The organism is SAR86 cluster bacterium (assembly GCA_023703615.1).
GTDB lineage: Bacteria > Pseudomonadota > Gammaproteobacteria > Magnimaribacterales > D2472 > MED-G85.
On the sequence record CP097971.1, the window covers coordinates 288358 to 346028 of the forward strand.

At 30.1% G+C, this 57671-nt stretch carries 61 protein-coding genes, 1 other RNA gene and 1 riboswitch (1 of these 63 running past the window's edge); of the genes, 52 read left to right on the top strand and 10 right to left on the bottom strand.

The annotated features are described in order from the left end of the window. Positions 1-45: 45 nt before the first annotated feature. The 4 genes from M9C80_01550 (at position 46) to M9C80_01565 (ending at position 4774) form a co-directional block, all read left to right on the top strand. Entirely contained in the window at positions 46-1083 is a 1038-nt protein-coding gene (locus M9C80_01550) for a rod shape-determining protein (protein URQ70188.1), read from the top strand. 5 nt (positions 1084-1088) lie between these two features. Continuing rightward, the gene (locus M9C80_01555) at positions 1089-1934 is read left to right on the top strand and encodes a rod shape-determining protein MreC (GenBank protein URQ69864.1); all 846 of its coding nucleotides are present in this window, start codon (positions 1089-1091) and stop codon (positions 1932-1934) included. After that, positions 1927-2406, top strand: coding sequence for a rod shape-determining protein MreD (mreD, locus tag M9C80_01560; GenBank protein ID URQ69865.1), 480 nt, complete (start codon positions 1927-1929; stop codon positions 2404-2406). The genes M9C80_01555 and mreD overlap by 8 nt, the downstream gene beginning before the upstream one ends. 67 nt (positions 2407-2473) lie before the next feature. After that, complete coding sequence (locus M9C80_01565; protein URQ69866.1) at positions 2474-4774, top strand: AsmA-like C-terminal region-containing protein; 2301 nt, start codon at positions 2474-2476, stop codon at positions 4772-4774. Here M9C80_01565 and mgtE read toward each other — a convergent pair. From mgtE to M9C80_01590, 5 genes are read right to left on the bottom strand one after another with little or no spacing between them, the layout of a single operon-like run. Beyond that, positions 4766-6106, bottom strand: a complete 1341-nt coding sequence (mgtE, locus tag M9C80_01570) for a magnesium transporter (GenBank protein ID URQ69867.1) — start codon at positions 6104-6106, stop codon at positions 4766-4768. The genes M9C80_01565 and mgtE overlap by 9 nt on opposite strands. A 29-nt stretch (positions 6107-6135) precedes the next feature. Beyond that, entirely contained in the window at positions 6136-7416 is a 1281-nt protein-coding gene (rpoN, locus tag M9C80_01575) for an RNA polymerase factor sigma-54 (protein ID URQ69868.1), read from the bottom strand. Positions 7417-7418: 2 nt separating this feature from the next. Beyond that, positions 7419-8132 (bottom strand): LPS export ABC transporter ATP-binding protein, encoded by a 714-nt coding sequence (lptB, locus tag M9C80_01580; protein URQ69869.1) that lies wholly within the window; start codon positions 8130-8132, stop codon positions 7419-7421. Beyond that, positions 8132-8560 carry an LptA/OstA family protein gene (locus M9C80_01585; protein URQ69870.1) on the bottom strand — a complete coding sequence of 143 codons (429 nt, stop codon included), beginning with the start codon at positions 8558-8560 and terminating at the stop codon, positions 8132-8134. The genes lptB and M9C80_01585 overlap by 1 nt, the downstream gene beginning before the upstream one ends. A 1-nt stretch (position 8561) precedes the next feature. Continuing rightward, the gene (locus tag M9C80_01590; protein ID URQ69871.1) at positions 8562-9527 is read right to left on the bottom strand and encodes a KpsF/GutQ family sugar-phosphate isomerase; all 966 of its coding nucleotides are present in this window, start codon (positions 9525-9527) and stop codon (positions 8562-8564) included. 45 nt (positions 9528-9572) lie between these two features. Between M9C80_01590 and M9C80_01595 the strand changes: the two genes are divergently transcribed. Genes M9C80_01595 through murA form a run of 3 tightly spaced genes read left to right on the top strand, consistent with a single transcriptional unit; the run spans position 9573 to position 11681 of the window. Next, a complete protein-coding gene (locus tag M9C80_01595) occupies positions 9573-10205 on the top strand; it encodes an ABC transporter substrate-binding protein (protein URQ69872.1) in 633 nt (210 codons plus the stop codon). Then, complete coding sequence (locus M9C80_01600; protein ID URQ69873.1) at positions 10202-10420, top strand: BolA/IbaG family iron-sulfur metabolism protein; 219 nt, start codon at positions 10202-10204, stop codon at positions 10418-10420. The genes M9C80_01595 and M9C80_01600 overlap by 4 nt, the downstream gene beginning before the upstream one ends. Before the next feature lies 1 nt (position 10421). After that, positions 10422-11681: a UDP-N-acetylglucosamine 1-carboxyvinyltransferase gene (gene murA, locus M9C80_01605; protein URQ69874.1), complete on the top strand. Its 1260-nt coding sequence runs from the start codon at positions 10422-10424 to the stop codon at positions 11679-11681. On the opposite strand, the gene M9C80_01610 is transcribed toward murA, so the two are convergent. After that, positions 11674-12645: a trypsin-like peptidase domain-containing protein gene (locus tag M9C80_01610; protein URQ69875.1), complete on the bottom strand. Its 972-nt coding sequence runs from the start codon at positions 12643-12645 to the stop codon at positions 11674-11676. The two genes, murA and M9C80_01610, sit on opposite strands and share 8 nt — an antisense overlap. A 1-nt stretch (position 12646) precedes the next feature. On the opposite strand from M9C80_01610, the gene zapE reads away from it, so the two are divergent. From zapE to M9C80_01645, 7 genes are all read left to right on the top strand, one after another. Beyond that, the gene (zapE, locus tag M9C80_01615; protein ID URQ69876.1) at positions 12647-13690 is read left to right on the top strand and encodes a cell division protein ZapE; all 1044 of its coding nucleotides are present in this window, start codon (positions 12647-12649) and stop codon (positions 13688-13690) included. Between the two features lie 68 nt (positions 13691-13758). Beyond that, complete coding sequence (rplM, locus tag M9C80_01620; protein URQ69877.1) at positions 13759-14193, top strand: 50S ribosomal protein L13; 435 nt, start codon at positions 13759-13761, stop codon at positions 14191-14193. Beyond that, a complete protein-coding gene (gene rpsI, locus M9C80_01625; protein URQ69878.1) occupies positions 14190-14582 on the top strand; it encodes a 30S ribosomal protein S9 in 393 nt (130 codons plus the stop codon). The genes rplM and rpsI overlap by 4 nt, the downstream gene beginning before the upstream one ends. Before the next feature lie 86 nt (positions 14583-14668). After that, positions 14669-15253, top strand: coding sequence for a ubiquinol-cytochrome c reductase iron-sulfur subunit (petA, locus tag M9C80_01630; protein URQ69879.1), 585 nt, complete (start codon positions 14669-14671; stop codon positions 15251-15253). 9 nt (positions 15254-15262) lie between these two features. Beyond that, the gene (locus M9C80_01635) at positions 15263-16471 is read left to right on the top strand and encodes a cytochrome bc complex cytochrome b subunit (protein URQ70189.1); all 1209 of its coding nucleotides are present in this window, start codon (positions 15263-15265) and stop codon (positions 16469-16471) included. Beyond that, positions 16468-17283 carry a cytochrome c1 gene (locus M9C80_01640; GenBank protein URQ69880.1) on the top strand — a complete coding sequence of 272 codons (816 nt, stop codon included), beginning with the start codon at positions 16468-16470 and terminating at the stop codon, positions 17281-17283. The genes M9C80_01635 and M9C80_01640 overlap by 4 nt, the downstream gene beginning before the upstream one ends. Positions 17284-17295: 12 nt before the next feature. Further along, the gene (locus M9C80_01645) at positions 17296-17907 is read left to right on the top strand and encodes a glutathione S-transferase N-terminal domain-containing protein (GenBank protein URQ69881.1); all 612 of its coding nucleotides are present in this window, start codon (positions 17296-17298) and stop codon (positions 17905-17907) included. Here M9C80_01645 and M9C80_01650 read toward each other — a convergent pair. Continuing rightward, positions 17904-18830, bottom strand: coding sequence for a hypothetical protein (locus M9C80_01650; protein URQ69882.1), 927 nt, complete (start codon positions 18828-18830; stop codon positions 17904-17906). The genes M9C80_01645 and M9C80_01650 overlap by 4 nt on opposite strands. Before the next feature lie 13 nt (positions 18831-18843). Here M9C80_01650 and rsmI point away from each other — a divergent pair, with 13 nt between their 5' ends. From rsmI to M9C80_01800, 30 genes are all read left to right on the top strand, one after another. After that, positions 18844-19653 (top strand): 16S rRNA (cytidine(1402)-2'-O)-methyltransferase, encoded by an 810-nt coding sequence (gene rsmI, locus M9C80_01655; GenBank protein ID URQ69883.1) that lies wholly within the window; start codon positions 18844-18846, stop codon positions 19651-19653. Positions 19654-19672: 19 nt separating this feature from the next. After that, positions 19673-20010: RNase P RNA component class A (gene rnpB, locus M9C80_01660), an RNA gene on the top strand. 74 nt (positions 20011-20084) lie between these two features. Next, positions 20085-20552 (top strand): division/cell wall cluster transcriptional repressor MraZ, encoded by a 468-nt coding sequence (locus M9C80_01665; protein ID URQ69884.1) that lies wholly within the window; start codon positions 20085-20087, stop codon positions 20550-20552. Positions 20553-20567: 15 nt separating this feature from the next. Continuing rightward, the gene (gene ftsZ, locus M9C80_01670) at positions 20568-21680 is read left to right on the top strand and encodes a cell division protein FtsZ (protein ID URQ69885.1); all 1113 of its coding nucleotides are present in this window, start codon (positions 20568-20570) and stop codon (positions 21678-21680) included. 1 nt (position 21681) lies between these two features. Further along, complete coding sequence (rsmH, locus tag M9C80_01675) at positions 21682-22590, top strand: 16S rRNA (cytosine(1402)-N(4))-methyltransferase RsmH (GenBank protein ID URQ69886.1); 909 nt, start codon at positions 21682-21684, stop codon at positions 22588-22590. Further along, on the top strand, positions 22587-22832 hold the full coding sequence (locus M9C80_01680) for a hypothetical protein (protein URQ69887.1): 246 nt from the start codon (positions 22587-22589) through the stop codon (positions 22830-22832). Before rsmH ends, M9C80_01680 begins: the two co-directional genes overlap by 4 nt. Continuing rightward, positions 22825-24435 (top strand): penicillin-binding protein 2, encoded by a 1611-nt coding sequence (locus M9C80_01685; GenBank protein URQ69888.1) that lies wholly within the window; start codon positions 22825-22827, stop codon positions 24433-24435. The genes M9C80_01680 and M9C80_01685 overlap by 8 nt, the downstream gene beginning before the upstream one ends. Then, positions 24428-25894 carry a UDP-N-acetylmuramyl-tripeptide synthetase gene (gene murE, locus M9C80_01690; GenBank protein URQ69889.1) on the top strand — a complete coding sequence of 489 codons (1467 nt, stop codon included), beginning with the start codon at positions 24428-24430 and terminating at the stop codon, positions 25892-25894. Before M9C80_01685 ends, murE begins: the two co-directional genes overlap by 8 nt. Beyond that, positions 25878-27209 (top strand): UDP-N-acetylmuramoyl-tripeptide--D-alanyl-D-alanine ligase, encoded by a 1332-nt coding sequence (locus tag M9C80_01695; GenBank protein URQ69890.1) that lies wholly within the window; start codon positions 25878-25880, stop codon positions 27207-27209. Before murE ends, M9C80_01695 begins: the two co-directional genes overlap by 17 nt. Continuing rightward, positions 27202-28287 (top strand): phospho-N-acetylmuramoyl-pentapeptide-transferase, encoded by a 1086-nt coding sequence (gene mraY, locus M9C80_01700; protein ID URQ69891.1) that lies wholly within the window; start codon positions 27202-27204, stop codon positions 28285-28287. Before M9C80_01695 ends, mraY begins: the two co-directional genes overlap by 8 nt. A 1-nt stretch (position 28288) precedes the next feature. Further along, a complete protein-coding gene (locus M9C80_01705; protein URQ69892.1) occupies positions 28289-29317 on the top strand; it encodes a Mur ligase family protein in 1029 nt (342 codons plus the stop codon). Beyond that, positions 29307-30416 (top strand): putative lipid II flippase FtsW, encoded by a 1110-nt coding sequence (ftsW, locus tag M9C80_01710; protein URQ69893.1) that lies wholly within the window; start codon positions 29307-29309, stop codon positions 30414-30416. Before M9C80_01705 ends, ftsW begins: the two co-directional genes overlap by 11 nt. A gap of 20 nt (positions 30417-30436) precedes the next feature. After that, positions 30437-31507: a UDP-N-acetylglucosamine--N-acetylmuramyl-(pentapeptide) pyrophosphoryl-undecaprenol N-acetylglucosamine transferase gene (locus M9C80_01715; GenBank protein URQ69894.1), complete on the top strand. Its 1071-nt coding sequence runs from the start codon at positions 30437-30439 to the stop codon at positions 31505-31507. After that, a complete protein-coding gene (gene murC, locus M9C80_01720) occupies positions 31485-32879 on the top strand; it encodes a UDP-N-acetylmuramate--L-alanine ligase (GenBank protein ID URQ69895.1) in 1395 nt (464 codons plus the stop codon). Before M9C80_01715 ends, murC begins: the two co-directional genes overlap by 23 nt. After that, entirely contained in the window at positions 32867-33769 is a 903-nt protein-coding gene (locus tag M9C80_01725) for a D-alanine--D-alanine ligase (GenBank protein ID URQ69896.1), read from the top strand. The genes murC and M9C80_01725 overlap by 13 nt, the downstream gene beginning before the upstream one ends. Then, on the top strand, positions 33756-34370 hold the full coding sequence (locus M9C80_01730) for a hypothetical protein (GenBank protein URQ69897.1): 615 nt from the start codon (positions 33756-33758) through the stop codon (positions 34368-34370). The genes M9C80_01725 and M9C80_01730 overlap by 14 nt, the downstream gene beginning before the upstream one ends. Continuing rightward, entirely contained in the window at positions 34360-35586 is a 1227-nt protein-coding gene (gene ftsA, locus M9C80_01735; protein ID URQ69898.1) for a cell division protein FtsA, read from the top strand. The genes M9C80_01730 and ftsA overlap by 11 nt, the downstream gene beginning before the upstream one ends. A gap of 82 nt (positions 35587-35668) precedes the next feature. Then, entirely contained in the window at positions 35669-36148 is a 480-nt protein-coding gene (gene rpsF / locus M9C80_01740) for a 30S ribosomal protein S6 (protein ID URQ69899.1), read from the top strand. A gap of 7 nt (positions 36149-36155) precedes the next feature. Beyond that, positions 36156-36350 (top strand): 30S ribosomal protein S18, encoded by a 195-nt coding sequence (rpsR, locus tag M9C80_01745; protein URQ69900.1) that lies wholly within the window; start codon positions 36156-36158, stop codon positions 36348-36350. A gap of 3 nt (positions 36351-36353) precedes the next feature. Next, positions 36354-36800 (top strand): 50S ribosomal protein L9, encoded by a 447-nt coding sequence (rplI, locus tag M9C80_01750; protein ID URQ69901.1) that lies wholly within the window; start codon positions 36354-36356, stop codon positions 36798-36800. A 38-nt stretch (positions 36801-36838) separates the two neighbouring features. Then, positions 36839-38209 (top strand): replicative DNA helicase, encoded by a 1371-nt coding sequence (dnaB, locus tag M9C80_01755; protein URQ69902.1) that lies wholly within the window; start codon positions 36839-36841, stop codon positions 38207-38209. Then, positions 38206-39264, top strand: coding sequence for an alanine racemase (gene alr, locus M9C80_01760; GenBank protein ID URQ69903.1), 1059 nt, complete (start codon positions 38206-38208; stop codon positions 39262-39264). Before dnaB ends, alr begins: the two co-directional genes overlap by 4 nt. Before the next feature lie 84 nt (positions 39265-39348). Then, positions 39349-40974 carry a CTP synthase gene (locus tag M9C80_01765; GenBank protein ID URQ69904.1) on the top strand — a complete coding sequence of 542 codons (1626 nt, stop codon included), beginning with the start codon at positions 39349-39351 and terminating at the stop codon, positions 40972-40974. 2 nt (positions 40975-40976) lie between these two features. Then, positions 40977-41816 (top strand): 3-deoxy-8-phosphooctulonate synthase, encoded by an 840-nt coding sequence (gene kdsA, locus M9C80_01770; protein ID URQ69905.1) that lies wholly within the window; start codon positions 40977-40979, stop codon positions 41814-41816. A 3-nt stretch (positions 41817-41819) separates the two neighbouring features. Further along, entirely contained in the window at positions 41820-43097 is a 1278-nt protein-coding gene (eno, locus tag M9C80_01775; GenBank protein ID URQ69906.1) for a phosphopyruvate hydratase, read from the top strand. After that, positions 43094-43396 (top strand): septum formation initiator family protein, encoded by a 303-nt coding sequence (locus tag M9C80_01780; GenBank protein URQ69907.1) that lies wholly within the window; start codon positions 43094-43096, stop codon positions 43394-43396. The genes eno and M9C80_01780 overlap by 4 nt, the downstream gene beginning before the upstream one ends. Then, positions 43386-44534: a 2-C-methyl-D-erythritol 2,4-cyclodiphosphate synthase gene (ispF, locus tag M9C80_01785; protein ID URQ69908.1), complete on the top strand. Its 1149-nt coding sequence runs from the start codon at positions 43386-43388 to the stop codon at positions 44532-44534. The genes M9C80_01780 and ispF overlap by 11 nt, the downstream gene beginning before the upstream one ends. Continuing rightward, a complete protein-coding gene (gene surE, locus M9C80_01790) occupies positions 44531-45277 on the top strand; it encodes a 5'/3'-nucleotidase SurE (GenBank protein ID URQ69909.1) in 747 nt (248 codons plus the stop codon). Before ispF ends, surE begins: the two co-directional genes overlap by 4 nt. Further along, complete coding sequence (locus M9C80_01795) at positions 45270-45950, top strand: protein-L-isoaspartate(D-aspartate) O-methyltransferase (protein URQ69910.1); 681 nt, start codon at positions 45270-45272, stop codon at positions 45948-45950. The genes surE and M9C80_01795 overlap by 8 nt, the downstream gene beginning before the upstream one ends. Continuing rightward, positions 45947-46657, top strand: coding sequence for a DUF368 domain-containing protein (locus tag M9C80_01800; GenBank protein ID URQ69911.1), 711 nt, complete (start codon positions 45947-45949; stop codon positions 46655-46657). Before M9C80_01795 ends, M9C80_01800 begins: the two co-directional genes overlap by 4 nt. Here M9C80_01800 and M9C80_01805 read toward each other — a convergent pair. Beyond that, positions 46652-46969 (bottom strand): ferredoxin family protein, encoded by a 318-nt coding sequence (locus M9C80_01805; protein ID URQ69912.1) that lies wholly within the window; start codon positions 46967-46969, stop codon positions 46652-46654. The two genes, M9C80_01800 and M9C80_01805, sit on opposite strands and share 6 nt — an antisense overlap. A gap of 133 nt (positions 46970-47102) precedes the next feature. Between M9C80_01805 and recA the strand changes: the two genes are divergently transcribed. The 3 genes from recA to M9C80_01820 are packed head-to-tail and all read left to right on the top strand — an operon-like array spanning position 47103 to position 50812. Further along, the gene (gene recA, locus M9C80_01810; GenBank protein ID URQ69913.1) at positions 47103-48110 is read left to right on the top strand and encodes a recombinase RecA; all 1008 of its coding nucleotides are present in this window, start codon (positions 47103-47105) and stop codon (positions 48108-48110) included. 50 nt (positions 48111-48160) lie between these two features. Further along, positions 48161-49342, top strand: coding sequence for an acetyl-CoA C-acyltransferase (locus M9C80_01815; GenBank protein URQ69914.1), 1182 nt, complete (start codon positions 48161-48163; stop codon positions 49340-49342). A gap of 30 nt (positions 49343-49372) precedes the next feature. Further along, positions 49373-50812: a YdiU family protein gene (locus M9C80_01820; GenBank protein URQ69915.1), complete on the top strand. Its 1440-nt coding sequence runs from the start codon at positions 49373-49375 to the stop codon at positions 50810-50812. A 9-nt stretch (positions 50813-50821) separates the two neighbouring features. On the opposite strand, the gene M9C80_01825 is transcribed toward M9C80_01820, so the two are convergent. Next, complete coding sequence (locus tag M9C80_01825) at positions 50822-51526, bottom strand: 20S proteasome subunit A/B (GenBank protein URQ69916.1); 705 nt, start codon at positions 51524-51526, stop codon at positions 50822-50824. 141 nt (positions 51527-51667) lie between these two features. Next, positions 51668-51721: riboswitch (Glutamine riboswitch) on the top strand. 49 nt (positions 51722-51770) lie between these two features. Here M9C80_01825 and M9C80_01830 point away from each other — a divergent pair. Beyond that, a complete protein-coding gene (locus M9C80_01830; protein ID URQ69917.1) occupies positions 51771-53204 on the top strand; it encodes a circularly permuted type 2 ATP-grasp protein in 1434 nt (477 codons plus the stop codon). A gap of 1 nt (position 53205) precedes the next feature. Continuing rightward, a complete protein-coding gene (locus M9C80_01835; GenBank protein URQ69918.1) occupies positions 53206-54099 on the top strand; it encodes an alpha-E domain-containing protein in 894 nt (297 codons plus the stop codon). Here M9C80_01835 and proS read toward each other — a convergent pair. After that, positions 54096-55373, bottom strand: a complete 1278-nt coding sequence (gene proS / locus M9C80_01840) for a proline--tRNA ligase (protein URQ69919.1) — start codon at positions 55371-55373, stop codon at positions 54096-54098. The genes M9C80_01835 and proS overlap by 4 nt on opposite strands. A gap of 31 nt (positions 55374-55404) precedes the next feature. Here proS and M9C80_01845 point away from each other — a divergent pair, with 31 nt between their 5' ends. The 3 genes in view from M9C80_01845 to M9C80_01855 are tightly spaced (at most 13 nt apart) and all read left to right on the top strand, a layout consistent with a single transcriptional unit that may run on beyond the window. Next, a complete protein-coding gene (locus M9C80_01845) occupies positions 55405-55695 on the top strand; it encodes a zinc ribbon domain-containing protein (GenBank protein URQ69920.1) in 291 nt (96 codons plus the stop codon). 13 nt (positions 55696-55708) lie between these two features. Beyond that, positions 55709-57475, top strand: a complete 1767-nt coding sequence (gene aspS, locus M9C80_01850; protein URQ69921.1) for an aspartate--tRNA ligase — start codon at positions 55709-55711, stop codon at positions 57473-57475. A gap of 3 nt (positions 57476-57478) precedes the next feature. Further along, positions 57479-57671 carry the 5' portion of a YebC/PmpR family DNA-binding transcriptional regulator gene (locus M9C80_01855; protein URQ69922.1) on the top strand. The gene runs 545 nt beyond the window's last position, so the window shows 193 of its 738 coding nt (coding positions 1-193); it begins with the start codon at positions 57479-57481; its stop codon lies off the right edge, out of view.

Genomic DNA, 57671 nt, shown 5'->3' on the forward strand with positions numbered 1-57671 from the left:
GTGTATTTTTTATATAATTTATAGGGTAAAAAGGTGGAATTCAATATATTTAAGACTCTTAGAGGTTACTTTTCAAATGACCTTTCAATTGATTTGGGAACGGCAAACACTCTAATTTACACTAAAGATGTAGGAATAGTGTTGAATGAGCCATCTGTGGTAGCAATTCGAGAATCTAGAGGACAAAAAACAGTAGTTGCAGTAGGGGTAGAAGCAAAAAAAATGCTTGGTAGGACGCCAGGTAACATAAAAGCAATAAGACCATTATCAGAAGGCGTCATTGCAGACTTTCAGGTAACTGAAAAAATGTTACAACATTTTATTACAAAAGTTCATGAGCAAAGATTTATTAAACCTAGTCCTAGAGTTCTTGTATGTGTGCCATGTAGATCCACACAAGTTGAAAGAAGAGCAATAAGAGAATCAGTCTTGGGAGCAGGAGCAAGAGACGTAAAGCTAATTGAGGAACCCATGGCAGCAGCAATTGGTGCAGGATTGCCAGTTGAAGAGGCAAGTGGAAACATGGTTGTAGATATTGGTGGGGGAACATCTGAGATTGCAATTATCTCTTTAAATGGTGTAGTTTATTCAGAATCTGTAAAAATTGGCGGTGACAAAATGGATGAATCAATAACGTCATGGATCAGAAGAAACTATGGTTGTGTAATTGGTGAATCAACAGCTGAAAAAATTAAATACACTATTGGATGCGCCTCACAAGAATCAGAAAAAAAAGAAATGTCTATAACAGGAAGAAATCTAGCAGAAGGCATACCAGAAACATTTAACATTAATAGTGAGCAAATTTTTGATGCAATGAAGGATCCTTTATTTGGTATTGTTCGTGCAATCAGAAATGCCCTTGAATTATCACCACCAGAATTAGCAGCAGATATTGCTGAAAGAGGTATTGTTCTAACTGGTGGCGGGGCATTAATGCGAGATTTAGATAACCTAATATCTTCATCAACAGGTATACCTGTTATTGTAGCTGAGGATCCATTAACTTGTGTTGCAAGGGGCGGCGGTCAAGCATTAGAAATAATGGACAAGTACAATATTGATCTTCTATCTTCTGAGTAATCATTATGGCGAGATCAACGCCAACTAGGTCACATAAATTCCAGTTTTTATTTTTTATTTTACTTTCTTTATTTTTTTTGTATTTAGATATCAACAACAAATCTTTTAACGGATTAAAGGTATTTTACAAAACTTCATCTATTTCAATTAGTACGTTTTTTAAAGACGCGGTTAAAAAGCCATTTTTATATATCTATGACTTTTCTAAATCAAAAGATAAGTTGTTAAGAGAAAAAAATGAACTCAGAGATCTATTAAATCAAAGTCAATTATCAAATTTTTTCTTAATTAATAATAGTAATTTTTATATTTATGAAGATTTACATAAAGAATTTTTAGAAAAAAATGATGTCAATGAATTATTTATTTTAACAAGACTTGTAAATTTCGATGCAAATGCTTATTTTTGTTGTGATAAGCATCGACTTTTTATAAAACCATTAGACAAAAGTATTGACACGCCAATGTTAAGTCCAGTTTTTAATTCCTCTGGCTTAATTGGACAAACCATAAACCATAAAAACCTTGTTAGTGAAGTAATAATCTTAAGTGATACTTCACATTCTTTACCAGTAAAAATTGAAAACAACAATTTTTATTGTAACGCGCAAGGTTCTGGAAATCCTGGAGTAATCATATGTAAATATAATAATTTAGATTGGAATCAGAAATTATCAATTAATCAAAAAATTTATACTTCAGGACTTGGAGGTATATATCCCGAGGGTATTTATGTTGGATTTATTGAAGATATAATTACTGAATCAGAAGAACAACTTAAATTAAGAATTAAATTAATTTCAGATCCATTAGATCAAAATATATTCGGGGTAATTAGACAAAATGAATAACCTTGGAATTCTAAAGTTTATTTTATTAATATTTATTGTTAACTTTTTTGACTTATTTGTTGGGACATTTTTAATTAAATACTTTCTTGTAATACCTTTAACTTTTTTGTTTTTTAGTTTTTATGTTTATAGGCAAAATCATAATGTGTCTCCAATATTTTCATTTTTAATTGGAATAATTGTTGATCTCATTTCATATACTTTTATTGGCCTTAATGGATGTCTTTTTTGCTTAATGACTTACATTATTAATAACTACTCAAATACTTTTAAATTATTTTCTTACTTCCAAATATGTATCTTTTTTGGTTTGTCCGCAGCATTCTATGTTGGATTTAGCCATTTATTTGTAAATTTAGGAAATTTTTCCTACTTAACTTTATTTATAAGCGCTATCTTGAATACGTTATTATTTATAATTATTACAATGATAAATTTTTATATTCCAAGAACTTTTATAAGAAAAAACTAAACAAATTATTATTAATTTAATGATAAGAAAATTTAAGACCTTTATCTCTCTTTTTTTGATCAGTCTATTGTCTGTAATTTTTATTTTTATTTTTATTTTATTATTTAAGCCGAATTTTTATGTAAACTTTATCGATGAAAAATTTGTTAAAGATTACTCAATAAACTATGAAGATCTTAAATCTACCAAGAATATTTTTAAGCCTGTATTAACTGCAAAAAATATTAAATTAGTTGACGGTCTTAACAACGAAGTTTTATTAATAGAAGATATAAAAATTGGCATTGATTTAATAGAATCTATTAAGAAAAAATTTATTCATTTTTCTATACTTGAAATTAAAAGTTTTTACGCGCAAGAGCAATCTTCAAATAATGCAGAATACAAAAACAAATTTAAAGGAAGGAAATTATATTTAGCAGATGGCAATTTTAGTTTAGCATCTGAAAGTTATAAATTTTATTTGTCAGGTGAAAAAGTATTTTTTGAACTATTCAATGGTTTGATAAATGCTCTGCCTTATAAAAAATTAAGAGGCTACTATGATCCAATTGAAAAAAAAATATTCTTTTCTTCATTTCATACTCTAAACGCAACAAATATAGAAGAGGCCAAACTTTTTGACTTGAGTTCTTTAAAAAATAACGATATAAATTTAAGGCTTTATGCTAAGGGTTTTTTTAATACTAAAAATAATAATTTACAGACAATAAACAAACTTGAATTTTATAATTCTAATTTTGAAACTGTTGACGAATACAAAATACAAGATATCAATGCTGTTATTTTTTCAGATAAGAATAGGTCTTACTTTGGCAGCTTCACATCTTTAATACCTGATCAGAAAATCAAAGGTAAAATTATTTTTAAAGCTCAAAAGCCATTAACTATAAGAACTAATTTAAATGTAATTATGGATAATCTAATACCAGAAAATGAGTATTTTTATGTTACTGGAGAAGAAAATTTCCAAACTAAAATTATTTTAGGTGAAAAAAAAGTATCGCTTGAGCTTAATTCAGATCTTCAAAAAACTATCATTAGATCAAAAATACAAAATTTGCAAAAAGGTCTCGGACAAAATGAAACAACAAAAATATTTATAGATGATTTATCAAAAAATATCTACAAAGTGAAAAGCAAAAAGTATGACATTTTTTATGACCAGGATAAAGGCGGAGGATATTTTATATATGGAGACTATTTTTTAGATAAAGCAAAAAAAATTAACAATAATAATTTTGATATTTACTTGGACTTACAAAAATTTAACATTAATAGCTTGGATTTACCTTCTGAAGATCAGTCTTCATTTGCAATCAATTTATTAAAGGCCAGAGTCAAAGAGTTCTCTTTCTTTGACAATAATTATAATAATCAATTTTTAACTGTTTTATTTTCAAAAAATTCAATAAAAAGCATAAAATTGAGTTCAAACAGTTTGAACATATCAGTAAATTTTGATAAGTCTGGATTCATTAGAACTGATGTTAAAAATACGAATTTTAATTTTTATAATTCAGGAATTAACAAACTTTCTTTAAATCAATTTAATAATTTAAATACTAGATTCACTGCTGAAAATATAAAAACAAATATAGGTGACATTAAAAATTTAGATTTATATTTTTTAAAAAATTTAAAAATTACTACCATTGACAATATAAATATTGATAGTGAATTTTTAAAAATAAAATCTCAAAATTCTAATGAAAAAGCATATATGAGTTACAACAATGAAAAAGATATATACAAAATAAAAGGCATATATAAACTAACTGAAAAATTTAAAAAAATATTAGACTTTACTAATTATGACTTTAGTTTCTTAGAAGCTGATTTAAATCTTCAATGGCAAGATATCGATGAGTTAAAAAATATTGAGGGTAATATGAAATTTTTAGTAAAAGATATAACCCTGGATAGAAATCTTCCAAACTCAACTCTCCTAAGAACATTAAGAATTTTAAATCTAAATTCTCTTTTAGAAAATGTTGATAACGAAAATAGAATTAATAGCAAAGGTTTAAAGATTCAGAGAGCTGCGGGAAATTTAATTTTCAGCGAGAATAGAGCATTAATTAAAGATTCAATTGACATAGAGACAGCTGATTCATCGATGCTATGGACAGGATTCGCTACAAAAAATACGTCTGGAGCAATACAAGAGTTAAATTTTGATTTATCTATGAGATTTAAATTATCTGAGAATATACCTTGGTATGCTGCTATTTTTGGTGGAATACCAGCATTAGCTGGAAGCTTTGTTCTAGAGAATATGTTTGATGGAACTATTACTGAGATTTCTACTATAAATTTTAAAATTACAGGCGATTTAGATGACCCTAATATATTAAGATTAAATTAGAAATACTGTTGCTAATCCAAGAAAAGATAAAAATCCTATTACATCCGTTATTGTGGTAACAACAACGCTTCCAGCTATAGCAGGATCTTGATTTAATTTTCTTAAAATCAAAGGTACAAATATACCAGCAATGACAGAACTTATAAGATTAATAATCAAAGCAGTAGATATTAAAAAAGAAAGAATAATTTCTTCAAACCAAATAAAAGTTGCCAATCCAACAAGAATAGACAACACAAATCCATTTAAAATTGAAACAGCAAGCTCTCTTTTAAATAGCCAATTTAAATTTGATGCATTAATTTGTTCTAGTGTTAAACCTCTTAAAACAATTGTAAGAGTTTGTGTCGCTGCGACACCACCCATGCTTGCTACAATAGGCATTAGAATAGCAAGATAGACTACCTTATCAAGAACATCTTGAAATATATTAATAGTAAGAGATGCTATAAAAGCAGTAATTAAATTCATACTAAGCCAAAATACTCTGCTCTTAGCAGCTCTACCTGGAGGAGCAAAAGTATCTTCTGCTACTCCAGCCATCCCTAAAAAATTTTGATCTGCGTCTTCTCGAATAACATCAACAACATCGTCAATTGTTATTCTTCCCAAAAGTTTTTTTTCTTCGTCGATAACCGCTGAGGAAACTAAATCATTTCTCTCGAAAAAAGTTGCAACTTCTTTATCATTTTGTGTGGCTTCAAGTGGCAGGATGTCAGTATCCATAATTTCTCTGACGATTAGAGAAGGGTCCGAAGTAATTATTTTACTGATAGATAGTTCTCCAACATAAACATCATTTTTTGAAACGACAAATATTTTATCTGTATTTTCTGGGAGTTCTTCTTGATTTCGTAAATATCGCAAAACTAATTCTAAACTATGATGCGGTCTGACACTTATTACATCTGTATTTAAAAGACCACCAGCTGTGTCATCTGGATATTCAAGACCTTCTTCGATTCTTTTTCTATCGCGTAATGACATTTTGGAGAGAATATTTTTAGTTCTTTCTTCAGGCAGATTTTGAAGAATATCTACAATTTCATCTAATTCTAGCTCTTTAACTGCCTCAGATAACTCATCATTAGAAATTTCAGAAATAAGATCTTGTTGAATCTCCTCACCTAGTTCAAAAAGAACATCGCCTTCCTCATTTGTTTCTAATAAAGAAAATAAGAATTTTCTTTGTTTGGGAGGTGATGACTCTAATGCATGGGCTATTTCAGAGGAAGACATTTTGTCTAATAATCTTTTGATTTGATTTATAGAAAGATTGGAAGAATCATCTAAGATAATATCTATATTTTTTTTGTTACTTACTTCTTCCATTTATCAATTCTACAACAAAGAAATTATTTTTATCTGTTTCTAGAAGAAGGTATATTTAATTTCTCTCTGTATTTTGCAATTGTTCTCCTTGCAATACCATAACCTTTTTTATTTAATTCTATAGTTATAGATTGATCACTTCTTGGTTTTTTTTCACTATCAATAATTTTTTTTATAACTTCCATTAATTGCATCGGAGTAACTTCTCTCGTTTTTGATACAGAAGTCACCAAAAAAGATTTTAATGGCATTATGCCCTTTGGAGTATCTATATACTTTGATCTAAGAATTCTAGAAACTGTTGAAGGATGAAGATTTAATTCTTCTGATATTTGCTTATTTGATAAAGGATTTATTTTAAGAGGATTGTCACCAAGAAGCGATAATTGTTTCTCACATATCAACTTTCCTACCTTTAAAACAGTATCATTTCTTTTTTTAATTGAGGATATAAGCCATTTAGCATCTTGTATTTTTTCTAATAAATCTTTATTAGGTTTTTTCTTTAACTCTTTTTTTACCTTTTCTATCAATTGATCATCTATTTTTATCTTAGGAAATTTATTTTCAATAAAATTAACATTTAAATTATTTTCTTTTATTGAAATTTTTAAGTCTGGAAGTATGTAATTTGTTGTTTCGAAATTTAAGCCAGGACTTAAGTCGCATGATTTTATTTCTTTAATAGCACGTTCAATGTCATTTTTATTGTATCCGTTATTAATTAAATATTGTTCAATTCCTTGCATATCAGCATTAATGTTCTCGGTTAATATTAATTTAGAGATTTCTTTTATATTAAAAGGTAGTTGCTTGTTTTCAATTTGTATTTGAATGCATTCCTTGAAATTTCTATAACCTATACCTGAGGGAGATAATTTTTGTATTATATTTATTAATGCATTCTCAAGTTCAGCAAAACTATAGTTAAAGTTCAGGATGTTCTCTATTTCCGAAAGGTCCTCTGCCAAGTGACCTGATTCGTCAAGAGAGTTGATTAATGCAAGGCATATCTCATACTTTTCTTTAGACAAATTCAAGTCATCAATTTGATCAATTAGGTTTTCATTTAAAGTAGCCTTGGCTTCCAAGCTAAAATCGAAATCATCAATATTAAGATCAGAAAGCTCTTCGAGATCATCTTCGTCATATTCTTCATTTTCCACAAAAGGATTTATTTCAATTTCTTTATCTATTTTTTGAATTAATTCAAACCTAGAAAGTTGAAGTAAATCAATTGATTTTTTTAGTGCTGGCGTAAGAGAGATTTTCTGTTTTTGTTTAAACTCTTTTATTAAAGAAATAGCCATTTCTACTTATATAAATTACCAAAATAAACTTTTTTAACTACTGAATTACTTATAAGTTCGTCTTTCGTGCCTTCTGCAATTTTTTTTCCTGCATTAATTACAAGTGCTTTATCACAAATTTCTAGTGACTCTCTAACATTATGATCGGTAATTAATATTGCAATTCCTTTTTTTTTGAGATTTAACAAGGTATTCTTTATATCATCAACTGCTATAGGATCTATTCCTGCAAATGGTTCATCCAATAAAATTATTTTAGGATCACTTGCTAAAGTTCTAGCTATTTCAACCTTTCTTCTTTGTCCACCTGATAGAACCCTTCCTTTTTTGTTAATAATATCTTCTAAATTGAATTCTTTTATAGATTTTTCAATAAAATCAGATACTAGATCTTTATCTTTAAATGAAATTTCAGCAAGACCTAATAAATTTTCTAGAACAGTTAAATCTTGAAATATTGAGGGTTCTTGTGGAAGATACTTTAATCCTAAAAACGCTCTCTTATGCATCGCTAGTGCAGAAATATTTTTCTCATTTAGAAATATTTCACCACTATCAGACTTTATAATTCCTGCAATTATATAGAAAACCGTAGTCTTTCCAGCACCATTAGGTCCAAGAAGTCCTGAAATAGTTCCTGACTGAATTTTAAAAGATATATCTTCAATGACTTTTTTATCTTTAAAACTTTTTGATATGTTAGTTATTTTAAGCATTACAGATCATTATTATTCTGAGGATATGATGACATCTCACCACTTACAGGATTAAATATTATATTTTCAGAATTAATTTCAATATTATCGTATTTAAGAGAAGCTGTTCCAATTAATTCAATCTTACTATTGCTATAAAAAATCATCTCACTTGCTTCACCAGAAAATTTATTGATATTATCTGAAGACTGTAATGATGATGGCTTGCCATAAACATGTATTGTTTTGTTTAAATTTTCATAAACTGCATCATCTGCTTTTATTTCAATTACTCCCGAATCAATTTTCACATTATTTTTAAAAAATATTTGATTAGATTCCTTCTTAATTTCAATTATATTAGAGTTAATACTTATCTCATCAACTTTTGTATCTGCAAATGAAGTTTGACAAATAAATGAGATAAAAATAATAAATGCTTTTTTCATCTTATAAAATTCTTGCTGTTATCAAATCATGCATTGAAATTACACCTACATTTTTTTCTTTACTCATAACCACTAATGTAAAGATTTTATTTTCTTCCATTATTTTAGCTGCATCAACTGCTAAGGCATTTGATCTAATTGTCTTAAAGCTTTTAGTCATCACATCTTTAATTTTAGTCTTATTTATATCTATTTTTTCATTTAAGCATCTTCTCAAATCACCATCAGTGAAAATACCAACGACTTTTGTTTTATTTTTTACAAGGGTTATCCCAAGACCTTTATTACTAACCTCAATTAAAGCATCACATAGCAATGCGTTTTGTGAAACTGATGGAATTTCCTTGCCCTTATGCATTAAATTTTCTACTTGTGTAATTAACTTTCTTCCAAGCTTGCCAGCAGGATGAGAGCTTGCAAAATCTTTTCTTGTGAAACCTCTTGCTTCAAGCAATGCTATTGCAAGAGCATCTCCAAATGCTAAGCTTGCTGTAGTTGAAGAGGTGGGAGCAAGATCAAGCGGACAAGCTTCTTTTTTTGTTTTAATTACAATGTTTATATCTGAACTTTTGGCTATTGAAGAAGATTTATTACCAGTTATCGCAACAATTTTATAACTAAATCTCTTTAGAGTTGGAATTATATTTATTAATTCTTCTGTTTCACCAGAATTTGATATTACCATCACGATATCTTTTTTATCAATCAACCCAATGTCTCCATGAGCTGCCTCTGTTGGATGAATAAAGATTGATCCAGTACCAGTGCTTGAAAGTGTTGCTGAGATTTTTTTTCCAATATGCCCAGATTTACCCACTCCCATAACTATTAATTTGCCTTTGCAAGAAATAACTGAATTACATAACAGATTAAAATTAGAATCTAATTGCTTGGATAGATCAGAAATAGCATCAGATTCAATTTTAAATGTTCTAATTGCAGATGCTTTATAATTATATTTTTTCATAGACTATATTTATTTTTGTTAATTACCAAATGCTATAATAATGCAATGTTCACAATTGTTAAAAATTTTTTCCTTGTATTAATTCTTGTAACTAATTCAGATAAGCTCATTTCAGAAACCGATCCATATATTTTTATTGACAAAAATGCTCAATTAATGGTTTCTGTATTAATTCAGAACAAAGATTTATTTGAGATTAACAGAGACTTATACGAAGATAAGATTAAAGAAATTTTTGAACCAATGATTGATTTTAGAAGAATTTCAGCGAGTGTAATGGGAAAAAAATATTATCTCATGGCAACAAAAAAACAAAGAGAAAATTTTGTTGGCGTTTTTAAGAATTCATTGTTAGATACTTATGCAGAGACATTAGCTCAATGGGAAGATCAATCAATAACTACAGTTTTTTCAGATGATATATATACAAACAAAAAAATTATTGAGGTTAGGCAAACTCTTGATACTGGCTCAAGTTTATATCCAATAGTATACAAGCTAAGGCAAGATAATGATTCATGGAAAATTGTAAATATTATTATTAATGGAGTGAATTTAGGACTAACTTTTAGGAATCAATTCCAGGCATTGGCAGAAAAAAGCAATAATGATTTAAATATAATAATTCAAGATTGGGTATCAGATGCTGGCGAAGAAATTTATATAGAAAACTCATGAATAAAGAAGAAATTAAATCAATAATTTTAAAAAAAATAAAAGATGCGGATCTTAAATTTGAGGGTGATTCGTGTAATTTTAATTTAACAGTGACCTCTTCCTTGTTTAAAGATCTTTCAATAATTGATCAACATAAACTAGTATTAAACTTACTAAGGAAAAATTTTGCATCTGGTTCATTGCATGCTCTGAGTTTAAATACAAAAATTAAATAGAGTGGAAAAATTATTAATTAAAGGTGGTAATAGTTTAGAAGGAACTATTAATTGTTCTGGAGCTAAAAATGCTGCTTTACCTATGATCGCAGCAACAATTATGTGCGACGAAAGTATTGTTTTAAAAAACTTACCTTATTTGCAAGACATAACAACAATGTTTGAGCTTTTAGGATCCATGGGATCAAACATAGTTTTAAATGAAAATATGGATTTTGAAATACTTTCTAATAATCTTAAAGATGTAGAAGCTAGATATGAATTAGTAAAAACCATGAGAGCCTCTATTCTTGTCTTAGGGCCGCTTGTTGCAAAATATGGAAAAGCAAGAATAGCTCTTCCTGGAGGATGTGCTATTGGTTCTAGGCCTGTTAATTTTCATCTAGATGCGCTAAAAAAATTAGGCGCCACAATAACTCTTAGAAATGGTTATATTGAAGCTTCAGCAAAAAAACTTCAAGGCACAAATATAGAATTCAAAGGTATTACTGTTACCGGTACGGAAAATATAATGATGGCTGCATCAATTGCAGAGGGTATAACAAAATTAACAAATGTGGCAAGAGAACCAGAAATTGTTGATTTAGCTGACATGCTCAATTCAATGGGTGCAAAAATATCAGGTGCAGGCTCTGAGGAAATTACGATAGAAGGCGTTGATAAATTACATAATTCTTCATTTTCAATTCCAGCTGACAGAATAGAAGCTGGAACATATTTGACAGCAGCTGTAATAACTAATGGATCAATAAAAATTGAGGGAATTGATCCAAACAGACTTTATGCTGTAATAAAAAAATTAAGAGACGCTGGCTCAGAAATAATTACAGACAAAAATTCAATATTTTTGTCAATGAAAAAGAGCAAACCTGAACCTGTTGATATTACAACAGCTCCTTTCCCAGAATTTCCAACGGATATGCAAGCTCAGTTTTCAGTAATAAATGCTATAGCTAACGGAAAGTCATATATTAATGAAACTGTATTCGAGAACAGATTTATGCATGTTCAAGAATTAAATAGAATGGGATGTAATATTTCTGTTGACGGAAATAAAGCTTCAATTACTGGCGTTGAAAATCTTTTTGGAGCTGAAGTCATGGCTACTGACTTAAGAGCATCAGCCAGTTTAGTTTTGGCAGGTTTATGTGCTCAGGGAGATACTATAGTAGATAGAATTTATCATATTGACAGGGGATATGAGCGTATAGAGGAAAAGTTAAATTATCTTGGTGCAAACATAACAAGATTGCCTAGTTGATAGCTTGACTTTTAATATTTAATTTTTTTATTTTATTATTTGAAATAATATCCATCTCAATAGTATCTCCAGGCACAGAATAATTAAGTGTTTGTGTTAAGTTAGCCCATGACGCGTTTTTATCGTTAATTTTAATTATGATGTCTCCAACACGCACGTTATTTTCAAATAAAGGTCCTTTTTCCTGAATTTCAACAATTTTTAGGCTTTCAATAATAGTACTATTAATATTAGTTTTTGTTCTTGAAACACGAAATCTTCCAATCCAAACGTTTCTTACTTTTCCGTATTTAATGAGCTCTGTTGCTATTTGGACAACCTTTTTGGATGGTATTGCAAAGCCTATGCCTTGATATGCCCCTGTTTTTGAAAAAATTTTTGCGTTTATGCCAATTAAATTACCATTAACATTGATTAATGCGCCTCCAGAGTTACCTGGATTAATTACCGCATCAGTTTGAATTAATTCTAAATAAGGATTTCCATAATCTCTTCCGGTTGCACTAATAATTCCACTCGATACAGAAAGACCAATACCATAGGGATTACCAATTGCCAAAACCTCATCTCCAACTTTTAAGTTTTCACTATCTGCAAAATTTATTGGATTTAATCTTTCTTTTGAATTAATTTTCAGAATAGCAATATCTGAATTTTTATCAATACCAATAATTTTTGCTTCAAATTCTGAACCATTATTTAAAGTTATTAGTATATTTTGACTACCAGAAATCACATGAAAATTTGTAACAATATATCCATCCTCAGAAAAGATAACTCCTGATCCAATTCCATTTACGTTATCTCTATAAATATTCTGCCTAAATGCCATTACCGAAACGACAGAAGGAACAGAATTATTTGCTGCTATAACAAGTTTATTATTATTGTTATATTTGTATAAAAATATTGATAAACCCAATACAATCACAAATATCAAAAAATAATTTTTATTAATTCTCATAATGTCCTTATTTAAAAATATCATTGATAACTTAAAAAACCAAGGAATTATTACTGATGATAGTCAATCAAAATTGATATCCAAACTATCAGAATATGAGCAAGATAACGCAAGCCCCATATCTTTTTTTAAATCAAAAAGAAAACAGGGCTTTTATGTATGGGGTGATGTTGGAAGAGGTAAAACTTTAATTATGATGACTTTTTTAAATTTGATAAAAAATAGAAAAGGAATTTTTCATTACATAGACTTTATGAATTACATTCATGAAAATTTGAATATTAAAAAAGGCATAAGAGATCCTTTATTAAAAATTTCAAAAGATCTTCAAAAAAAGTATGAATTAATTTTTATTGATGAATTCCAGATAGAAGACGTTGCTGATGCAATGATTATAGGTAATTTATTAAATGATTTAATTAATAATAAGGTTAAGGTCTATATTTCTTCAAATTCGGAGCCTAAAAATTTATATAAAGATGGTTTACAAAGAGAAAAATTCATCCAGTCCATGAACATCGTAAAAAATAAGCTAATTGTTTATGAGCTTGAAGGAAATTTAGATTATAGAATGATGAATTTTTATCAGGATGACACTAAAAAGAATAATAAAAATATAGGTGAAGATGAGATAAAAACTTTTATAGCTAAAAATTTTCAAAATGGATTCAAATCAATTGATAGTTTTGAAATTAATTCAAGAATATTCCCATGCAAATCTCTTGGAAATAACTATATTTGGATTTCTTTTAAAGATTTTTTCTCAAAACCAAATGGATCTAAAGAATACATAAAAATATGTAAAAATTATGAGTACATTTTAATAAATGAATTTTTTGAATGTGATGATTCCAATACAAGTATTATCAGAAGATTTATTTCTTTTATAGATATAGCCTATAAAGATAGCCAAAAAATTAAATTTTTTATTAAAGATATTGAAAATAATAAAATATATACTGGAAAAAAGCTCAATTATTTATGGGAAAGATGTGAAAGCAGGATTAAAGAAATGAGTACTAAAGAATATTATAATAATTTGTAAATTTTTATCTAAAACGTTGCTAATTTAACTCTTAAACATTAATATTCGCATCTAATAATTATATGTATATGAAAACTTTCTCATTGAAAAAAGAAAATATTGATAGGCAATGGTTTGTTCTAGATGTCTCTGACAAAATTTTGGGAAGAGTAGCAACAAAGATCGCTGATAAAATCAGAGGTAAAGATAAACCAACTTTTACACCCCATGTTGACTCTGGAGACTATGTAATTGTTATAAATGCTGAGAAAATTAAAGTCACAGGCTCAAAGCTTACTGATAAAAAATATTATAAACATTCACTTTATCCTGGTGGCTTAAAAGTTAAATCGTTTAAAGAAGTAAATGAGACTTATCCTGAGAGAATTATCGAAGATGCAGTAAAGGGTATGCTACCAAAAAACAAGTTAGGCAAGTCAATAATAAAAAAATTAAAAGTCTTTGGTGGTCCTGTGCATTCACATGATTCTCAGCAACCAACAGTATGGAATCCTAAAATATGACACAAGAAATTTTTTACGCAACTGGTAGAAGAAAAACATCTTCTGCTAGAATTTATCTTTCTAAAGGGAAGGGTGATATAACAGTAAATGATAAAAAATTAGATATATATTTTGGTCGAAAAGTTGCACAAATGCTTGTCATGCAGCCAATTGAATTAACTGATTTAACAAATAAAATAGATTTAAATATCAAAGTCAAAGGCGGCGGAAGTTTCGGTCAAGCTGGAGCCATAAGGCATGGTATTTCAAGGGCTCTTATTTCTTATGATGAAGAACTAAGACCTCAACTCAAGAAAGCAGGACTTTTAACAAGAGATCCAAGAAAAGTTGAGAGAAAGAAACCAGGGCTAGTGAAAGCTAGAAAAAGTAAACAATTCTCTAAACGTTAATTTTTTTTCAAATTTTAACTTGATTATTGATGGTATAATTACTATATATTAGATGTACCTTTTGATTTTTAATTCTAAAAAAATAAATGCAAAAAAAAGATAAAACAAGAAGAAAAGTTTTATTAGGCCTAACAAGTATTACAGGCCTTGCTGGACTGCCATTTGCTGCAACTCCTTTTATCGCTGCATGGAATCCAAGTGCAAAGGCTAAAGCACAAGGAGCATCTGTAAAAATTGATGTTTCAAAAATGCAATATGGACAACAAATACAAATTGCATGGAGAAAACAACCAGTTTTTGTTGTAAGGCACACTATAGAAAGCTTAAAAAATCTTGAATTATCCTTGTCAAAATTAGATGACCCCAATTCAGACAAAATTGAGGAACCATACAAAAATATAAACGCAACAAGAAGCCAAAGTAAAGAATATACAGTTTTAACAGGAGTTTGTACTCACTTGGGGTGTTCACCAAAGTACTATCCAGAAGTAGAACCAAAAGCATGGGATTCGTCATGGACAGGTGGCTTTTTTTGTCCATGTCATGGATCAATGTTTGATATGGTTGGAAGAGTTTTCAAAGGTATGCCGGCACCATCAAATTTACTAGTACCACCTCATTTTTTTGATGGATCAATATTAACAATTGGAGAGGATGGAGGAACTGCATAAATGTCACAAATGATTTCAAGTGTTTTTACATGGGTAAATAAAAGACTACCAATAGCAAATACTTTTGAGCGTCACTTATCTAAACATCCTGTACCAAAAAAAGTAAATTTTTGGTATTTGTTTGGTGCTTTGGCATCTGTCGCATTAATTATTCAAATAGTTTCAGGGATTTGGTTAATAATGCCCTACGAAAACACTGAGGAGGGCGCGTTTGCTTCTGTAGAATATATTATGAGAGATGTAGATTATGGATGGGTTATTCGATATATGCACACAACCGGAGCATCCTTATTTTTTGCGGTAGTGTACTTACATATGTTTAGAGGATTGTTATACGGATCTTATCAAAAACCAAAAGAATTAGTTTGGATTTTTGGTTGCACTATATACCTAGCTATGATGGCTGAAGGATTTTTAGGGTATGTTTTACCATACGGACAAATGTCTTATTGGGGAGCACAAGTAATAATATCCTTATTTGGCGCTATTCCATATATTGGAGAATCATTAGAATTATGGGTAAGGGGCGATTACTATATTTCTGGTATAACAGTATCAAGATTTTTTGCATTACACGTTGTTGCACTTCCACTTGTTTTGATAGCTCTCGTATTTTTGCATTTAGTTGCATTGCATGAAGTTGGCGCTGGAAATCCTGAGGGGGTTGATATTGAAGAGCACTTAGATGAAGATGGAGTTCCTCTCGATAGCGTACCCTTCTATCCTTACAAAGTATTAAATGCTTTGGTCGGCATTGGTGTATTTATGACTGTATTTGCAATTATTATGTTTTTCTTCCCAGAGGGCGGCGGCTATTTTATAGAAATGGCGAATTTTGAAGAAGCAAATCCTCTTGTAACTCCAGAACATATTGCACCAGTATGGTATTACTCGCCTTACTACACAATGTTAAGAGCAGTTCCAGACCCACTTGGTGGATTAATTGTTATGGCATCAGCAGTGGCAATATTCTTTGTAGTGCCTTGGTTAGATCAGAGCAAAGTTGCATCAATTAGATACAAAGGAATTTATAGCAAAATTGCAATAGCACTATTCGGCATTAGTTTTCTTACGCTTGGATATTTGGGTACAGTTAGTGTCACAGAGGTTAGAAAAACTGTAAGTATTATATGTACAATATTATATTTCTCATTCTTTTTATTAATGCCTATTTATACTAGTTTAGAAAAAACTAAGGTTGTCCCCACAAGATTATGAATGTTTTAAATCACAGAGGAATTATTTTTTTCTCTTTGCTGCTATTACTTGTTTCTTTTGATGTCTTTTCGGCCGAGGGCGGACCGTGTAAAGATTATGGAGAATGTGATGCTTTTAAACCTCAACTTAATAATACAGAATCATTGCAAAGAGGAGCATCAGTTTATTTAAATTATTGTTACGGATGCCACTCTCTTCAATATTCAAGATGGGGCCGTGTTGCAAAGGATTTAAAGATACCAGATGAAATATTTTTTCAGAATCTTGTCTTTGATGATTCAATAAAAGCTGGCGACCTCATGAAGGGCTCAATGTCTAAAGATGAATCTGCTTTATGGTTTGGCGTTGCTCCACCAGACTTAACTTTAGTTAGCAGATACAAAGGTGATGATTGGATCTACTCATATTTAAGAGCTTATTATGAAGATTCATCAAAACAATATGGTGTAAATAATTTAGTTTATCCTGGAACAGCCATGCCTAATGTTCTCTTATCTCTGCAAGGCAAACAGAAGTTAGTATGCAAAGATGCACCGTTACTAGCTTCAAATGGTCGTGAACAAAGAGATGATATGGGCAATACAATATATAAGAATAAATGTGGATTTTTGGAAGTTGAAGAAGGCACGGGAAAATTAAACAAAACTGAGTTTGATCAGCTGATATATGATATTACCAATTTTCTTGTATATGTTGGTGAGCCTGCAAAAGCTGAAAGAGAAAGAATTGGTTGGTATGTAATTTTTTATTTTTTAATATTTACAGCAATATCGGCTATGTTATATAGAGAATATCAAAAAGATTATCATTAAAAGGGGAAAAATATGATTTTATATTCAGGCAAAGATGACCACTATAGCCAAAGAGTCAAAATTGTTCTTGCTGAAAAAGATATCACAGCTGAAATAAATGAATCTAGTCTAGAGGAAACTCCAGATGATATTCTTTCAATGAGTCCATATGGTAAGTTGCCTATCTTAATTGATAGAGACTTAGCTATTCATGACCCAACTGTAATGATGGAATACCTTGATGAAAGATTTCCTCATCCACCTCTTTTACCTGTATACCCAGTTTCGCGTGCAAACAGCAGGACATTAATCTTAAGAATTGATAGAGAGTGGTGCCCAATATTAGATCAACTCATTAATGCTGAACTACCTGAAAAAGAATTAATAAAATTAAGAGAGGAATTACTTCACGAAATATCATCAATTGCTCCTACTTTTAAAGAATTTAAGTTTTTCATGAGTGACGAGTTCACAATTGTTGATTGTTGCTTTGCAACAATTTTATGGAGGCTTCCATCCCTTGGTATAAGGTTGCCTGTTAATAGACATTTAAAACCATTAATCGATTATCAAAAAAATGTTTTTGAAAGGCCTGGTTTTCTTGACAGTCTATCTTCTATTGAAAGAGATCTTAAGACTGATTAGATATTTTCCGGTTTTATATGCAAAATAGGCATATCTCTTCTTAAACAAGATTGGTTGTTACTAACATAACCACTATTTAATTTTAAATTTTTTATCTTTTTATTAGTCTGTAAATATTGTTCTATAACCAATAAATCTGAGATTAATAATTTTTCATATTCTTGTTTCAAACTATTGGTAGGATTTTTTTCTGAGATTATTTTAAAAAATTCTTCAGGTATAGGGATAAAAAGCCCTTCAAAGTCACTTATTTTTTTGACATTTGGAGCTTCAATCAAGATTCTGCTTGTACCATAGTAATCAACATCTAAGGCATTACTTATAAAAATTGGAATCAAAGATTTTGCCTCACTATAGCTGATTACAAAATATATTCTTTGTAAATCCTGTCTTCTTCTTGGCTCATGAGTTATTTCAATTCCAAAATCTAACTTTTGTATTTCCTTGCTTCTTATTATTGATGAATCAATATTTAATATTTTATTAGAAAACAGTTCATAGCTTTTTTCATTTATTTCATAGTAATTTACATTTGGGTAATTAATTCTTAATTCATTAATATAAGATAAAAAATCTTTGGAATATATTACAAAAGTATTTTCCTCATTATTTTCTTTTTTAAAAAGATTTTTTTCTATCTGAATTTGCTGATCTTTTTCTACAGAGTTGCAAAAATACAACAAGTTTGAACTTAGTAAGTCATTTTTTATTTTTAAACCACTTTCTTCATTAAATACAGCGTTAAATCTCTTTTGATCTAAAAGCAAGTTTTCAATAATATATTCTTTATTTTTATTACTGGTATCGTAATTAATATATATTTCTTTATTTTTTAAGTTATTAGTACTAATTGAGGCACAACTTGATAAAACAAAGAAAAGCAATACGGTAAAAAATGTTAAGCTATATTTCTGTTTAAGCAAATCATAACTCCATATGTTAAATTTTATTTCATCTCCAATTGGTAATTTAAATGATATATCATTACGATCAATTAATGTCTTAAAAAATTCAGATTATATCTTCTCAGAAGATACCAGAGTTAGTTCCAAATTATTAAACTTTGCAAAAATAAATAAAAAACCTATTTCTTTTCATGAACATAATGAAAAAACTGTTACAAAAAGAATAATTTCACTTCTTAAAGATGATAAAGAAGTTTCAATAATGTGCGATGCTGGCATGCCAGCAATTTCAGACCCAGGATTTTTTTTAATTAAAGAGTGCATTAAGGAAGATTTAAAATTCACGGTAATTCCTGGGCCCTCGTCAGTATTAAATGCTCTGGTTCTATCAGGAATATCAACTGCTAGCTTTATATTTCTTGGCTTTATGCCAAAAAAAGAAAGCAAAAGAAATGAATGTATTGATTTAATTAAAAATGAGCAAAAAACAATTATCTTATTTGAGAGTGCCAAAAGGATATCGAGTCTGGTTAAGTTGCTTAATTCAAATCTCGAAAATAATAGGAACATAGCCTTGTGCAGAGAAATGACTAAAGTTCACGAGCAAGTTGTTAGAGGCAGTATTAAATCTATTTATCAGGAGATTGAAGGAAATAAGATTATCCTAAAGGGAGAATTTGTTATTGTTATTGAAGGAACAAAAACAAGAAGTTTTAAAATTGATAATAAAATGAAAAAAGCTTTCTTAGAAAAAATGCAAGCAAAAGATGCTGCTAAGTTAATATCTTTAATTACAAAAGAGAACAAGAGAGATGTATATAAAGATCTTTTAGATTTATAAAATTTATATATAATGATGCCGAGTTGGTTGGATGATCGCTAATGAAAGTTAGAGGAAAGTCCGGACTTCATAGAGCAGGGCGCCAGGTAATTCCTGGGAAGTGAAAGCTTACGGAAAGTGCAACAGAAAAAATACCGCCAAATTAATTTTGGTAAGGGTGAAATGGTGAGGTAAGAGCTTACCGCTTAAATGGCAACATTTAAGGCATTGTAAACCCCAGCCCGAAGCAAAACCAAATAGAAATCCTTTAAGGTTGCTCGTCTAGGATTTGGGTAGGTTGCTAGAATATTGTGGTGACACAATATCAAGATAGATGATCATCTTATACAGAATCCGGCTTACAGACCAACTCACCTTTTATATAACTATGTAGTGTGTAAAAAGTGTGAAAATGTGTTGCAAAGTGTGCAAAAAGTCTTTATATTTTATACATGTACGGTTTAAATACAGTATCTTTAGATAAAAAAGGAAGATTTTCTATTCCTGCAAAATATCGATCTCAATTTGTTGATAACAAAGAAAATGAAGTTGTAATCACAAAAGACCCGCAATACTCATCACTAAAATTATATCCAGGATCTGTTTGGAAAAGAATATCTAATCAATTAAAATCTTTACAGGGGCTTGACCCAATTGTTAGAAACATCCAATGGACAATTTTAGGAAACGCTTGCGTAAGTGATTTCGATCCAAATGGAAGAATGCTTATTTTAATACCATCTGAATTAAGAAAATTCACAAATATAGAAAACGAAAAGCAAATAACTCTTGTAGGAATGGGCAATAAATTTGAAATTTGGAACACAAAAGATTGGCAAATGAGACAAACTGGTGGAAGCTTATCAACTGAAATTATTGACGTTGTTATGCCTGAATCAATAAAAACAATGTCATTTTAATATAGGGGATAGATAATGAATTGGGAAGTTATTGGACAAGAAATAGAAAATGCAAATATAAAAGTTGTTGGAGTAGGTGGCGCAGGTGGAAATGCTGTAAAGCATATGATTGAAAATAATATTGAAGGAGTTGAATTTATTTGCGCAAATACAGATACTCAGGCACTTTCACAAATTAATTGTGCAACAACAATTAAATTAGGTAACGGACTTACAAAAGGTTTAGGAGCAGGGGCTAATCCAGATATCGGAAGAAGAGCCGCTGAGAGTGATAGAGATGCTATAGAAAAACTTTTAGAAGGTTCCGATATGGTATTTATAACTGCAGGTATGGGAGGTGGGACAGGTACTGGAGCTGCACCTGTTATAGCCTCAATTGCCAAGGAAGTTGGAGCATTGGCAGTTGCGGTAGTTACTAAACCATTTAAATTTGAGGGAAAAAATCGAATGGTGTCAGCAGAAAAAGGACTAGCTGCTTTAACTGAAGAAGTTGACAGTTTGATAACAATTCCAAATCAAAAACTCTACGAAATTCTTGGAGGAAAAACTTCAATGCAAGAAGCTTTTGCAAAAGCTGATGATGTCCTTAAAGGTGGAGTTCAAGGTATATCTGATGTAATTATGAAAACTGGTCATGTCAACGTAGATTTTGCCGATGTTAGAGCAGTTATGTCAGAGAAAGGTGTTGCTATGATGGGCACTGGGAAAGCATCTGGCGAGAATAGAGCTGTGCAAGCTGCTACTGAAGCCATAGGTAGCGAGCTTTTAGAAGATATTAATCTAAAAAATGCTAAAGGAGTATTAGTAAACGTAACTGCAAAAGAACCAACACTTGAGGATCAAGCAGAAGTTGGTGAAATTGTTGAAGGTATTTGCGATCCTGAACAATCTAATATTATTTATGGTCTAGTTTATGATGATAGTGTTGGTGATGATTTACTAGTTACTATAATTGCTACTGGAATAAATCAAAAAGCACCGACATTAGTAACGGACAATCAACCATCAATTCAACTCAATCCAGTTGGACTGAAAAAAAATCAATCAAGTCAAAAGGTTGGTACATCGTCTGCAGAGGCAATTGATTTCCTCGATGTACCAACTTTTATGAGAAAACAAGTAGATTAAAATGCTTCATGTTCCAGTTTTGCTGGAAGAGTCTTTGAGTTATTTAGTCTCTCAACAAAATGGCAATTATATTGATTGCACTTATGGCAGAGGCGGTCATACAAAAAGTATTCTTAAATTATTATCAAATGATGGTTTTTTAACTGCATTTGATAAGGATAGAGATGCTTATTTAGACTCAAAAAAAATCGATAACTCAAATTTCGAATTCATAAATAGTTCATTTAAAGACCTAGAAAAGTTTTTTAAAAAAAATAGCATTGATGGAATATTATTTGATTTAGGAACCTGCTCAACACATCTTGATGATGAAAAGAGAGGTTTTGGTTTTAAAAAAAATGGACCATTAGATATGAGATTTGATAATACTCACGGTTTTCCAGTATCCAAGTGGTTAAATAATGCAAATAGTGAGGAAATAAAAGAAATTCTTTACAAATTTGGTGATGAAAAACATGCAAAGTTAATAACTAAATCCATATTAGATTATAGAAAAAAAACAAAAATTAAAACAACTCACGAACTTGCAAACATAATATTAGAAATTTATCCTGAAAAAAAAATAAAAATTCATCCAGCTACTAAAACTTTTCAAGCTTTAAGAATTTTTATTAATAATGAGTTAGAGGAATTAAAAATTGCCCTAGAAAGTGCCGCTAGTGTTTTAAAAAAAAACGGTATAATTGTAGTTATTTCTTTTCATTCACTTGAAGACAGAATCGTTAAAAATTTTTTTAAACCAAAAATTAAAAACTATCCAAAAGATATACCTATAAATAGTCAAAAAGAAAAAAAATTCAATTCAATAGCAAAGAAAATTAGACCCTCTTCAGAGGAGATTTTAAAAAACAAAAGATCTAGGAGTGCAATCATGAGAGTTTTTAAGAAAAAAACTACATTCAATTTGTGATTTTTTTTCAATTGTTTGTGGTGGTATTCTTATCATTTGAAAAAATTACTTTGTCTTGGGAGATTTCAAGATTAATTACTAACCAACAAAATTTACTTATTGAGTATGAAAATTTTAAGAAAAATAATCTAGTTTTAAAAACTCAGTTTTATATTGAAAACTCTCCAGCTCAAATTGAAAACAAAGCAAAATCAGAACTTGGGATGCATAAAAAAAAACCAAAAAAAATACTAAATGAATAAAATTAATTTTATAAATTGGAGACTTGTTCTCATTCTTTTATTTTTAATTTCTCTCATTTTTATTATTTTAGTAAAAATAATTTCTGTTCAAGTAAAGGATGGTTCATTTTTGCAAAGTGAGGGTGAAAAGCGTCAAATTACATTTAATAAAACTCTACCAACTAGGGGAGGAATATATGATAGAAATAGTTTTCCGTTAGCGATAACTGTTAAAAATTATGATTTATATGCACTCAAAGGCTTTAGTGAAAACCAATTCGTAAAACTTTCTAATACAATCGAAATCGAATCCTATACAAATAGATCTTTTTCTAAAAAAACTCTATTAGTTAAAGATTTAACACTCGCTGAAGTAAACGCAATTAAAAAACTTTCAATTAATAACATCGAGATTGAATCGAGACAGTCTCGGCATTATCCATTAGGACAGCAAATCTCACCACTTATAGGATTTTATGGCAAAGATGGTGCACTAGAAGGCTTAGAAAAGAGTTATGATCACATTCTTTCTGGAATGTCAGGAAAGCAAAAATTATATAGAAACGCAAAACAGGAAGTGATATCAAAACCCATTGTTATAAAAAAAACTATTCATGGTCAAAATATAGCTTTAACTATAGACGCAACAATACAATTTTATGCCTATAAGCATTTGGTTGAAGCAGTAAAGAACAATAAAGCAAAAGCAGGAACTGCAATTATATTAGACAACTCAAAAGGCGAAGTTTTAGCAATGGTCAGCTATCCTTCGTACAATCCAAATAATCCTGCTAGAAAAGTTCAAAAAAATAGAGCATTAGTCGATTCTTATGAACTAGGGTCAGTTATGAAACCAATAGTTTTCTCGGGAATATTAGAAAATAATTTATTACAAGCAGATGAGATTATTGAGACACCTCAAAGAATCAAAATTGGTAAAAAAGTAATCAGTGATACAAAGAATCATGAAAAACTTTCAATAAAAGAAATAATTGCTCATTCAAGTCAGGTTGGTGCAAGCAAGTTAGCAATTAGTCTAGGTTATGATGAGCTAAAAAGAACTTATTTAAATTTTGGATTTACAAAACCAATTTCTCTTAATTTTCCCTCTTCAGCATTTGGCTTTATGAATTTCAGTGATGACATTCCTCAGCATAGTTTAGCAAGCCTTGGATATGGTTATGGCATAAAAGTTAGTCCATACCAGTTAAGTACTGCGTATTCTGTTTTTGCAAATGATGGCATTTTAAAAGATTTTAAATTACTTTTATCTGATGAAATTTCTTCAAAAAGAATAATTTCAGACCAAACAGCAAACCAAACAATAGACGCATTAAAAGAGGTAATAAAAATAGGTACAGGCAAAAAAGCATACATAAAAGGATATGAAGTGGCTGGCAAAACTGGAACAGCTCACAAGATCAGAAACGGTGACTATGCAGATGACTTATATCAAGCATCGTTTGTTGGAATAACTCCGCTTAGTAAAAATTCTCTAACTATTTTTGTTTCTATAGATGAACCTGGATTAAACGCTTATTCTGGAGGAACTATAGCTGCACCTCTTTTTAAAGTCATCGCAGAGGACGTCTTAAATTACCTTGGATATATTGGAAATGAGTAAGTTAGAAAAAATTTTAAAAGTTTCTTTTCCAAATGGAACTAAAATTATAAATGCTACCAATTCTTCAAAAAAAATTAAAGAAAACACTTTATTTTTTGCATTGCAAGGACAAAAAATGCATGGAAGTGTATTTATTGAAGATGCAATAAATATGGGCGTATCAGCAGTTGTTCATAATAATTCAAAATTCAGATCAGATAGCCCATTAGTTTTTTTTATTCAAGATCTAGATAGTAAAATCATAGACATCCTTACTTGTTTGAACAAAATTGATATTAATAATAATAATTTTTTTGCTTTCACTGGAACAAATGGCAAAACTTCATCTGCTTATTTCTGTCATCAGATATTAAGATTTGGTGGATATGATTCACTTTATATAGGAACCCTAGGAATTCAGTATAATGAGAGCAAATTAGAAAAAAAATTTTCTGATAAAACAACACCTGACATATTTGAACTATTTGAAATTATTAAAAGTTTTAGTTTTAAGAATCCTGTAAATATATGTATTGAGATTTCATCACATGCTTTAGATCAAAAAAGACTTCAAGGAATTAAATTTTTAAATTCAGCCGCAGTCTTAAATATCAAAAGTGATCATATTGATTATCATAAAAGTATCGAGAAATATCGTGATGCCAAATTTGAAATTTTTAGAATGAATTCAGCATTAAAGCTTATCAACGAAAATTTAAGAGAATTTATAGATAGTTATGATCATATTGTAAATAATCAATATAAGTTACTTTGTGTCAGTGAAAGGAATGAATTTTCTGATATTTTTTACAAAATAGAAAAAATATCTATTGATGAAACAATTTTTGAAATTCATATAAATTCTTCTGGCCATTTTTATGGATTTTCTAATAAGAAAAAATACAAATTTATTTGCAAGATATTCCCAAGCTTTAATATTGAAAATCTAGTATTTGCTATTTGTTCAATTGGATTCGATTTATTTAAAGAATCTGAATTGAACGATTTATCATTTTTAGAAATGCCAAAAGGAAGGGCTGAGTTTATAAAAAATATTCCTACAAATATTATTATTGATTATGCTCATAATCATGAAGCAATTGAAATTTTTTTACACTCAATCAAAGACTATTACAAAAATCTAATAGTAATCCTTGGATGTGGTGGAGATAGAGATAAATCAAAAAGAGATAAGATGTTAAGGTCTGCAATAAAAAATTCTTCGAAAGTAATTTTTACGTCTGATAACTCAAGATCTGAGAACTTCAATGATATTTTTTCTCATGCATCTGAAAATAATGATGTAAAAAATGTGCATAAAATAAAAGACAGAAAAGAAGCAATTAATTATGGCGTTACAATTCTATCAAAAGACGACTGTTTAGTAATTTTGGGCAAAGGGCATGAAGAAACTCAAGAAGAGAATGGAAAATTTATGTTTTTTAGTGATCATGAGGTAGTTAATGAAATTTATAAATAACTCAAACGATTTAGCTACTTATTTAAATTTAAATATTCTCAAAAATGTAAATATAAAAAACATTTCAGTTGATACAAGAACTATTAAAAAAGACTCATTGTTTATTGCAATAAAAGGTAAAAATTTTGATGGAAATAATTTTGTTGATCAAGCTTTTAAAAAAGGGGCAGTATTGGCAATTGTAGATAACAAAAAATTTTCAAATAGTAAAAATAAAAAAATCATCTTCGTACCAAATACTCTCAAAGCTTTAGAGAAGATTTCTAAAAATATTATTAAAAATTATAAAGGTAAGGTAATTGCAGTAACCGGAAGTAATGGCAAAACATCCACTACAAATATTATTTCCACTGTTTTAAAAAATTCATCTAAAACAATACAAAATTATAATAATGAAATTGGAATGCCACTGAGCTTAATTAATGCTTCACCAGATTCAAATCATATCATAATGGAGATAGGGGCTAGTAAGATTGGAGATATCAATTATTTAAGTAAAATTTTAAATCCAATAATTGGAGTTATAACTAATATAGGAAACTCACATCTCGAAAATTTAAAAAATATTAAAGGAGTTTTAAGAGTAAAGTCAGAAATAATTGGTAATATAAAAAACAATGGATTCTTAGTTGTTCCAAATGATAACAAAGATCATCTTCGATTTTGGAGAAGTCATAAGAATAACATAAATATTTTAACGGTTGGTTTCACAAAAGATGCAGATTTTTCTGCAATAAAAATTCAAAATAAATCAAACCAAACCCATTTTACAATCTCGTCAAAGTTTATTAAAAAAACAATCAATATAAAAACACCACTTCAAGGCAAACATAACGTAAGAAATATTTTGATTAGCTTTGCAGTTTATTTTATTTTAGAAAAAAATGGAAAACATTTCATTTCAAATTTAAATATTAAAAATGTCAGGCAAAATAAATCAAAATGGTTGAGAGGTTCTACCCTTATTGACGATACATATAATGCAAATCCTGATTCAACTAAAAAAGCTATTGATTTATTGAGTATGTATAAGAAAAATACTATTTTAATACTAGGAGATATGTTGGAATTAGGAAGGTACAGAAGAAAGTTCCATAAAGAAATAGGAATATATGCAAAAGCAAAAGGTATAAAAAAGTTACTTTGTTTTGGAGAGCTAACAAAGGAAACAATCGTCAGTTATGGTAAAAAAGGAATTTTTTTTGATAAAGAAAAAGATTTAAAAAGTTATTTAAAAGAAAACATCAGCTCAAAAGATGTTATCTTAATTAAGGGTTCTAGAGGAATGAAGATGGAAAGGTTTATAAATGTTTGAATATTTAGGAACAGTTCTTGTTTCTGTTGATCCAGGTTTTGACGTATTGAGGTATCTCACAGTTAGAACTATCGGGGGAACAATAACAGCATTACTAATTTCAATTTTAATGGGCCCATTAATTATCAACTTTTTGAAATCAATGCAATTTGAGCAATTTGTCCGCAAAGATGGCCCAAAGTCACATTTAGAAAAATCTGGAACGCCAACAATGGGTGGTCTCCTTATTCTGTCCTCTTTAATAATTTCAACCTTTTTGTGGGCTGATCTGGGAAATAGATATATATGGGTTGTTATAGGTGTCACGCTAGGCTTTTCAGTCATTGGTTTTTTTGATGACTATCTTAAGATAAAAAATAAGAGTTCAGATGGTCTAACCTCAAAACAAAAAATATTGTTTCAATCACTTGTCTCATTGGTTGCAATGTCATATTTGTATTCTTCTGCAGAAATTTTGCCTGAAATATCATTTATTGTTCCTTTTTTTAAAGATTTAATATTACCAATGACGCCGTTTTTATTTATCTTTACCGGAACTTTTGTTTTGGTAGGATCATCAAATGCTGTAAATTTAACAGACGGTCTGGATGGTCTTGCTATTTTGCCATCTGTTTTAATTGGTGGAGCTTTAGGATTAATAGCATATGCAATGGGCAATCAACTTATATCTGATTATTTGTACTTGCCACACCTTCCATTGTCAGGAGAACTAATAGTTTTTTGCGGGGCACTAATTGGATCTGGTATTGGTTTTTTATGGTATAACACATATCCTGCTCAAGTATTTATGGGGGATATTGGTTCACTATCTCTAGGAGCAATTTTAGGCATATTAGCAATTATCTTAAGACATGAACTAGTTTTTGCAATTATGGCGGGCGTTTTTGTTATTGAAACTTTAAGCGTTGCGATTCAAGTAATATCATACAAAATTCGAGGAAAAAGGGTGTTCTTAATGGCACCAATTCATCATCATTATGAGTTAAAGGGATGGGCAGAGCCAAAAATCATTGTAAGATTCTGGATCATTACATTAGTACTTATTTTAATAGCACTAGCTACATTAAAACTAAGGTAAAGTGCAAAAAAAATCTTTAATTTATGGTTATGGTAAAACTGGCAAGTCTTTTGAAACCTACCTTAAAAGAAAAAAAATAGAATTTGAAATTATCTCAGATGGTTTTCCAAAAATTGATAATGAATATGAAAATATATATTGTAGTCCAGGAATTCCAAGAGAAAATTATTTAAAGCTAAAAAAGAAATTTTCAGTTTTTACAGATATTGATATTTTTTTTAAGGAAGATTCATCTATTAAAATTGGGATAACTGGAACTAACAGAAAAAGTACAACTTGCTATCATCTCTATCAGCTTCTCAAAAAGGATTTTTCTGTAAATTTAATTGGAAATATTGGCAACCCAGTTCTTGACAGCATAAACAACGGAAAAAAATTTTCTATAATTGAACTTTCAAGTTTTCAATTAGATAAGGTATCTAAAATTGAATTAGATTATGGAGTACTTCTCAATATAGAGCCTGACCATCTTGATTATCATAATAGTTTTAGTAAATATAAAAAAACAAAACTTCGGATATTAGAAGCAAAAGAAACTTCAACAAAATCAGATCCTTATGAATTATATAATTGGATAGTTGGAAAAAAAATTAAAAAACAAGCTCTCAAAAATTTAAGCTTTAGATTTCAAAAAATTTCAAAAAATTTAATCAATGATTCAAAGTCTACAAACTCACATTCATTAAAATATGCAATTCTAAAAGCAGCTAAATATTTTGGAACAAATGAATATAATTTAATTTTGTGTGGAGATCCTTCAAAAGAAAATATAAAAAAACTAGAACTTATTAAACCTATGAATATTTATATTTATGGATCTTATGCTCAACAAATAAATAGGTGTATATTGCATGAAAATAAAATCTTATGTTCTTCGCTCAAAGAATGCTTGAACTCAATTAAAACCAAAAGAAATACAAATAAAATTTTGTTTTCTCCAGGTTTTCCAAGTGGAGAAGATTATAAAAATTTTGAAGATCGGGGAAAATATTTCAATAAAATCTATAAAAGTGTATTTAATGACAAATAATAATTTTTTAATAGTTTCATCTTTTATAGGTTTGCTTTCTTTAGGTCTAGTGATGGTAACTTCTTCGAGCATATACGTTGCCGATGAAATGACAGGAAATCCATTTTATTTTGCATCCAGACAATTATTATTTATATCAATAGGAATACTAACAATGGTCATATTTTTGATAACGCCCACTGAGTTTTTATATAAATTTGATTGGATTTTTATGCTGATAAGTATTTTATTACTACTAGCATTATTTATTCCTGAAGTCGGCACTTCAGTTAATGGCAGTATAAGATGGATAAGATTAGGTTCTATTAATATACAACCATCTGAAATATGTAAATTTAGCTTGATGTTATACATTTCTGGTTATTGTTTTAGAAGACTTTCTGAAATTAATACATTACGAAGTTTTTTAAAACCATTGTTTTTATTGAGCATTATTTCGCTATTAATAATGGGCCAGCCTGATCTTGGAACTACTGCCATAATTTGTCTTTTTGTTGTAACAATTCTCTTTTATGCAGGAATATCCTTCTTTCAATTTTGTTTACTACTAATTTTGTTAGGTTTGTTAGGTTTTATTGCAATCTCTCAGTCTCCTATGAGGATTGCTAGAGTGATGGCTTTTCAGGATCCATTTGCAGCTGATGTTGTACAAAATAGTGGTTGGCAGCTCTCAAACTCTCTAATAAGTATTGGACAAGGCGGTTGGTTTGGATTGGGTTTAGGTAATAGTTTTCAAAAGAATTTTTTCCTTCCAGAAGCACACACAGATTTTATTTTTGCAATTATGATTGAAGAACTTGGCATTATTGGAGGTATATTAATGATAGGAATGTTTCTTATCTTATTTTTTGGTATTTTAAAGGTTTCTATGGATTCATTTAAAAAAAATAGAATATTTCAAGGATTCGTTGCTTTTGGAACATTAATTTTGATATCAGTTCAATGTTTATTTCATATCTCAGTAAATATTGGTTTGCTTCCAACAAAAGGATTAACTCTTCCATTTATAAGTTATGGAGGCACAAGCATGATAATTATGATGTCATTAATAGCAATAATTTTGAGAATTAATTTTGAAAATAAATCATTAAAAAAATAATGAATATATAATAATGGATTATGAAAAATATTTTAGTTGCTGCAGCAAAAACTGGTGGTCATATTTATCCAGCAATCGCAGTAGCTAATGAGTTTCTAGAAAATAATCATAAAGTATACTTCTTCGGATCTGGTGCTGAGCTTGAAAAAAAAGCGGTTAGTAACTTAAATTTAAAATATTTTTCAATACATATGGTTGGTTTTAGAGGAAATTCTTTTTTAAATAAAATATTAATTATTCTAAAACTTCCATTTCAGATCATTAAGTGCGCATATATCATTTATATAAATAAAATTGAAACCATTATTGGCTTTGGGGGATTTATTACTATACCAATATGCACAGCTGGATTTATTATGGGTAAATCTATATATGTTCATGAACAAAATTCTGTTGTTGGTTCTGCAAATAGATTTATTTCAAAATTTGCAAAGAAAGTCTTTCTAGGTATGAGCTTAAACAAAGACATTAAAAATTCATTGCTTATTGGAAACCCATTAAGAAAGTCATTCAAGGCAATAAAAACTAATAGACCAATAGATCTTAAAAAAATAAATATTTATATCACTGGCGGCAGCCAAGGTTCTTATTATTTAAATCAAACTTTATTAATACACCTTTTAGCAATAACACCTTTAATACAAAAAAATTTTTTCATTAAACATCAGTGTGGAAGTGGTAATTTTGAAAAAGTAAATAAATTTTACTCAAATACATCCTCATCAGACTTGAATTTAAACTACACAGTAAAAGAATTTTTTGAATCGCCAGAGGAGTGTATTGCCTGGGCTGATTTAATTATTTCAAGAGCTGGAGCATTAACATTATCTGAAATATCCGCTATGGAAAAGGGCGCCTTTATGATTCCATTACCAAGTTCTATTGATAATCATCAATATTTAAATGCTAAAAATCATGAAAAAATTGGACTTGGAATAACTCATGAAGAATCTGACTCTAGTGAAAATTTAATGAAAAAGTTAAGCGATGTTATTGAGAAACATCGTTATCTTGATTGGGAAAATGTAAAAAAAGACATACTACATATCAAAGCTGCAATTAATATATATGAATTTATTAAAAAAAATTAAACATATTCATTTTGTAGGAATCGGTGGTGCTGGAATGATAGGTATCGCTAGAATACTTTTGAAAAAAGGCTTTAAAATATCAGGCTCTGACATTGCACATAATAATGATTTAAGAAAACTTTCTTTAAGAGGCGCAAAGATATTTATTGGACATGACGAAAAAAATGTTAATGGCGCAAATCTTCTTGTTGTATCTTCAGCAATAAATAATAAGAATGTTGAAGTTGTAAATGCAAAAAAAAACAATATAACTATTATTCCAAGAGCACAGATGCTTGGTAGTATGATGAAAGGTTATGACAGCATTGCTATTGCAGGCAGCCATGGCAAAACTACGACAACAAGCATGTTAGCTAAGATATTTAGTTCGGCAAATTTAAGTCCTACTTATGTTATTGGAGGCAAAGTACTCAGCACTGACAATAATTCTGATCTTGGAGATGGTAGTTATTTAATTGCAGAAGCAGACGAAAGTGATGGATCATTTATTCATCTTCAACCAGATGTGGCTGTTATTACAAATATAGATGATGACCACTTGGTACATTATAATAATAATTTTGAGGAATTAATTGATTCTTTTATTAATTTTGCTTTAAACATACCTTTTTATGGATACATAGTATTAAATGCAGACGATAAAAATATTCAAAAAGTTGCAAAAAAAATATACAGAAAACAAATAACATTTGGTAAGTCTTATAGTTCTGATTATCAAATTATCAAAGCTAAATACCAAAATGGATTTAATAAATTTAGTCTAAAACTAAAGTCTACAAAAAAAGCTTATAACTTCGAAATTAAGTTGCCTGGAGACCATAATATTTATAATGCTGTTGGCGCGATAGTTACATCGATAGAGGAAGGAATAAAAATAAAAGATATAAAAAAGGGGATTAAAGAATTCACAGGAGTTGGCAGAAGATATCAAAAACATAATATAAAAATAAATAAACAAAAAAAATTATTAATAGATGATTATGGCCATCATCCAATTGAAATTGATTCAAATATAAATGCAATCAAAGAAGAATACCCAAAATCAAAAATTTGTATGATCTTTCAACCTCATAGATTTTCAAGAACAGCTCAGCTTTTTGATGATTTTATAAGAGTTCTTAAAAAAGTAGATTACATTTATTTGTTAGATATTTATTCAGCTAGTGAAAAATCAATTAAAGGAATACATAGCAGGACTATTTATGAAACATTGAAGCAGTCTGGACAAAACAATACATCATATGTCAAAGATTATCATGATTTGATGCCACTATTGGAAGAAAAAGCAATTACTAACGACATCTTTGTAACACAAGGTGCAGGAAGCATATCTGAAGTATGCAATCTTATTAGAGATAAATGGAAAGCATAAAAAATATAATTGTTGTATGCGGAGGAAGTTCTTCTGAAAGGACAATTTCATTGGATAGTGGCCAAGGTATCTATGAATCATTATTGCGACTTGGCTTTGATGCAGAAATAGTAGATTTTATAAATATTAACGACTTAAATATATTTAAAAATTATGATTTAGTTTTTATTGCTTTACATGGACATGAAGGAGAAGCAGGCTTGCTTCAAAAAAAGCTTGAATTATTAGAGATAAAATATACAGGTTCCGCATCTGAAGTATGTAGACTGACATGGGATAAATCAGCAACTAAGAAATTTTTAAATAAAAAACAAATTAGTACTCCTAAATCTATTGATGTTTCTGAGATTAAAAAACTCGAATTAAAATTTAGTGACATCCCTTTTGATCATTTTTTCATTAAACCTTCAATGGAAGGATCTAGCATTAATATTTTTGAGATAAAAGATAATAATGATTATGAAATCGCATTAGAAAAACTAAAGGAATGCTCAGGCTTATTTATAATTGAAGAAGCAATAAATTATAAAGAATATACAGTAAGCATAATTGGTGATAAGTGTTATCCTCCAATAGAAATTATTACTGAAAATAATTTCTATGATTATGATGCAAAATATATTTCTGATAAAACTCAATTAATTGAAGTTTCAAAAGATAATTTACAGTTCCGATCAATTGTTGATTTATCAATAAAAACATTTAACGCACTTGGATGTTCTGGATGGTGTAGGATAGATATCTTAGAAGATGAAAATTTTAATCTGTATGTATTAGAAGTTAATACTGTCCCGGGAATGACATCTCATAGTTGTGTTCCAAAATCAGGAGGCTTTGATGGCTTATCCTATGATAGCGTTGTAAAAAAAATAATAGATGCATCTTCTTAATAGACAATTTTTTATACTAATTACTATAGTTAGCATTAATTGCAAAGCGCTTGAAATAGAAATATTTTTTGAGTCAGGAATTAAAATAGAATCTCAAAACGTCTTTCTAAAAAAAGTAAATCATATAAGTAACAAGAAAGATCTTGAATTTTTTATTAAAGATGAGAGCTGGATAAAAGATTACTCAATAAGGTATATTCCTTTTTCTAGCCAGGTCTTCATATATATAACTAATCGAGAACCTATTTTTGTATTAAATAATGAATTTTTTGTTGATGAAGATCTAAAATTTTTTCCATATGATTATTCAAAAATTGATATTCATAGTGTGTATGGACCAGTTACAAGACTTGATAATGTAAAAACTTTAATAGAATTTTTTAAAAAAATTGAAAGCTCAGCAATTGAAATCTATTACAATCATACTAGTGGATGGGAAGTAGCAACTAATAAATATAAAGTAAAATTTGGCAAAAAACTCACAGAAGAAAAATTGAATATGTTGAACGATACTATGAATTATTTATACGATAAAAGAAAAGTACCTGATATGATAGATTTGAGATATAAAGATGGAGTTGCAATAAATTATGGTAAGTAATAATAAAAACTCAAATATTGTTGTTGGCCTTGACATTGGAACATCAAAAGTAGTTTGCATCGTTGGTAAACATGATGAGTCAGGAAATTTGGAAGTAATATCTTTAGGATCTTACCCTTCAAGTGGTTTAAAAAAAGGAGTTGTTGTAAATATTGATGCAACTACAGATGCTATTCAAAAAGCTGTAGATCAGGCGCAATCAATGATAGAAGAAAAAATAAAATCTGTTTACGTTGGAATAGCTGGAAATCATATCAAAAGCTTAAATTCACAAGGTGCTGTTGGAATAAAAGATAAAGAAGTAACCAATTATGATATTGATAGGGTGATAGATTCTGCTCAAGCTGTCTCAATTCCTTCTGATCAAAAGGTTTTGCATGTTTTACCCCAAGAGTTTGTTATTGATGATCAAGAAGTCAGTCTTGATCCATTGGGCATGTCCGGAGTAAGGCTTGAAGCCAAGGTTCACTTGGTAACATGTTCAAATAGTGCAATTATGAATATTGAGAAATGTATAAAAAATTGTGGCCTTTCTGTAAAAGGTTATGTACTAGAGCAACTGGCAAGTTCACACTCAATTCTTTCTGATGATGAAAAAGATTTGGGAGTTTGTTTGGTCGATATTGGTGGTGGAACAACTGACATAGCTATTTTTAATTCTGGCTCTATAGTTTTTACCGGCGTAATTCCAATAGCAGGAGATCAAGTTACAAGTGATATAGCTCAAGCATTAAGAACACCGACCCCACAAGCAGAGGATATAAAGCAAAGGCATGGGTGTTGTGTATCAGAATTCACCAAGGACGATGAAGCCATTGAGGTACTCGGTGTAGGGGGAAGACCGCCGAGAGAACTATCAAGAAGATCATTAGCAGAAATAATTGAACCACGATACGTAGAATTATTTGAATTAGTTAAAGCTGAAATAGCTAGAAATGGATTTGAAGATCAAATTTCAGCTGGAATAGTTTTTACAGGTGGCACATCAAAAATGGAAGGCGTGGTTGAATTGGCCGAATCAATTTTTCAAACAACAATTAGATTAGGTATTCCAAATGACTTTTCTGGCATGGAAAGCGTATTACAAAATCCTATATATGCAACATCCATTGGTCTTGTAGAGCATGGATATAAACAGTTAAATGAAGATATAATAGCTGAAAATAACGAAAACTTTTTTTCAAAACTTTTTAAAATTGTAAAAAACGAGTATTGATTCTTAATATTAATTAACATAGAATGCATTTTCCTTGGTTTTTGCTTAATTGCAAAAATCTTTAATAACCATAGGGATCATAGTGAATAAATACGAAACCGTCATAATTTTAAATCCTAATCTTTCAACTAAAGTTGATGAGTTTAAAAAAGACTTTGAAAAAAATCTTAAAGAAAATTCTTTTACTGTATTGCATGCCGAAGATATCGGCAGAAGACAGTTAGCATATTCTATTAATAATCATAACAAAGGTCATTATTTGATTTATGCTCTTGAAGGCGATCCTTCCAAAATATCTAATTTAGAAAATAAGATAAAGTATAACGATTCAATAATAAGACACCTTTTTTTATCGGTAAAAAACATCAGCATGGAAGACTCCAGCCTATTGAAAGAATCTAAAAATAAGAAAGACGATCTTGATAAAAATAATAAAGATGTTAAAGAGAAAGATGCTAAAAAAACAAATAATGAAAACTCTGCAAAGCAGACTGATGATGTCGAAGATTACAAAACAATTGCTGCTGAAAAAGAACCTGTTAATGAATTAAAAGAGGAATAAAAACATTATGAGTAAATATGATTTACCAAAAAAATTTGACTACAAAGATACTGATGTTCTAAAACAATATATTACTGAAACTGGTAAAATTATTCCTGCGCGCGTAACTGGTATCTCTGCAGCAAATCAACGAAAAGTAACTAAATCAATTAAAATAGCAAGGTTTTTAGCATTACTGCCTTATACAGATATGCATCAATAAATAATGAAAATTATATTACTAGATAAAATACAAAAACTTGGAGAAATTGGCGACGTAGTTGAAGTTAACTCTGGTTACGCCAGAAATTTTTTAATACCTCAAAAAAAGGCGGCTTTTGCAAGTGAAAAAAATATTGCAGAAGTTGAGTCAAGAAAAGATGAGCTTGCAGCTATATCTGAAGATATTTTAACTAAGGCAAAATCTAGATCTGAATCAATTGAAGGATCTGTATGTGAAATATTTGTTCCCGTTACCGAAGAAGGTGCTTTATATGGATCTGTTGGTACAAGGGAGATATCAGAGGCTTTTCTAGTAAATAGTGTAGAAATTGATAAAAGTGAAGTTCAATTACCTGATGGACCAATAAAAGAACAAGGAGAGCATTCTGTCACAATAATTGTTCATCCTGAAATTTCAGCCCAGGTAACTGTAAAAGTATTAGCTGAGTAGTTGTTTATTTTTAGATATGATGTAAAAATCATACTCTTATGTCTGAATCATTATTAAATCAAAGCGAGCAAGCAAGAGAAGCTGAAAGAGCTGTTTTAGGTGGTCTTATGTTAGAGACTCATCGTTTTGATACTGTTATACAAGTCATAAAAGAAAATGATTTTGATGGCAAAGACCATCAAATTATTTTTCAATCAATGTCAGAGCTGGTGGAAGAAAATAAGCCTCTTGATCCCTTAACGGTATCAGAAAAGCTTGATAACAAAAATTCCTTAAATAAGATTGGTGGAAAAGATTATCTTATTGAGCTAGCAACAACAACTCCCTCAGCTGCCAACCTTGAGGCATACGCAGAAATTGTTAGACAAAGATCAATTTCAAGGAAATTAATGAAAGCAAATTCTGAAATTTCTGAATTGATATCAAATCCTCAAGGACAAGATGGTGCTGCTCTTTTAGATAAAGCTGAAAGTATGATCTTCTCACTAAATGATGAAACAAATCTCAATGATAAAAGCCTTCAATCAATGAGAGAGCTCATACCCTCAACAATGGATAGACTTCATGAATTATCCAATAAAAAAGGTGGGTTAATTGGCTCATCTACTGGCTTTAAAGATTTAGATAAAAAACTTCAAGGAATTCAAGAGGGAGATCTTATTGTTGTAGCAGGAAGGCCAAGCATGGGTAAAACTTCTTTTGCAATGAATGTTGCTGAAAATGTCTTGTTAGATGATGATTCAAATGGTGCAGTTCTAATATTTAGCTTAGAAATGCCAGGGGAATCTCTTACAACTAGAATGCTATCTGGAATGAGTAAATTAGATCAACAAAATGTGAGATCTGGCATGCTGAAGGATGATCAATTAAAACTTCTTTTAAAAGAGGGCGAGAGATTAAAAAATTTACCACTTTGGATAGATGATAGTTCATTATTATCGCCAATGGAGTTAAGAGCAAAAGCAAGAAGATTGGCTAGAACAGAAGAGAACGGATTGTCACTAATAGTTGTTGATTATCTTCAATTAATGCAATTACCCGCTTCAAATGAAAATAGGGTAAATCAAATTTCTGAAATATCGCGTTCTTTAAAATCTCTGGCAAAAGAACTAAATGTTCCAATAGTTGCATTATCTCAGCTTAATAGAGCAGTAGAGCAAAGACCAAATAAAAGACCAATAATGGCTGATCTCAGAGATTCGGGTGCAATTGAACAGGACGCTGATGTTATTTTGTTTATATACAGAGATGAAGTCTATAATGAAGACTCTGAGCAAGGAAACAAGGCAGAAATAATAATTGGAAAACAAAGAAATGGGCCAATAGGGACTATATACCTAACTTTTCTTAAAGAATTTACTCGTTTTGAAAATTTTTCTAATGATGGCTTTTACGAATCATTTGAATGACAAGACTTACAACAGAGCTCTTAATAGAACCAAATATCGTTAGAGAAAACATAACTAAACTAAAGAGCAAAATAAATAATTCTTCAAATTTTATGGCTATCATCAAATCTGATGCATATGGCCATATTCTATCTAAAATAGTTAATGATATTGATGATTTGGTTGATGGCTACGGTGTTGTTCGTCTTGAGGAGGCAATACAAATTAGAAAAATTTCAAAAAAAAAGATTTTGTTGATGCAAGGTATATATTCAAATGAAGACCTTCATGAAGCAATTTCATATTCTTTAGATCTTGTTATTCATAACAATCATCAATTTAAAGTAATAAAAGAAAATAATTATTTTAACAATCTTTGGTTCAAAATTAATACTGGAATGAATAGACTTGGCTTTGATGAAGACGAGTTTATGAATATTTATAATTCTTATTTGACTGACAAAGAATTTATTTTAATGTCTCATCTCGCAGCATCAAATGTTGTAAATGAGCCATCAAATAAGGCGCAGTTTGATAAATTTGATAACTTATATAAAAAATTACATTCTAATGTTGCAAAAAGCATTGCAAATACAGGATGCATAATGAATTTTCCAGAAAAATCCTATGATTGGGTTAGAGTTGGCATAGGAATTTTTGGTGGTTATATTGGTAATGAAGAACTTAAAACTGCGATGACTCTCAGATCTCCAATAATAAATATTAGAGATATTAATAAAGGTGAAAAAGTTGGCTATGATGGAAGAGCAATCGCTAAGAAAAATATGAAAATAGCTACTGTTTATATGGGTTACGCAGATGGATTACCAAACCATATTAAAGACGGGACTACTGTAAGAATTAAAGATCAAGACGCAAATATTTTTGGCAAGGTTAGTATGGATGTAGCGACTGTTGATATTACGAATATTAAAAATTGCAAAATTGGAGACTGGTGTGAATTTTTTTCACCAGAACATTCAATTAATAATTTAGCTTCGTCAAATAATTTAATATCATATGATCTGATGATTAGACTCAAATCAAGAGTTAAAAGATATTATAAAAATATTTAGATTTACTTCATCATTTAGATGAATATCATTTAACTATTAAGTTCTTTCTGTTATTCTAATATCCCATCATGATTAAATTTACTGATGGCAGAAACTAAATACATTTTCATAACAGGCGGAGTAGTCTCTTCTCTCGGAAAAGGTATAGCTGCAGCATCCATAGGAGCGCTTCTGGAATCAAGAGGTCTATCTGTATCATTAATTAAAGTCGATCCCTACATAAACGTTGATCCTGGAACAATGAGTCCATTTCAACATGGAGAAGTATTTGTAACAAATGATGGCACCGAAACAGATCTAGATCTTGGTCACTATGAACGATTTGTAAGATTTCAAGCATCAAAAAAAAATAACTTCACTGCAGGAAAAGTTTATGAAACAGTTATTAGAAATGAAAGAAAAGGAAGATATCTTGGAGGCACAGTTCAAGTAATTCCTCACATAACAAACGAAATTAAAAAGAGAATTAAGGAGGGTGGTCAAGGAAAAGACATTGCTATTGTAGAAATCGGAGGAACAGTTGGAGATATTGAGAGTCAGCCATTTGTTGAAGCAATTAGGCAAATGGCATTGGATCTTCCATCATCATCATGGGCTTTTGTTCATCTTACTTTAGTGCCTTACATAAAAGCTTCTGGAGAACTCAAAACTAAGCCAACACAACATTCTGTAAAAGAACTGAGATCATTGGGAATTGGCCCTAATTTATTAATTTGTAGATCTGAACAAGAGTTACCAAAAGATGAAAAAGAAAAAATAGCACTATTTTGCTCAGTTCATAAGAATAATGTTATCTCTATGCATGATGTAGAAACAGTATATTCAATTCCAATACTGCTTAATAAACAAAAAGCAGATCAGATAATTCTTAAAAAGTTAAACATTAATTCAAAAAATCCTAACTTGTTAGATTGGAAAGGTGTTGTGAGGGCGAAACTTCAACCAAAAGGTGAAACAAATATAGCGTTCGTTGGAAAATATACTGAACTTAAAGATTCTTATAAATCAATTAACGAAGCTTTAGATCATGCAGGTATTAAAAATAAAATTAAAGTAAATATAAATTTTGTTGAAGCTGAAACTATTACAAGAAGAAATGTCAAAACTATTTTGAAAGATTGTGATGGAGTTCTTGTTCCAGGTGGCTTTGGGATAAGAGGAGTTGAGGGAATGATAAATGCTTGTAAATTCGCAAGAGAAAATCAAATACCTTATTTAGGAATATGTCTTGGAATGCAAGTTGCCCTAATAGAATTTGCTCGAAATGTTCTAAATCTTAAAAACGCTAACAGTACTGAGTTTAATGCAAAAACAAAATATCCTGTAATTGCACTTATTACTGAATGGAATGATATCTCTGGCAAGAAAGAGAAAAGAAATAAAAATTCAGATCTTGGAGGAACTATGAGACTTGGAGGACAATTATGCAAGCTTAAAAAGTCCTCAAATGCTTATAAAATGTATAAAAAAGACGAAGTTATTGAGAGGCATCGACATAGATACGAAGTAAACCCTTTCTTCAAAGATATGATGGTAAATGCTGGATTAAGTATTGCTGGAACTTCAATTGACGACAAGCTTGTTGAAATGATAGAAATTAATAATCATAAATGGTTTTTAGCATGTCAGTTCCATCCTGAATTCACTTCCAATCCAAGAGATGGACATCCTATTTTTAATAGTTATATTAAGAGTACAATAGTAAAGTGATTATGAATGCGTTAAACCTAAGAAATTTCGAGATTAGTAATAATAAAACCATGACCCTTATGGGAGGAGTTAATGTATTAGAATCTAGAGATCTTTGTATGGAGGTAGGGGAAAAATTTAAATCTATTTCAGACGATTTAAAAATTAACTATATATTTAAAGGTTCTTTTGACAAAGCAAATAGAAGCTCTATTGACTCTTTTCGAGGTCCAGGACTAGATGAAGGATTGAAGATTTTGGAGGAAATATCTAAAGAATTTGATATTCCAACTATCACAGATATTCATGAGCCAGAGCAAGCTAAACCTGTTGGTGAGGTTTGCGAAATTATTCAAGTTCCTGCATTCTTGGCAAGACAAACTGATCTAGTAATTGCTGCAGCTAAGACTGGTAACATTCTTCAATTTAAAAAGCCACAATTTCTATCTGCTCCAGAAATGAAAAATATAATTAAGAAATGTGAGTCAGCTGGAAATAGTAAAATAACTCTCTGCGAAAGAGGCAGTTCTTTTGGATATAACAATTTGGTTGTTGACACTCTAAATTTTCAAATTCTAAAAAATTTAAATAAACCAGTTATATTTGATGTTACGCATTCGCTTCAACTTCCTGGAAGCCAAGGTAATTCTGCAGGTGGAAGGAGAGAATACCTCTTCAGTCTTGCAAAAGCTGGATTATCTCAAGGAATCGCTGGATTGTTTTTAGAGGCCCATCCTGATCCCGACAAAGCTAAATGCGATGGACCATGTGCCTTAAAATTAGAAATGCTAGAACCATTTCTTGTTCAGCTTAAAGAATTAGATGATTTTATTAAAAATCAAGATGCGCTAGAGATCTCATAAGAAATGTCAAAAATATCTTCTATAAAATCTATACAAGTCTTAGATTCAAGAGGACTGCCAACAGTTGCCTGCAGGATAACACTTGAAAATTCGCTTACTGCTGGAGTAATGATTCCAAGTGGTGCATCCACAGGTAATAAAGAAGCAATTGAACTTAGAGATAACAGAGATGAATATATGGGAAAGGGAGTTATCGATGCAGTTAACAATATCAATGAAAAAATCAAGCCTCTTCTGATTGGTATTGACCCATCGGATCAAAAACAAATTGATACAATGCTTATTGAATTAGATGGTACACCTGATAAATCAAATATTGGAGCAAATGCAATTCTTGCTGCATCTCTTGCATCATGTAGAGTAGCAGCAAAAGATAATGATATGAGTTTACATTCATATTTTAGTTTTTTGTATAAAGAAATTACTGGAAATACAGTTTTTTCATCAATTCCTATGCCAATGTTAAATATATTAAATGGAGGAGAGCACGCAAATAACAACATTGATATTCAAGAATTTATGATAATTCCTAAAGCTGCTAAAAACTTTAGAGAGGCAATGCAATGGTCCTCTGAAATATATTGGAACCTTAAGAAGATTTTAAAAAAAAATGGCCACTCAACCGCAGTAGGTGATGAGGGTGGTTTTGCACCAAATTTAAAATCTAATGAAGACGCAATTAAGCTTATAGTTGAATCAATATCAGCTTCAAAATTAAAACCAGGTGAGGATGTTTTTTTATCGCTAGATTGCGCTTCAAGTGAATTTTACAAAAACAAAAAGTATCATTTAAAAGGAGAACAAAAAATCTTAGATTCGAAGGAATTTACTGACTACTTATCAAATTTAATTGATAGTTATCCAATTATTTCAATTGAGGATGGTATGGATGAAGATGATCATGAGGGGTGGAATATTTTAACAAAAAAAATTGGTTCACATTGTCAATTAGTTGGAGACGATTTATTTGTAACAAATAAAGATATACTTTTAGATGGTATTAATAAAAATTTAGCAAACTCAATTTTGATTAAGTTTAATCAAATTGGATCAATAACTGAAACTATTCAAACAATTGATTTAGCAATTAAGCATGAATATAAGTCAATAATTTCTCATAGGTCTGGTGAAACAGAAGATACTACGATTTCAGACCTTGCTGTTGGTCTAGGTGTTGGCCAAATTAAAACTGGTGCTCCATGTAGATCTGACAGAGTTGCAAAATATAACAGATTACTATGGATCGAAGAGGAGAATTCTAAATTAAGTTTTTCTAAATGAATAAACTATATTATTTGATAAGTTTATTTTTATTTATATTAATTATTCTTCTGTTGCAGAGTATTTTTTTTGGTAATAACAGCTTTAAAGCTAGGACATTGCTTGAACAAGAAAACAATGAACAAATTAAAGAGAATAATGACCTTAAAGAGCAAAATGAAATTTTAGAATTTGAAATTAAAAATGCACAAAGTTCAAATGAACATATTGAAAATTTTGCAAGAGAAAAGCTAAATCTTACATACCCAGATGAAGAGTTTATTATATTTGAAGAACAAAAGAACGCAGATGAAGAATAAAATTTTAGCAGTAATTCCAGCAGCAGGATCTAGTGAAAGATTTAATAGTGAAGAATTAAAACAATATGCCGATTGTGGAGGACGCTCTGTATTAGAGATGGCAGTTAGTCCATTTCTTGATTCAGAAATTATCACAAAAGTTATTATATGTATATCTACCAATGATACATTTATAAAAAATCAAAATTTCATTAATGATCCTAAAATTTTATTAATAGAGGGTGGTTCTACTAGAGCTCATTCAGTATTGAACGCACTTCAACATGAAGAGTTTAATGATTACCAATATGTGATAGTCCATGATGCGGCTAGACCAAATATTACTGAAGCTGATATAAATAAAATACACAACGATATAGTTTGTAATGCATCAGATTGCGCAATACTATATCAACCCTTAACTCAGTCAATAAAGCAAGTCTCAAAAAATATTGATAAAACTTTAGATAGATCCAAATATTACTTAGTACAAACTCCAAATATTTCTAAATTAGATAAATTAAGAGATCTCCTTAAGAATTTAATTAATAAAAACATTGAAGTACCTGATGAATCATTTGTATTTGAATTTTCAAATTTAAAAATAACTAAAGTTTTAGGAAGATCTTCAAATATAAAAATTACTTTCAAAGAGGATTTGGAGTTAGTGAGAAAATTTTCAACTAGAATAGGCACAGGTTTTGATCTTCATAAATTTATTCCTGGAAAGGGCATCCTTTTAGGCGGACATTACCTTGCATGTGATTACGATGTTGAAGCTCACTCAGATGGAGATGTTTTACTCCACTCAATTGCAGATTCAATTTTAGGTGCATCAGCTCAAGGGGATATTGGATATTTTTTTTCAGATAAAGATGAAAAAAATAAAAATATAGATAGTAAAGAAATCATAAATTTTTGTATTGAAAAATTAAATGAATTAGAGTTAGAGATATATAACTTAGATACAACAATAATTTGTGAATATCCAAAAATAAATCCGCATAGGGATGAGATAATTAAATCATTATCTAAGATTTTAAAAATTTCAGAATCTAAGATTGGGTTAAAGGCTACAACCTCAGAAAAAATAGGAATAATTGGAAAAAATAAAGCAATTGCTGTTCAGTCAGCAGTAAATTTAAAAAAAATTAAATGAAAATACTTTTAACAAATGATGATGGTTATGATGCACCAAATATTGTTTCCCTATATAAGAAGTTATCTAAGAAGCATGATGTTTGGATTGTTGCTCCTGAAAAAAATTGTAGTGGCATGAGTGCTGCAATATCTTTTCTTAAGGAAATAGAAGTCAGAAAGGTTGCTGATAAAATATTTGCTGTTGATGGAACGCCAGCAGATTGCACATATTTAGGATTATTAAGCATTGTTGATTTTGAATTTGATATTGTTATTTCAGGAGTAAATCATGGAGCAAATATCGGAAATGATGTCATTTATTCTGGAACAGTTGGCGCAGCTGTTGGGGGAAGAAAATTAAAGTATCCTCCCATTGCAATTTCTGTAGCATCTTATTCGACTTTAAATATAGATTTTATTGTAAATAAATCTTCCGAACTTATCGATAAAATAATTAAACTGCCTGCTATCTTCGATGGTAAAGTTTTTAATATAAATTTTCCTGATTTGAATGAGAAAAAATGTAAAGGCATTAAGGTTACAGGGGTTGCAAAAAGAGATATTCCTGCAAAACCGATTGAAGTTGAATCAGAGAATGATAACAAAAGATATAGATATAACCTTTCTGGCAAACCAATCAAAGAATCAATTACGACAGATGCTGATGCTCTTCAAGATGGATTTATTTCAGTATCAATTCTTGATTATGGTCTAGATAACCCAAATCTAAGAGAAAAGTTAACAGATTTTATCTATGAATAATTCTGGGTTTGCTTTTAGGCGCGTTCGTGAGGAAATGATAGAAACTCTTTTGGAAATGGGCATTAAAGACTTTAGAGTGCTCGATGCTATGTCTCAAATTCCAAGGCATATTTTTTTAGACGAAGCCTTAAGATCTAGGGCATACGAAAACAGATCCCTTACAATTGGCTATAAACAGACAATTTCTCAACCATATATTGTTGCAAAAATGACCGAATTGTTAATATCTCACACAAACTCTAGAGGAAAGATTTTTGAAAATATTTTAGAACTGGGATCAGGTTGTGGTTATCAATCAGCGGTCTTATCTTTCTTTAGTCAAAAGGTTGATTCAATAGAAAGAATTAAACCGCTTGTTAAAAAATCAATAGAGAATTTATCAAATTTAAATATAGAGAATGTTGCATTTATTCATGGCGACGGTTATCAAGATTGGGATAAGAAAAAAAAATATGATGGTATTTTATGTGCAGCAGCTCCAAGAGCCTACCCTGACGATTTAATTTCAGTATTGAATGTAAATGCAAAGTTAGTTATTCCAGTGGGTGGCACCTCACAAAAGCTAGTTGTTATTTCAAAAAGTATAAATAACGAAATCGAAGAAAAAAAATATGATGACGTATCATTTGTACCTATGCTTGCTGGAAAATCAGATGATGGTTCTGAAACATGAAAGATAAAATTAAATATTTTATCGCAGGTATTTTTATTGGATTGTCTGAATTATTGCCAGGAATTTCTGGTGCTACCGTGGCATTAATGTTTGGCGTTTATAAAAAAATATTAAATTTTTTAACAAAATTTAAAGATTTTAATTTTATGGTTCCTCTCATATTTGGAATGTTATTAAGTATTTTTGCATTTTCTACATTAATAGATTTTTTATATAAAAATTACACCAGCATATTTAATTTTTTAATAGCATTATTGATGATTGGATATGGATGCTTTTTGGTAATAAATACCTATTTAAATGAAAATATTTCTAAGGGGAAATTTTTTTATGTGAATATTTTTTGTGCGGTTTTTATTGGTTTTTGCTTAAGTGGATTTTACATGGATGGTCTTTATAGACCTGATGGCCCATTTATTCCATCATCATTATCATTGATTATTTTTGGTTTTTTTGCCTGTTCATTTTTACTATTTCCTGGAGTTTCAGGAAGTGCATTTCTCCTTGCTGCTGGAGTATATCCTTATATTATTGGTAGTATTTCTGAATTGAATTTTGAAGTTTTATTTCCCTTTGCAATTGGCATGCTTGTCGCCGCTATTATTATGCCTAGAATTATTAATAGAGCATATGATAAATATGGAAAATCAATTTTAGTTTTTTTTGGTGGATTGATTTTAGCTGTAGGTATAAATTATCTGTTATAAGAACTTTTTTTTATCTTTAATTTCTTTATATTTTTCTGCATCTGGAAGAGGTTCTTTCGATTCGGTTATATTTTCATAGACATCTGAAAGTCTTGCATTAATTTCAATAAATTCTATTTGATCTTGTGGTAATTCATCTTCAGAAAAAATTGCGTCAATAGGACACTCTGGCTCACAAAGAGCACAATCAATGCATTCATCCGGATGTATAACAAGAAAATCAGGCCCTTCATAAAAACAATCTACCGGACACACCTCAACACAGTCGGTATATTTACATTTAATGCATGCTTCAGTAACAACAAATGTCATTTTCGATTTTTTTAATTGAATTTATAAATAAACTTTATGACAAATAGAAAAAAAAATATATAAAAAAGCATATTTAAGTTGAATATTTTAATAATAGTATTATACTGTATGTATATACAGTAAGGAGTTCAACATGGGAAAATCAAAAGATACTAGTGGTAAAACACTTAAGGATACACTTGCAGACATAGATAGTCACTTCGGTAAAGGTACCGTAATGAGAATGGGAGATAGAGAAAATCTAGATATCCCTTCAATCTCAACAGGCTCTCTTGGACTTGATGTTGCTCTTGGGATAGGTGGGATTCCAAAAGGAAGAGTTACAGAAATATATGGACCTGAGTCCTCTGGCAAAACTACATTGACACTGCAAATAATTGCTCAATGCCAAAAAGAGGGTGGAACTTGTGCTTTCATAGATGCCGAGCATGCACTTGATCCTCAATATGCAGAAAAACTTGGAGTAAATGTTGATGAACTATTACTGTCTCAACCAGATACAGGTGAACAAGCTCTTGAAGTTGCTGATATGTTAGTAAAATCTAAAAGCGTAGACCTAGTAATTATTGATTCAGTTGCAGCACTAGTTCCAAGAGCAGAAATAGAAGGTGAAATGGGAGATCATCATGTAGGATTACAAGCAAGATTGATGTCACAAGCACTTAGAAAGATAACAGGAAATATTCAACGTTCTGGCGCCACAGTAGTTTTTATTAATCAGATAAGAATGAAGATTGGAGTTATGTTTGGAAGTCCTGAAACAACAACTGGTGGTAATGCTCTTAAATTTTATTCATCAGTTAGGCTTGATATACGCAGAATAGGTTCCGTAAAAGAAGGTGATGAAGTAATGGGTAATGAGACTAGGGTAAAAGTTGTGAAAAATAAAGTATCCCCACCATTTAAACAAGCTGAGTTTCAAATTATGTATGGATTAGGTATAAATCAAGAGGGCGAGATACTTGATTATGGCAATAAATTAGGACTAGTTGAAAAGTCTGGTGCCTTCTATAAATTAGATGGTGAAACTATTGGTCAAGGCAAGGTTAAGGCCAGCATGTTTCTTAAAGAAAATGCTAAGATTAGAAACAAACTTGTAAAAGAAATTCGATCTTCATATATCACCTCTAATTCAAAATAATTTGTTTTTTGATACAATCCTTGTTAATTTAAAGTTAACAGGGATTCTTTATGGCAGAAAAAGCATATATTGTTGAAGCAGTTAGAACTGCTGGAGGAAAGAGAGATGGTAAACTCAGTAAATGGCATCCTGCGGATTTAGGTGCACAAGTTTTAGATGAGTTAGTAACTCGTCTTGATATGGATCCAGCACTTGTAGATGATGTTATCTTTGGTTGTGTTGATCAAGTAGGCGCCCAATCTGGAAATATTGCTCGAAATGCAGTTCTTTCTTCATCTTTTCCTGAATCAGTTCCAGGCACCTCTGTTGACCGTCAATGTGGATCATCTCAGCAAGCAATTCATTTTGCAATTCAGGCAGTGATGTCTGGAACTCAAGATATTGTAATAGGTGGTGGCGTTGAGGTAATGTCAATTGTTCCAATTGGTGCTTCAGTTACTGATGGCTTTAATGCAGGTCATGGATTCCCTTTTGACTCAGATGGTATGAAAGTAAGATATCCAAATGTCTTTTTCTCCCAATTTACAGGAGCAGAACTTGTTGCAAATAAGTGGAAACTTTCAAGAGAAGATCTTGATTCTTTTGCATTAGAAAGTCATCAAAAAGCTGCTTATGCTACAGAATCAAAATTTTTTGATAAAGAAATTCTTCCAGTTATAGGTAAAAATGATAATAACTTTAACGATTTAGTTTTTAGTGATGAGGGAATTAGATTCGATGCTTGTTTAGAAAAACTAGCTGGCCTTAAGCCAGTAACAGAGGGAGGTGTTATTACTGCAGGAAATGCCAGTCAAATTACTGATGGAGCAGCCGCGGTTATTATTTGTAATGATAATGGCCTAAAAAAAATAAAGGCAAATCCTAGAGCAGAGATTGTTGCTATTTCAGTTGTAGGTGACGATCCCGTATTTATGTTAACAGGCCCAATACCAGCATCAAAAAAAGCTCTTGAATTTGCTAATTTGTCTATAAATGATATGGATCTTTATGAAGTGAATGAAGCTTTTGCTCCCGTTCCTTTAGCATGGGCAAAAGAGTTAAATGCAGATCATTCAAAACTCAATGTTAATGGCGGCGCAATGGCACTTGGCCACCCTCTAGGTGCAACTGGTGCAAAATTAATGACTACTCTTTTGCATGAAATGGATAGAAGAAAATCTAAATATGGCCTTCAAGCTATTTGTGAAGGTGGTGGAACAGCTAACGCAACAATAATTAAAAGAGTAAGTTGAAGAATATCTCTCTGAAACTTTATAACTATAATGCATTCAGTTCTTAAGAACACATATGCGAGAGAACTTTCAAATATATCAAAAAAATGTATTCCTTCTGGCTTCAACAACTCACAAATTCTCTTAAAAAATTATAGTCTTGGGGAAGAACTAGGTTTTAGTAAGGAGTTTTTAGATTCTGATGAGTGTGTGAAAATATTTTCTGGAAATACATTACTTAAAGATTCAATACCAATTGCTCAGGCTTATGCAGGCCATCAATTTGGACAATTTAATCCACATCTTGGTGACGGAAGGGCGATTCTATTAGGCGAAATAAAAAATTATGATATTCAATTAAAAGGCATCGGAAAAACACCCTTTTCGAGAAGAGGAGACGGTAACTCTGCATTAGGTCCCGTCCTAAGAGAATATATAATAAGTGAATTTATGAACTCAGCAAATATACCTACGACAAGATCATTATTCGCTATAAAAACTAATGAAAATGTATTAAGGGAAACAAAACTTCCTGGAGGTATTTTAACGCGTGTTGCAAAAAGCCATATCAGAATAGGGACATTTGAGTTTGCAGCAATGCAAAATATTAAAACTTTAAAGAAATTAGCAGATTATTCTATCTCTAGACATTATCCTGATCTAAAGGATGTAGATGATAAATATTTAAAGTTTTTTGCTTCAGTTTGCAATAGACAAGCAAAACTTGTTTCAAAATGGATGAATATTGGGTTTGTTCATGGGGTTATGAATACTGATAATATAACAATTTCTGGAGAAACTATTGATTATGGTCCTTGTGCATTTATGGATAGCTATGATCCAGAAATTGTATTTAGTTCAATCGATATTGGCGGAAGATATTCTTACAAAAATCAGCCAGCAATTCTTATATGGAATCTTTCTAAGCTAGCACAAACACTAATACCTTTGATAGATAAAAAAGAGAATAAAGCAATAGAAAAATTGACTGAAGTTTTGCAGCATGTAATGCCATGCTATCAAGAATATTTTTATAAAGAATTAGGAAAAAAATTGGGCTTAGAATCACTAAATAAAAAACATATTATACTAATAAAAGACTATCTTAAAATTTTAAAAAGTGAATCAATTGACTTTACTTTATCTTTTAGAAATTTATCAAATATTCTCGGCAAAATAATGACAATTGAGGATTCAGTTTTCGTAAATGTAAATGATTTCAAAAAATGGTTAAAAAACTGGAATGATGAAATTTCTAAAAAGATCAATATAAAAGATGTTATAAAAAAAATGGATCTAATTAATCCTTGTTATATTCCAAGAAATCACATTATTGAAAATGCTCTACATAATGCATTAAATGGTGATATGTCTTTGATAGAAGAACTAATGCAGCTTTATAAAAATCCTTTTGAAGAACAAGAAAAAAAAGATCTGTTTAAAAAGCCAGCTGAGACTAGATCTCAATATGTAACGTTTTGTGGTACTTAAAACTTGTGATTATAGTTCGTCTTCCCATTCAAATTTTGGTAGTTCTTTAAAGAGATTTCTTAAGCCATTTGACCATTTGCTTGATAAGTCTGAAAAGAAGGGCGTTTTAAATTGCAAATGCTCTTCTTGTGATATCGACATAGAATCTATCTTATAAGCAATTAAATCTATAGGTGGACCAACAGTAAGATCACTTTTCATTGTTGAGTCAAATGAGACGAGGGCACACCTTGCGGCATCACCTAGTGAAGTCTCGCTTCTTATAAGTCTATCCAATATTGGCTTGCCATATTTTGTCTCACCAAGTTGAAAAAATGGCTTAATTTCAGATGCTCTTATATAGTTACCAACTGGATAAACCATCATGAGGTCTGGATCTTGTCCTTGGATTTGACCACCAATAATAAAATTTGAACCAAGATGCGTATTAACCGAAATCCCATCTGTTTTTGAATGATTCCATGAAATTTGACCAATATAATCAGCAATTTCATCAAAATTATTACAAGTATTTAGACTAGCAAGTGGACTTTTAGAATCAAGGTCATTTCTAAGAGTCTTAAAAACATGTTGGGATGTAGATAAATTTCCAGAAGTAACAATAACTATGCATCTATCGCCAACGGCATATGTGAACATTTTCTTATAAGTAGAAACATTATCTAAGCCAGCATTAGTTCTGGAATCAGATGCCATAACAATTCCATCTTTCATTTTCATTCCAACACAATAAGTCATATTTTTTGATCACCTTTATTAAGATTAAATATTTTATATTTATATAACAAAAAAATACATAATATTTGCTACCTTTACATCTTGTTTTAATAGATCTTAAAATATAATGTATATATAAACGTTCATCTTTTAATGAAAGACGGAAGTAGGTTAGAACCGAAGGAACGCAAAATGCTATCTTATCTGATTTAACTTTTATTAATTGAATAACATAAAAGTTATGAAAAACATAAAAAAACAAGGAACTAATTTTTTTAACGAATATTTAAATGATAAAAATATTCCTCGAAGAGGTTTCACAAATGTTTTTAATTATTTTTCTAAACTAACTAGTGCTAAAAAGTATTCTCTAACAAAAATGCGTGATTCTGTTATTCGAACTATGGGCGTAACTTTCCGTGTATATAACAAAAAGAAACTTGTTGATAGAGAATGGCCATTAGATTTAATGCCAAGGATAGTTAAACAAAGAGAATGGGACTTAGTGCAAGATGGCCTAATCCAAAGAACAAAGGCAATCAATTTATTTATAGATGATGTTTATCATAAGCAAGAATTTTTAAATAAAAATCCTGTTTTGAAATCACTAATCTTAGATTCACCCAACTATCTTAAAGAATGTAAAAATATTAAACCAAAAAATAAGATGTGGGCAAATATATCTGGTATTGATTTAATTAAAGATCACAATGGTAAGTTCTATGTTTTAGAGGATAATCTAAGAGTTCCTTCAGGTGTTGCTTATATGCTTGAAAATAGAAACATAATGAAGAAAGTTGTACCAAATCTTTTTAATAAATATCAAGTTTCTCCAGTTGATGATTATACTTCTCAACTATATTCATGCTTACTAGATGCCAGCTATTCAAAGGACAAAAAAAAGACAGTTGTAATTTTAAGTCCTGGCGTTTTTAATTCAGCTTATTTTGAACATGCCTATTTAGCACAACAAATGGGCATTAATCTTGTTGAATCAAAAGATTTATTTTTATCAAAAGATAATTTTGTTTATATGAAAACAATTCAAGGTAAAAAGAAAGTTGATGTGATCTATAGAAGAGTAAATGATAACTTTCTTGACCCTAAAGTATGGATTAAAGATTCCACATTAGGAGTTCCTGGCATTATTAATTCATGGAAAGAAAAGAAAATAGCCATTGTAAATGCTCCAGGCTCTGGTGTTGCAGATGACAAAGCTGTCTATGCTTTTGTTCCAAAAATGATTGAATTTTATTTAGGTGAAAAATCAAAACTTCGTCAGGTTAAAACATATCTCTGCGCATTTGACAAGGATAAAAAGTATGTTCTGGAGAATATAAATAAGCTCGTCTTAAAACCTGTTAATGAGTCAGGAGGTTATGGAATTATGATAGGACCAAATGCATCAAAAAAAGAAATTAATGAATACAAATTAAAAATAATAGCTAATCCAAGAAATTTTGTTGCACAACCATTAATAAAACTATCAACTACTCCAACTCTTATAAAAAATTCTATTCAACCTCGTCATATTGATTTAAGACCATTTATATTGTCTGGAAAAAAAATATTTGTTACAAAGGGAGGCCTTACAAGAGTAGCACTTAAAAAAGGCTCAACTATTGTTAACTCCTCACAAGGTGGCGGCAGCAAAGACACATGGATAATACATTAAAATGCTATCAAGCATTGCTGAAAAAATATATTGGCTTTCAAGATATATAGAAAGAGTAGAAAATACATCAAGACTAATTAATGTGAATTCCGATCTACTTTTAGATATACCTCATGATGAATCAAATGATTTAAAGCATTTAATTCAAATCACAGGCCATATAGAAAATTTTAAAAAACCTAATTATAAAGAAAATGTATTTTTCTTTTTAATAGAAGATGAAACCAATCCGTCATCAATAAAATTTTCTCTTGAAATGGCAAAAATGAATTCAAGATATCTTCTTACAATGCTACCAAAATCTGCATGGGAACAATTTAATAATTTATACACAGATTTTACTATTTCAAAAAAAATGAGGAGAAATAGTGATGATCTCTATCAAATCATTCGAAATTCTCAAAGATTTTTTGCTATTATTTCTGATGGAATGCAGAGAAATAATGTATTTAATTTTATTAAACTAGGTAGATTTATTGAAAGGGCGGACATGTTATCAAGAATTATTGAAGATCAAATCTTAAGAAAGGAAACTTATGTAAACAAATATTATCAAAATCTTCAATGGAGCAGCGTCTTGAGATCAATAAATGGATATGAATCATTCAAGTCTATAAACAAAGATAACTTAAATCAGGAGATAGTTTTAAAATATATAATTATGGAAAGATTATTTCCAAGATCATTAAAATACTGTGAAAATAAACTGCTAGAAGTTTTAAAATATTTACCAAGATCTAAAAAAATACTAAACACTTCTCGGGCTTTATTGAAAGATTTTTCAAACAATAATTTTTATAAAAACGATAAGAAAATTCTAAAACTTCTAGATGACTTTCAATTAGGTTTAATTAAATTGGATAAAGAAATACACGAGAGATTTTTTATATATTAATTTTTAAAGAAATCTAATATTGTTTTAATATCATCAATTGGATTCACAGAATTTTTGCCATTTCTACCTAATAATTCAATCTCCTTGTTTTTAAGAAAATTTTTACCAATAATTATATTTAGAGGAATACCTATAAGTTCTGAATCTTTAATTTTAGCTCCGTATCCGTCTTTTCTATCATCTAGGATAACCGAATAGCCCATTTCACATAATTCTTGATATAAATCATTTGCAGCAGATGTAATTTTTTCATCCTTATTATGACCAATTGAAATTATGTTTATATCAAATGGAGCAATACTATGTGGCCATATAATTCCCTTTTCATCGTAGTTTTGCTCTATAGCAGCAGCAACTAATCTAGAAACTCCAATGCCATAACAGCCCATAAAGAGCGTTGACTTTTGCCCATCTGAATTCAAAACACTAGCATTCATTGATTCTGCATAAAGCTTACCTAATTTAAAGATATGTCCAACTTCAATTCCTTTTTTAACTTGAATAACTCCGTTACCATCAGGTGATGGTTTACCGTTAAGAGAATTGATGTCTTCATCATCTTTTAGTAGTAATTCTGTATTAATTGCAAATTCTGATGAATCACTTATTGCTATCGAATCTTCACCATTTTCAGCAAGAACGTGAAATTCTTCTGAGCTATCACCACCAATTGCACCAGAGTCTGCTTTAGAAATCTTAAAATCTAGACCAATTCTATTCAATACTCTTTTATATGTGTCTCGCATTGACAAATATGTTTCTTGAAGAGACTCTTCATCTATATTAAAACTATATGAATCTTTCATTAAGAATTCTCTGCCTCTCATAATTCCATATCTTGGTCTCACTTCATCTCTAAATTTAGTTTGAATTTGATATATATTTAAAGGTAGCTCTTTATAACTCTTAATGTTATCTCTAATAATATCAGTGATAATTTCTTCATGGGTAGGGCCAAGACAAAAATTTCTTTGATGCCTGTCTTGAATTCTAAGCAATTCAGGACCCATTTTTTCCCATCTTTGAGTTTCTTCCCATAGTTCTTTTGGCTGAACCATAGGCATAAAGACCTCTTGAGCTCCAGAAGCATTCATTTCTTCTCTAACAATATCCTCTACTTTTCTGAGAACGCGAAGTCCAATTGGAAGCCAAGAATAAATTCCTGATGCTACTTTGCGTATCATCCCAGATCTAAGCATTAGTTTATGACTAACTATTTCAGCTTCTTGCGGAGCGTCCTTTAGCGTAGGCAATAGTAGCTTTGAAAATAACATAGTTTATAATTTTATCTTTTTTTAGGTAATTATGCCGATTTATGACTATAAATGTTCAAAATGCGAACATCAAATTGAAGTAATACAAAAAGTAAATGATGAACCAAAGACTTTTTGTACAAAATGCAAAAGTGAGAGTTTGAAAAAACTTGTTTCAGCTCCGTCCTTTAGATTAAAAGGAGGTGGTTGGTATGAAACAGACTTTAAAACAGGTAAAAAAAAGAACATTTCAACAAATGAAGCAGCAAATACTGATAAAATTAAGAAAACTGCTAAACCAACCTCCAACGAGAGCTCTAAACAAGATAAAATTAAGGATTAAATAGGGAATATAAATGAAATCTCATTATTGTGGTGAAATTACCTCTTCTAATCTGAAGGAAGAAATAACAATTTGCGGATGGATTCACAGAAGAAGAGATCATGGAGGTGTGATTTTTCTTGACATAAGAGATATCAGGGGAATATGCCAAGCAGTTGTAAATCCTTCAAATAAAAAATCTTTTGAATTAGCAGAATCAATTAGAAATGAATATGTCGTTCAGATTTATGGAGTTGTAAGGAAAAGGCTTGAAGGCACAGTTAATAAAAATATGTTTACGGGTGAAATAGAAGTAGAAGTTGAAAATATAAATATATTAAGCAAAGCAAATACTCCAGTATTTCCAATTGATGAATATCAAGAGGTTAATGAAGATGTGAGATTAAAAAATAGGGTACTAGATTTAAGAAGACCAGAAATGAATGAAAGAATTATCACTAGATCAAAAATTACATCTTTAGTAAGAAATTATTTAGATAAGAATGAGTTCCACGAAATTGAAACACCAATACTTACCAAGGCAACGCCGGAAGGTGCACGAGACTATATTCTTCCAAGCAGGGTTCAGCCTGGAAGCTTTTATGCTTTACCTCAGTCACCTCAATTATTTAAGCAGCTCTTGATGATCGGTGGTTTAGATAAGTATTATCAAATTGCAAGGTGTTTTCGAGATGAAGATTTAAGAGCTGATAGACAACCCGAGTTTACTCAAATAGATATAGAAGCATCTTTTTTAAGCCAAGAAGAAATAATGGACATTAGTGAAAAGATGATAAAAAAAATTATCAAAGAGTTTTGTAATGACTCATTGAAGAAATTTCATATCATGGATTGGCATGATGCAATGGAGGGTTATGGATGTGATAAGCCTGATCTAAGAATTCCTCTGAACCTTGTTGATATATCAAATAGTGTTAAAGATGAGGAATTTAAAGTTTTTTCAGAACCTGCAAAGAAAAAAAATTGTAGAGTAGTAGCACTTAAAGTGCCTAATGGTAACTCTTTATCTAGAGGACAAATAGACGACTATACAAAATTTGTTTCAAAGCTTGGCTCAAAGGGCCTTGCTTATATAAAAGTTAATGATGTAAATGACTTAGAAAATGGTATTCAGTCACCGATATTAAAATTCTTAAAACCACTAACAATTTCAAATATATTTAAAGAATTAGAAGTTCAAACAGATGATTTAATATTTTTTGGTGCAGGCTCAGAGTCTGTTGTTAATTTATCAATGAGTAGTCTAATAAAAAAACTTGGAGAAGATTTAAAGCTGTTTACATCAAAATGGGCACCATGTTGGATTATAAATTTCCCAATGTTTGAAAAAAATAATGATGGCAATATAACACCACTTCATCATCCCTTTACTTTGCCAAAATGCTCAAAAAAAGAATTAGAAGAAAATCCAGAAAATTCTATTGCTTATGCATACGATCTTGTATTAAATGGTTATGAAATTGGGGGCGGTTCTCTAAGGATATATGATAAAGATATGCAACAGGCAATTTTTGATATTCTTAAAATTTCTCGAGATGAAGCAAACACCAAGTTTGGTTTTTTATTGAAAGCACTAACCTCAGGATGTCCACCTCATGGGGGTATAGCATTTGGTCTAGATAGAATAGTAATGCTAGTAACAGATACTAATAATATAAGGGATGTCATAGCTTTTCCTAAAACACAAAGCGCTACATGTCTATTAACTGATGCTCCGAGCAAAGTCGAACAGGAACAACTTGAAGACTTAAAAATTGTAAGCACTCATAAGGAAGAATAGTTTATGGCTGGTCATTCAAAATGGGCAAACATAAAACATAGAAAAGCAAGGCAAGATGCTTCCAGAGGCAAAGTATGGACAAAAGTAATAAGAGAAATTACTGTTGCTGCAAAGGACGGACCAGATCCAAATGACAATCCGCGGTTGAGATTAGCATTAGAAAAAGCTAACGCTGCAAACATGCCAAAAGACACCA

Bases quoted from the DNA above. Each gene is read 5' to 3' on its own strand.
- M9C80_01555 (URQ69864.1), top strand. From the start codon at position 1,089: ATGGCGAGATCAACGCCAACTAGGTCACATAAATTCCAGTTTTTATTT.
- mreD (URQ69865.1), top strand. From the start codon at position 1,927: ATGAATAACCTTGGAATTCTAAAGTTTATTTTATTAATATTTATTGTT.
- mgtE (URQ69867.1), bottom strand. From the start codon at position 6,106: ATGGAAGAAGTAAGTAACAAAAAAAATATAGATATTATCTTAGATGAT.
- rpoN (URQ69868.1), bottom strand. From the start codon at position 7,416: ATGGCTATTTCTTTAATAAAAGAGTTTAAACAAAAACAGAAAATCTCT.
- lptB (URQ69869.1), bottom strand. From the start codon at position 8,132: ATGCTTAAAATAACTAACATATCAAAAAGTTTTAAAGATAAAAAAGTC.
- M9C80_01585 (URQ69870.1), bottom strand. From the start codon at position 8,560: ATGAAAAAAGCATTTATTATTTTTATCTCATTTATTTGTCAAACTTCA.
- M9C80_01590 (URQ69871.1), bottom strand. From the start codon at position 9,527: ATGAAAAAATATAATTATAAAGCATCTGCAATTAGAACATTTAAAATT.
- M9C80_01595 (URQ69872.1), top strand. From the start codon at position 9,573: ATGTTCACAATTGTTAAAAATTTTTTCCTTGTATTAATTCTTGTAACT.
- M9C80_01600 (URQ69873.1), top strand. From the start codon at position 10,202: ATGAATAAAGAAGAAATTAAATCAATAATTTTAAAAAAAATAAAAGAT.
- M9C80_01610 (URQ69875.1), bottom strand. From the start codon at position 12,645: ATGAGAATTAATAAAAATTATTTTTTGATATTTGTGATTGTATTGGGT.
- zapE (URQ69876.1), top strand. From the start codon at position 12,647: ATGTCCTTATTTAAAAATATCATTGATAACTTAAAAAACCAAGGAATT.
- rplM (URQ69877.1), top strand. From the start codon at position 13,759: ATGAAAACTTTCTCATTGAAAAAAGAAAATATTGATAGGCAATGGTTT.
- rpsI (URQ69878.1), top strand. From the start codon at position 14,190: ATGACACAAGAAATTTTTTACGCAACTGGTAGAAGAAAAACATCTTCT.
- petA (URQ69879.1), top strand. From the start codon at position 14,669: ATGCAAAAAAAAGATAAAACAAGAAGAAAAGTTTTATTAGGCCTAACA.
- M9C80_01635 (URQ70189.1), top strand. From the start codon at position 15,263: ATGATTTCAAGTGTTTTTACATGGGTAAATAAAAGACTACCAATAGCA.
- M9C80_01640 (URQ69880.1), top strand. From the start codon at position 16,468: ATGAATGTTTTAAATCACAGAGGAATTATTTTTTTCTCTTTGCTGCTA.
- M9C80_01645 (URQ69881.1), top strand. From the start codon at position 17,296: ATGATTTTATATTCAGGCAAAGATGACCACTATAGCCAAAGAGTCAAA.
- rsmI (URQ69883.1), top strand. From the start codon at position 18,844: ATGTTAAATTTTATTTCATCTCCAATTGGTAATTTAAATGATATATCA.
- M9C80_01665 (URQ69884.1), top strand. From the start codon at position 20,085: ATGTACGGTTTAAATACAGTATCTTTAGATAAAAAAGGAAGATTTTCT.
- ftsZ (URQ69885.1), top strand. From the start codon at position 20,568: ATGAATTGGGAAGTTATTGGACAAGAAATAGAAAATGCAAATATAAAA.
- rsmH (URQ69886.1), top strand. From the start codon at position 21,682: ATGCTTCATGTTCCAGTTTTGCTGGAAGAGTCTTTGAGTTATTTAGTC.
- M9C80_01685 (URQ69888.1), top strand. From the start codon at position 22,825: ATGAATAAAATTAATTTTATAAATTGGAGACTTGTTCTCATTCTTTTA.
- murE (URQ69889.1), top strand. From the start codon at position 24,428: ATGAGTAAGTTAGAAAAAATTTTAAAAGTTTCTTTTCCAAATGGAACT.
- M9C80_01695 (URQ69890.1), top strand. From the start codon at position 25,878: ATGAAATTTATAAATAACTCAAACGATTTAGCTACTTATTTAAATTTA.
- mraY (URQ69891.1), top strand. From the start codon at position 27,202: ATGTTTGAATATTTAGGAACAGTTCTTGTTTCTGTTGATCCAGGTTTT.
- ftsW (URQ69893.1), top strand. From the start codon at position 29,307: ATGACAAATAATAATTTTTTAATAGTTTCATCTTTTATAGGTTTGCTT.
- M9C80_01715 (URQ69894.1), top strand. From the start codon at position 30,437: ATGAAAAATATTTTAGTTGCTGCAGCAAAAACTGGTGGTCATATTTAT.
- murC (URQ69895.1), top strand. From the start codon at position 31,485: ATGAATTTATTAAAAAAAATTAAACATATTCATTTTGTAGGAATCGGT.
- M9C80_01725 (URQ69896.1), top strand. From the start codon at position 32,867: ATGGAAAGCATAAAAAATATAATTGTTGTATGCGGAGGAAGTTCTTCT.
- M9C80_01730 (URQ69897.1), top strand. From the start codon at position 33,756: ATGCATCTTCTTAATAGACAATTTTTTATACTAATTACTATAGTTAGC.
- ftsA (URQ69898.1), top strand. From the start codon at position 34,360: ATGGTAAGTAATAATAAAAACTCAAATATTGTTGTTGGCCTTGACATT.
- rpsR (URQ69900.1), top strand. From the start codon at position 36,156: ATGAGTAAATATGATTTACCAAAAAAATTTGACTACAAAGATACTGAT.
- rplI (URQ69901.1), top strand. From the start codon at position 36,354: ATGAAAATTATATTACTAGATAAAATACAAAAACTTGGAGAAATTGGC.
- dnaB (URQ69902.1), top strand. From the start codon at position 36,839: ATGTCTGAATCATTATTAAATCAAAGCGAGCAAGCAAGAGAAGCTGAA.
- alr (URQ69903.1), top strand. From the start codon at position 38,206: ATGACAAGACTTACAACAGAGCTCTTAATAGAACCAAATATCGTTAGA.
- M9C80_01765 (URQ69904.1), top strand. From the start codon at position 39,349: ATGGCAGAAACTAAATACATTTTCATAACAGGCGGAGTAGTCTCTTCT.
- kdsA (URQ69905.1), top strand. From the start codon at position 40,977: ATGAATGCGTTAAACCTAAGAAATTTCGAGATTAGTAATAATAAAACC.
- eno (URQ69906.1), top strand. From the start codon at position 41,820: ATGTCAAAAATATCTTCTATAAAATCTATACAAGTCTTAGATTCAAGA.
- M9C80_01780 (URQ69907.1), top strand. From the start codon at position 43,094: ATGAATAAACTATATTATTTGATAAGTTTATTTTTATTTATATTAATT.
- ispF (URQ69908.1), top strand. From the start codon at position 43,386: ATGAAGAATAAAATTTTAGCAGTAATTCCAGCAGCAGGATCTAGTGAA.
- surE (URQ69909.1), top strand. From the start codon at position 44,531: ATGAAAATACTTTTAACAAATGATGATGGTTATGATGCACCAAATATT.
- M9C80_01795 (URQ69910.1), top strand. From the start codon at position 45,270: ATGAATAATTCTGGGTTTGCTTTTAGGCGCGTTCGTGAGGAAATGATA.
- M9C80_01800 (URQ69911.1), top strand. From the start codon at position 45,947: ATGAAAGATAAAATTAAATATTTTATCGCAGGTATTTTTATTGGATTG.
- M9C80_01805 (URQ69912.1), bottom strand. From the start codon at position 46,969: ATGACATTTGTTGTTACTGAAGCATGCATTAAATGTAAATATACCGAC.
- recA (URQ69913.1), top strand. From the start codon at position 47,103: ATGGGAAAATCAAAAGATACTAGTGGTAAAACACTTAAGGATACACTT.
- M9C80_01815 (URQ69914.1), top strand. From the start codon at position 48,161: ATGGCAGAAAAAGCATATATTGTTGAAGCAGTTAGAACTGCTGGAGGA.
- M9C80_01820 (URQ69915.1), top strand. From the start codon at position 49,373: ATGCATTCAGTTCTTAAGAACACATATGCGAGAGAACTTTCAAATATA.
- M9C80_01825 (URQ69916.1), bottom strand. From the start codon at position 51,526: ATGAAAGATGGAATTGTTATGGCATCTGATTCCAGAACTAATGCTGGC.
- M9C80_01830 (URQ69917.1), top strand. From the start codon at position 51,771: ATGAAAAACATAAAAAAACAAGGAACTAATTTTTTTAACGAATATTTA.
- M9C80_01835 (URQ69918.1), top strand. From the start codon at position 53,206: ATGCTATCAAGCATTGCTGAAAAAATATATTGGCTTTCAAGATATATA.
- proS (URQ69919.1), bottom strand. From the start codon at position 55,373: ATGTTATTTTCAAAGCTACTATTGCCTACGCTAAAGGACGCTCCGCAA.
- M9C80_01845 (URQ69920.1), top strand. From the start codon at position 55,405: ATGCCGATTTATGACTATAAATGTTCAAAATGCGAACATCAAATTGAA.
- aspS (URQ69921.1), top strand. From the start codon at position 55,709: ATGAAATCTCATTATTGTGGTGAAATTACCTCTTCTAATCTGAAGGAA.